This window comes from Pseudomonas sp. RIT-PI-r (genome assembly GCF_001297015.1).
Lineage (GTDB): Bacteria > Pseudomonadota > Gammaproteobacteria > Pseudomonadales > Pseudomonadaceae > Aquipseudomonas.
Genome location: NZ_LIGE01000031.1, coordinates 169,172 through 226,366, shown reverse-complemented (window position 1 = coordinate 226,366; position 57,195 = coordinate 169,172). Strand labels below are relative to the sequence as shown.

The window sequence follows — 57,195 nt, the reverse complement described above, 5'->3', positions numbered from 1 at the left end:
TCGGTGTACGTCATGGTCATCTCCTTGATAGCGTTTTCATACGCCTATGCAGGAGTCACCGGAGGCTGCTCCTGCATGAGCGGTATTTCGAAAACCCTGGAGACAGAAAGTAAAAACCCGCCTCTAGGGCGGGTTGGGTGCTGCAGTCGTGAGCTAGCCCGCCAAATGAGGAATGGCGGTAATAATAATTGGCTGGCAACGCGATACAGTCGAAGTCATGGGCTGGAAATTAGCCTGCGCGGTGCTGGCAAGTCAATGGCCAATTTTTGCCGGCGGCGTTAGTCTGGCGACTCTCTCATCACACCAAGGAAGGATTGCATGATGTCTGTCGCCCTGCCCCTCACCGCTTTGCTCGCGTTTACCGGCTACACCGTTTCGGTGATGCTTCAGGCTGAACAATCGTTGATCGACTTCGGCATCAGCCTGATGTCGCGCCCGGATACCGCGCAAGTGGTGATTGATTTGTACCTGCTGGCGACGTTGGCCGGGGTATGGATGGTCAAGGATGCACGGTCTCGCGGGCAGACGATTTGGTCGGTGCTGCCTTATTTGTTGCTGACGGCGGTTTTTGTCTCGATTGGGCCGTTGTTGTATCTGGTGGTGCGCGCGATACGGGAGCGACGTAAAGGGCTGGATGTGGTGCAAGCGCGCTGATTAGGAGCATTTGGCGCTACGGATATTGCTATCGCGAGCAGGCTCACTCCTACAGGTGATTGCATTCCAAATGTAGGAGTGAGCCTGCTCGCGATAGGGCATTCTGAGTCAGCACATAATCATCTGGCCAGCCGCCGCAGGCCGAACAACATCCCGCCCGCCCCCAGCAGCATCACCGTCAGAAACAGCGGATACGACACCCACCAAGGCGTCCCGGCCGTCATCATGCTGAATTCCGACATGCCGCCGATACTCGCAATCAGGTTCAACGGCAAAAACACCACGTTGATCAACGTCAGCTTGCGCAACAGGTTGTTCATGCTGTTGTTCATCAGATTGCCGCGCGCATCAATCAGCCCGGAAAACACCGTCGAATAGATTTCGGCCTGCTTGTAGCACTGGTTGTTCTCGATGATCAGGTCGTCAATCAGGCCGATCGCTTCGCTGCTGAAGTGCTGTTTCTCGGCATGATTGCGCAACCGCGTCAGTACTGCGCCATTGCTGTGCAGGGCGTTGATGTAATAGATCAGGCTTTCGCTGAGGTTGAACATCTGCACCAGATGCTGGTTTTGCATTGAGGCATTGAATTTTTGCTGCAACTCGCGAGCGACCAGTTTGATCACCTTCAAGTGGCCAAGGTAGTGATGAATGTTGTTGAACAGCACATCCAGCAACACATCCAGTGGCGCGTTTAACCGCTGACGGGTGCCGAGGCCGTGCAGTGGCGTGTCATCGGTGGCAATCACCAGCAACTGGCCCGGCGAGAACAGCAGGCCGCAGGACGAAACCTCAAAGGCGAGGCTGCCTCCCCCGGAATATTTTTCCGGACGTTTCCAGATCAGGAACAGATGATCCGGGTGAAACTCGATGCGCGACACTTCGTCCGGGTCAAGCGCCGAGGCCAGTGCGTGCTCATCGACCTTGAACTGACTGTGAAGCAGATCGCGCTCCGCCGCGTCGGGATTGCTGAACAGCATCACTTCGGCGTTCAGTCGCTCAACCCGCTGCAACGCGCCGTGGTTCAGTGCAAAACTGTTGATCATCGGCAGATCACCAAGCCTGGCCGCGACGTTTCAGCTCCAGCCGGCGCACGAACTCTTCCAGCACCAGGCAATACAAATCGTCCTGCAGGTAAGCATCTTCGATGCCGGCGTCGAGGTTTGGATTGTCGTTGACCTCGATCACCACGACTTTATCGCCAGCCTGTTTCAGGTCGACGCCGTAGAGTCCATCGCCGATCAGATTGGCAGTCTTTACCGCCAGTTCGACCACTGCGCGTGGCGCTTCATGGATCGCCAAGGTGCGACATTCACCGTTGATGTCCTGTCCCTTGGCTTTGTGGTTGTAGATCTGCCAGTGGCCCTTGGACATGAAGTACTGGCAGGCAAAGATCGGCTTGCGGTTGAGTACGCCAATACGCCAGTCGTACTCGGTGTAGAAAAACTCCTGAGCCAGCAACAGCACCGAGTGCTCGAACAGTTCGGCGGTGGCTTCAAGCAGCGCCTGCTGGCTCTCGACCTTGATCACTCCACGCGAAAAACAGCCGTCAGGGATCTTCAGAACCAGCGGAAAGCCCAGACGTTCGCCGACACGCTCAAAGTCCTCGGGTCGCTCCTTGTAGAGAATTTCGGTGGCGGGCATGCCCAACTGATGGCTGTTGAGCAGATCGGTCAGATAGACCTTGTTGGTACAGCGCAGGATCGACGCCGGATCGTCCATCACCACCAGCCCCTCGCTTTCAGCCTTTTTTGCAAAACGGTAGGTATGGTTGTCGACACTGGTGGTTTCACGGATCAGCAAACCGTCGTACTCGGCCAGACGCGCATAATCCTTGCGTTCGATCAGTTCGACATCGATACCCATGCCCTTGCCGACCCGCACGAAGTTTTCCAGTGCTTTGCGGTTGGAAGGAGGTAAGGCCTCTTGTGGATCATGCAGGATCGCCAAGTCATAACGGGCGACATGTCGCGAGCGTGGCACGCGCCAGACTTTACGACTGAAGCTGTCCAGCGCATTGGCGAATTGATCCTCCTGATCATCACGCAACTTGTGCAAGACACCCGACTTTATACCCTCTATGTGCCAACCGTTGTGCCGGTGAAATTCAACTAACAGAATCGGACAGGGAAACACTTCAAACAACTGACGAGCCAAATCCTGCAATGGTTCGATATGGGTACGGCCAAAATAAAGTGTCAGGGTAAAGCCTTCGGTATCGCTATAGAGATGATGACTCAGCGCTTTTTCGAGCGTTTTATCCAGATCATCCAAAGCCAGTCCGTAGAGTGATTTTTTAGTCAGCTCACTGATCGTACGTACCGATGGAATGACCTTGTGGCCACGGGCCTCAGCCAAGAGCGAGCAGTAGTAGCCATGACCCAGATACTTGTAGCTGCGGCACAGATTGATCACCTGAACGCGCTTGCCCGCCTCGCCTTCACGCGTTTGTTCAAGGTACTCCTGCGCCGTAATGATGTCTTCGCTGGGGAAGTACGAAGCCCAGTCTTCCTTGCGTTCGACAATGATCAGCAATTGGCTGGAAGTTCTAACAACTGAATTTAAAAAAGTTGCCGACGGCAAACTTTGCTCTGATACTTCGCGCCAATGACCCTGTACCGCTGACATAGAGATTGATCCGTTGGAGAACAAGACCATTTCTATTAAGCACGAAGTTTTTCGAAAGTCCCGTTTCGTTACGCAACTTTTACGGTGGTCATATGAGTGCGATTTTTCGTTTGGCGGTAGTTGAAGATTTGCCGGCGTTGCTGGCATTGGAAATGCAATGCTTCACTACCGATCGGCTCACCAGTCGCAGCTTCCAGTGGATGATCACCCGGGCTAACGGGCAGTTGCTGGTGGCAGAATCCAGCGGCCAGTTGCTGGGTTACGCACTGGTGTTGTTTCATCGCGGCACATCACTGGCGCGGTTGTACTCGATTGCCATTGCCGCCGAGTCGCGCGGCAGCGGATTGGGCAAACAACTGTTGCAACGGATCGAGGCCGTTGCCCTTGAGCATGATTGCGCCTACCTGAGGCTGGAAGTACGCACTGACAACCCGGCCGCGATTGCCCTGTACGAGCGCAACGGCTACCGGCGCTTCGCGGTGATTCACGATTACTACGAAGACCATGCCGATGCACTGCGCCTGGAAAAACGCATCCTCGAGCATCGCGACTCGCGCAGCATCAAAGTGCCCTACTACCCGCAAACCACCGAATTCACCTGCGGCCCGGCCTGCCTGCTGATGGCCATGGGCGCATTGCAGGCTCAGCGTTTACTGGAACGTCGTGAGGAACTGCAGATCTGGCGGGAAGCGACCACGGTGTTCATGACTTCCGGCCATGGCGGATGCAGTCCGCAAGGGCTGGCGCTGGCGGCTTGGCGACGGGGGTTTCGAGTACGCCTGCAGGTGAGTCTGACCGGGGCGTTGTTTCTTGATGGTGTACGCGATGCGCATAAAAAAGACGTCATGCGCTTGGTGCACGAGGAGTTCATGGCGCAATTGGCGGAGTGCGACGTCGAGCAAGTGATCGGTGTTGCTCTGGACCTCCCGCGGTTACTCGCCGCTGGGGGACAGCCGCTGGTGTTGATCAGCAGCTATCGGTTGACTCGTTCCAAGTCCCCGCACTGGGTGATGGTCACCGACTGTGATGAGGACTTTGTTTATCTGCATGATCCGGATGTCGATCACAGCCAGCATCGCCAGCCGATGGACTGCCAGCACGTGCCTGTCAGTCATGAGGAGTTCGAAAAAATGTGCCGGTTTGGCCGGGGCAAGTTGCGTGCGGCAGTCGTCCTGTTCTCCCGCGAAACATAAGCCCCATCCGTATCTGTAGGAGCTGCCGAGTGCAACGAGGCTGCGATCTTTTGATCTTGTTTTTTAAAATCAAAAGATCGCAGCCTCGTTGCACTCGACAGCTCCTACAGGGGGGGATGGCGGTCAAAGGCTGGGTTTGAGGCCCAGTTTGTACAGGGAGCCGTTCGACTCATCCGTGAGCACGTACAGGTAGCCGTCCGGCCCTTGTCGTACGTCGCGGATGCGTTGTTTGAGTTCGCCGAGCAAGCGCTCCTCGTGCACAACCTTGTCGCCCTCGAATTGCAAACGGATCAGCTCCTGCGTCACCAGCGCGCCGATAAACGCATTGTGTTGCCAAGGCTTGAAGCGGTCGCCGTCATAGAAGGCCATACCGCTGACGCCCGGCGACTTTTCCCAGACATGATGTGGCGCAATTGTGCCTTCGGCGGTCTTGCCTTGTGCCTCGGGGATAGGCTGCATGGAATAGTTGATGCCATGGGTCGCCAGCGGCCAGCCGTAGTTCTTGCCCCGCTCGATGATGTTTACCTCGTCGCCACCGCGCGGGCCGTGTTCATTTTCCCAAAGCGTGCCGGTCCATGGATTGAGCGCTGCGCCTTGCGGGTTGCGTTGGCCGTAAGACCATATCTCCGGACGAACGCCGGACTGGCCGACAAAGGGGTTATCGTCCGGTACCCTGCCGTCGGGGTAGATACGCACGACTTTGCCTTGCAGCTTGTCGAGATCCTGTGCGGTGGGCCGGTCGTTGTTTTCGCCGAGCGTGATGAACAGGTATCCGTCACGATCAAACACCAAGCGCGAACCAAAGTGATTGCCCACCGAAAGTTTCGGTTCCTGGCGGAAGATCACTTTGAAATCCTTGAGCGACTTCAGGTCATCCGACAGCCGCCCGCGCCCCACCGCCGTTCCGGCTTTGTCGCCGGCACCGCCACCTTCGGCGTAAGACAGATACACTAGCCGATCCTGTTTGAAGTCCGGCGACAGCACCACATCGAGCAAACCGCCCTGGCCCTTGGCCCAGACTTGCGGCACACCGCTGACCGGTGCTGACACTTTGCCATCGACTCCCACCACCCGCAGGTTGCCCGGGCGCTCAGTCACCAGCATGCCTTGGCGATCCGGCAGAAACGCCAAGGCCCATGGATGTTCAAGACCTTGGGTAATCGTGGTGACTTCAAGAGTGCCCTGTTCGCTTTGCAATTCTTTGGGCGCTGCAGCAAACGCTGGAGCACTGATCAGTGCGCCGACGCAAAGGCTGGCTAGAAGGGTTTTACGCAACATGCACGATTCCTTTTGTTCGTCTCAAGGCTGACAGGCTTCAGTCCTGTCGTTTAACGGGTAGTACCGGTGCTTCGTGAAGGTGGATTGGGGATGAAGGTTGGCGGTGTACTCGGCACCGAGCGGATTGGCTGACCATTGCCGATACCACGGTTTTCGAGGGTCGGCGGGCGCGGCGCCGGCACGGTATTGGGGCCACGGATCGGCGGTGCACTGGGATGAGTGCCCTGCATGCTGTTGGGGTTGGCCCGGCGGATCGGACTGTTGTAGGGATTGTTGCTGTTGCCGGTCGGACTTTGTGCCAGCAGCAGCGTGGTGGATGGCACGTCCGCATGAGCCCAGCCCGCACCGAGGCTGAGGAAAGCGATGACAAACAGAAATCGGTTCATGGGGCGGCCTCTCGATGCGCCAGGGATAGTGCCTTCGAGTCCACGCTACGCCCAGGGTTCGGATTTGTTAAGTCACAGCCTTTAAACAACATGTAACACGGCTTGACCAAGTCAGCGGCGGCTGCCGCAATCACTGGAAACTTTCGCCCAGCGCAACAGGTCACCTGATCATCACTCGGAGAACTCACCATGGCTCGGGCAATCTGGAAAGGCGCGATCAGTTTCGGACTGGTACACATCCCCGTCGCGCTGGTCTCGGCGACCTCGTCGCAAGGCGTCGATTTCGACTGGCTCGACAGCCGCAGCATGGATCCAGTGGGCTATAAACGCGTAAACAAAGTGACCGGCAAAGAAGTCACCAAAGAGCACATTGTCAAAGGCGTGGCCTACGAAAAGGGTCGCTATGTGGTGCTTAGCGAAGAAGAAATCCGTTCAGCGCACCCGGTCTCAACGCAAACCATTGATATCTTTTCCTTTGTCGATGCCGAGCAAATCCCCCTGCAAAACATCGACACACCTTATTACTTGGCACCCGACAAGCGCGGCGGCAAGGTGTATGCGCTGCTGCGTGAGACGCTGAGCAAAACCAACAAGGTTGCCCTCGCCCGTGTGGTTTTACATACCCGCCAGTATCTGGCGGCGTTGATGCCGCTGGAATCGGCGCTGGTGCTGGTAAAGCTGCGTTGGCCACAGGAGGTGCGCAGCCTCGATGAACTGGCGCTGGGCAGTGAGGTGACCAAGCCACAACTGGCAAAAGGTGAGCTGGACATGGCCAAGCGACTCGTGCAGGACATGAGCGCAGACTGGAAACCCGAGGATTACAAGGACGAGTTTGAAGACAAGATCATGGCCCTCGTCGAGAAAAAGGCCCATGAAGGCAAGATCGAAGATGTCGAGACGGTGGGTGGCGAGGAAGAGCGCAAGTCTGCGGATGTGATTGATTTGACGGAACTGCTTAAACGCAGTCTGGGCGGGAAAGCGGCGGCGAAGCCGAAAGCCAAGGCTGCGCCGGCGAAGAAAACGAAGAAAGCGTCAGGCAACTGACAGGTTGTTTTTGCGAGAGTCGTAGCACTCCGACGCGACGCAGGTCCAATGTAGGAGCTGCGGCACGCTGTGATCTTTTGCCTTTGATCTCACTTCAGCAGGGTAAAAAGATCACAGCCTCGTTGCACTCGACAGCTGCTACAGCGACCTGTGAGTCAAAGGATTCGTCAGATCAGGATGAAGATCGCCAGCAAACCACCGAAGATCGCCCATTTTTCCATGTAATACAGCTTGCGATTACGCTTTTTCAATTCTTTGCCGCGCAAGCGAATCTTGTAGATTCTGGCAAACAAACGGTTGATCCCACCGGTTTTATCACCGGCATCGTTTGGCGCACCCGCCGCCGACATCACGGTGCGACTGAACCAACTGTTGAACGCCGCCGCCCAGCGGTATTTCATCGGACGTTCGATGTCACAGAACAGGATGATCCGGTTCTGGTCGGTGGTGTTTTCTGCGTAATGAATAAAAGTCTCGTCGAACATCACCGCTTCGCCGTCGCGCCAGTGATAGTTCTCACCGTCGACGTTGATGTAGCAACCGGCGTCGTTTGGCGTTTCCAGGCCCAGGTGATAACGGTAGGAGCCTGCATACGGATCACGATGGCGTACCAGTTTCGAGCCGGGTGGCAGCTCGGCAAACATCGCTGCCTTGATCGAACCGATGCTCTGCACCAGTTCAGTGGTGCGCGGGCACAGTTTCATTGCCGATGGATGGCTTTCGCCATACCACTTCAGATAAAAACGCTTCCAGCCGGATTTGAAGAACGAGTTGAAGCCGACGTCATCGTATTGGTTAGAACGCTTGATCTCCCCAGCGCGCAGCAAATTCTGACCTTCTTCGCGAATCTCCTGCCAATGCGCCTGCAAGGGGCTTAGATCAGGAAACTCCGACGGATCGAGAAAAGGCTTGTTGGGCTTTTTCGAGAACAGGTACAGGAAGCAATTGATCGGCGCCAGAAACGTCGAGTGATCGCTGAGCTGGCGACCCAGCTTGTGGCGCACACGGCCACGAAGATGAACGTATGCAATCGAAATGACATAAATAGCAGCAATGATGAGTTTCACGGAAATCGTCACACGTCAGAAGTGAACAAACTGCGCGCCTGACGGCCTGAGGCCCAGCGTCTGATGCAGTGGTCTGAATACAAATGGCACATCCATGAGCCCGCGCCGTGATGGGGCGCTGGGTGAATGGATGGCATTTTAGCCACACTTTGTAACCGATAGTGAACCTTCATCTGTGAAAATCTGTCTCGCGAGCATGCCAATCGGCGATCTTGACGTGATCGCCCTATCGTTTAAAGAGCCAGACCAGTACAATCGCCGCCAAACTTTACGCGCCCCCCTTGGTTGATGACGGGTCTTTCCCGCTTCAGCGCACTTTGACTCGGGCCAAGCGCTCCAGCCGCACCCTCGCTACTCGAATGCTTCGCAGGAAAAACTCTTGATTTCTACAGCTAACATCACGATGCAGTTCGGCGCCAAGCCGCTCTTCGAAAACGTTTCGGTCAAATTCGGCGCGGGCAACCGCTACGGCCTGATCGGCGCCAACGGTTGCGGCAAGTCGACCTTCATGAAAATCCTCGGCGGTGACCTTGATCCGACCGGCGGCCAAGTCATGCTCGAGCCGAACGTGCGTCTGGGTAAACTGCGCCAGGACCAGTTCGCCTACGAAGAATTCACCGTGATCGATACCGTGATCATGGGTCACGAAGAGCTGTGGAAGGTCAAGGCCGAGCGCGACCGCATCTACTCGCTGCCGGAAATGAGCGAAGAAGACGGCATGGCCGTGGCCGAGCTGGAAACCGAATTTGCCGAAATGGACGGTTACACCGCGGAATCCCGTGCCGGTGAGCTGTTGCTGGGTCTGGGTATCGGCATCGAACAACACTTCGGCCCGATGAGCGAAGTGTCACCTGGCTGGAAACTGCGCGTTTTGCTGGCGCAGGCACTGTTTTCCGACCCGGAAGTGCTGTTGCTCGACGAACCGACCAACCACCTGGATATCAATACCATTCGCTGGCTGGAGAACGTCCTGACCCAGCGTAGCAGTCTGATGATCATCATCTCTCACGACCGTCACTTCCTGAACAGCGTGTGCACGCACATGGCTGACCTGGATTACGGCGAGCTGCGCCTGTTCCCGGGCAACTACGACGAGTACATGACCGTGGCGACCCAGTCCCGCGAGCAACTGCTGTCGGACAACGCCAAGAAGAAAGCACAGATTTCCGAGCTGCAATCGTTCGTCAGCCGCTTCTCGGCCAACGCCTCGAAAGCCAAGCAGGCAACTTCCCGCGCCAAGGCGATCGACAAGATCCAACTGGCCGAGGTCAAGCCTTCGAGCCGTGTCAGCCCGTTCATCCGCTTCGATCAGAACAAGAAGCTGCACCGTCAGGCTGTCATGGTCGAGAAGATGGCCAAAGGTTTCGACGGCAAGCCGCTGTTCAAGGACTTCAGCTTCCAGGTTGAAGCTGGCGAGCGCGTAGCGATCATCGGTCCGAACGGTATCGGCAAAACCACCCTGCTGCGCACTCTGGTCAACGAACTGACCCCGGACGCCGGCAGCATCAAGTGGACCGATGCCGCCGAGTTGGGCTACTACGCCCAGGATCACGCTCACGACTTCGAAGACGACGTCACTCTGTTCGACTGGATGGGTCAATGGACGCAGGGCGAGCAGATGATTCGCGGCACTTTGGGCCGCATGCTGTTCTCCAACGACGAGATCCTCAAGTCGGTCAAAGTGATTTCCGGTGGTGAGCAAGGTCGCATGCTGTTCGGCAAGCTGATCCTGCAAAAGCCGAACGTGCTGATCATGGACGAACCGACCAACCACTTGGACATGGAATCGATCGAGGCGCTGAACCTGGCGCTGGAAAACTACCCGGGCACGCTGATCTTCGTCAGCCACGACCGTGAGTTCGTATCGTCCCTGGCCACGCGCATCATCGAGCTGACCCCGGATGGCGTGACTGACTTCAGCGGCACCTACGATGACTACCTGCGTAGTCAGGGTGTTGTGTTCTAAACAGCAGCTTCTAGTGTTGCGCTGTTAGCTCCAAGCTAAAGCCCTGTCCATGTGACGGGGCTTTTTGCATTCAGGGTGCTGATCGTTCCCACGCTCTGCGTGGGAATGCATCCCGTGACGCTCCGCGTCACACGAGCGGGACGCGGAGCGTCCGTGGCGGCGTTACCACGCAGAGCGTGGGAACGATCGGCGGGATGGAAAGTAGTTAGCCTGCTTTCTTTTATCGCAAGCCCACGCCATGATGCTCGAACTCTCCCACCGCCGCCCGCGAACGAGTTCTCATGTCTGCGCAGCAACAGCCACCGCAAAGCTCCATGGCGATCACCCTGCAGATCGTCTCCATCGTTTTCTATACCTTTATTGCGTTTCTCTGCATCGGTTTGCCGATCGCAGTGTTGCCCGGTTATGTGCACGAGCAACTGGGTTTCAGCGCGGTCATTGCCGGGCTGGTGATTGGCTCGCAATACCTGGCCACCCTGCTCAGCCGGCCAATGGCCGGGCGCATGTCGGATACGGTCGGCACTAAGCGGGCGATCATTTATGGCTTGTGGGGGATTGTCCTCAGCGGCTTGCTGACCTTGGTCTCTACGCTGCTGCAAGACTTCCCGCTGACCAGCCTGATCATTTTGATTATCGGGCGCTTGCTGCTCGGCATCGCGCAAGGGCTGATTGGCGTCGGCACGATCAGTTGGTGCATGGGCCAGGTCGGCGTCGAGCACACCGCAAAATCCATTGGCTGGAACGGCATCGCTTCCTATGGCGCGATTGCCATTGGGGCGCCGCTGGGTGTGGTAATGGTCGCCGATTACGGTTTCACCAGCCTCGGCATCGCGCTGGCGGTCCTCGCGGCCGGCGCACTGCTGCTGATCCGCAATAAACCGTCGGTGCCGGTGATCCGTGGCGAACGGCTGCCATTCTGGGCGGTGTTCGGACGGATTGCCCCGTATGGCGCCAGCCTGACCCTCGCCTCAATCGGCTACGGCACGCTGACCACGTTTATCACCCTTTATTACCTTAATCGCGGCTGGACCGGCGCGGCGTATTGCCTGACGGTGTTTGGCGTGTGCTTCATCCTGTCACGGCTGATGTTTATCTCGGCGATCAGTCGCTTCGGTGGCTTCAAGTCAGCCATTGCATGTATGACTATAGAAACCGTGGGGCTGGTGCTGTTGTGGCTGGCGCCGTCCACCGCTTTTGCCTTGATCGGCGCGGGGCTGGCCGGGTTTGGCTTGTCGCTGGTGTATCCAGCTTTGGGTGTAGAAGCGATCAAGCAAGTGCCCAGCTCCAGCCGTGGTTCCGGGCTGGGCGCTTACGCGGTGTTCTTCGATCTGGCGCTGGCGATTGCCGGGCCGTTGATGGGCGCGGTGGCGTTGAATCTTGGGTATGCGTGGATTTTCTTCTGTGCAGCGTTGTTGTCGGTGATTGGGTTGGGGCTGACCCTGCTGCTGATGCGTCGCGCGAAGGATTGAAAAACACGATCAAAAGATCGCAGCCTTCGGCAGCTCCTACATGGGAATGGCGTACATCCTGCAGGAGCTGCCGAAGGCTGCGATCTTTTGATCTATTGATCCGCCGTTTGCATACCCGCACGCGTTGATTGGCCCAGCGCATGGGAGAAAAACCGTCCGGCCTCGGAGATCAGATTACGGTGAATGTCCTCGCGATCCACGCCATCAGCGTCGGTACACAACGCCGGCATGGCGCGAATCTGCTCTTCATTACACGGCGCCATAAAGACGAAGTGCCCCGCCCCGGCCAGTAATTTGAAATCCGGCGCTGTTGGCAGTTTGCGCGCCAGCGCCGCCGCGTTCTTGTCGAAGGCCACCAGTTTGTCGCCATCGCCGCTATAGAGCAGCACCGGCACGTGCACATCGGCCAGGGTATGACGGCCGAATTTCAGGCTAAGCGGCGCCATCAACAGCAAGGCGTGGACACGCGGATCGGCCACCGGTTGCAGGTCATCGCGATCGACGATCAGTTCCCCTTGGGTGTTGCAGGCGTCATGGTCGTCCGGCCGTTCCTGGCAATAACGCCGCAGGCGATCCAGATCCGGTTGCGCACCGGATAGAATCAACGCGGTTTCGCCTCCCGCCGAATAACCGATCACACCGACCTGATTGGCGTTGACGTACGGCGCAAGCATGCGGTCGCCCAGGGTCGCGGTAATCGCTTCGGAAATCTGGATCGGCCGCCCGTAAAGATTACTCAGGGTGCCCAGCCGGCTGTGGTCTTTGGAGTTGTCACCGGGGTGAATCACCGCCACCACGACAAAACCTTTGCGCGCCAGCGACGTCGCCAGATCGTGCAGCGCCAGCGGCGTGCCGGTGTTGCCGTGGGAAAGCATCAGCATCGGAAAGCGGCCAATGGCGACTTTGGTGTCTTCGCCGGCCTCCACTGAATAGCCCTCAAGCAGGCTCATGTGCTCACGGTCGCTGGAGGGATAGAACGCGATGGCCCGCATGGGTTGCAGGTCCAGTGGATCGAGGAAGGTCATCTCGTGATAACCGACGCTCCACACAGGATGACGTCCAGGCGCCGCTTGCACTGAATTCAGGCTGCCGAGCAGGCAAATCAGTAACGTTGCACAAAGACGCATCATGGGATGCCCCACCCTGTTGTTACTCAATCGAAAGATCCGTTGCGTTGCGGGCCTGAAATGCCGGGGATTCGGCGTTTCGGTACGACAATGCATTCAGACGCTGATTCTGTGATTGCATAACCCGGGCCAGATTATGTAACAGCCAGAAACAAAAAACTCCGTATTTGGCCCTTGCGGAACCAGAATACAGAGTTTTTTGGGTGTTACCTGAACCTCAGCTGTTCTTTGCGCAGGCCTTACGCTGCGGCAAACAGTTGCTCGCTGATCTTCGCTTGGGCGGCAGTCATGGCGTTGTTGCGCACTTCATCACCGTAGGCCAGGCCTTCGGCGCGAACGATCTCGATGTCGGTGATGCCGAGGAAACCGAGAACCAGCTTCAGATATTCTTCGTGGGCGATGCCGCTCGCTTGACCAGCGTGAATGCCGCCAGCAGTGGATACGATCACCACTTTCTTGCCACCGCACAGACCTTCAGGGCCGGCTTCGGTGTAACGGAAGGTTTGACCGGCGACGGCAACGCGGTCGATCCACGCTTTAAGTTGAGTCGGCACGGTGAAGTTGTACATCGGCGCAGCGATAACGACGGCGTCGGCAGCAATGAACTCGGCCAGCGTCGAGGCGCTCAATTCGGCTTCGTGCTGTTGTGCGGCGTTGCGCAGTTCAGCGGTGGTACCAGCGGCGACCAGGGTGGTCGACGAGAAGTGGCTGATGGCGTCGGCGGCCAGGTCACGGTAAGTCACCACAGCGCTCGGCTCGGCGACTTGCCAGGCTTTGACGACTTGGCTGCTCAACTGACGGGAAGCCGAGTTGTCGCCCAGAATGCTCGAATCGATATGCAGCAGTTTCATGTGGAATCTCCTGGAAGGAATCGCCGTTGGCGATGGAATGGAGACAATCCTACGCAAGAAACCAATGGATGATTAGCCGCCTGAAATGCGATAGTTTGTCCCATTGATAGAACAGTCTGGATTCACTCATGCAAGACCTCAACGATCTCTACTATTTCGCCAAAGTCGTCGAGGCCGGTGGCTTTGCTGCCGCCGGGCGTCTGCTGGGCATTCCCAAATCGCGTTTGTCACGGCGCATTGCCGAACTCGAAGAGCGCCTCGGGGCACGTTTGCTGCAACGCACCACCCGTCAACTCAACCTCACGGCGGTGGGGGAACGTTATCTGCGTCACTGCCAGGCGATGCTGCTGGAAGCGGAAATGGCTGATGAGGCGGTCGCGAGCATGTCCAGCGAGCCACGTGGTCGACTGCGCGTCTCTTGCCCCACCGGCCTGGCCCGGGAAATGTTGCCGTGGGTCATCAGCGAGTTCCTCGGCAAATTTCCTCAGGTGCAACTGGAAGTCGTATTGCTCAATCGCCGGGTCGATCTGGTCGGCGAAGGCTTTGATGTTGCGCTGCGCGTACGCGAACACGGTGATGAAGACCCATTGCTGGTCACCCGACGCCTGCGTCAGGCGCAAATGGTCGTGGTTGCCAGCCCGGATTTTGTACAGGGCCAATCGATCAACCATCCGCAAGACCTGAAAAATCTGCCGGTGCTCGGCGCGCTTGAGGCAGATCGCCTGGTGCATGTGCGCTTGCTCGATCAACAGGGCGAAAGCTTCGAGCTGAACATGGAAGCAAGACTGGGCATTGATGACTTTATTGTGCGCAAAGCCTGTGTACTGGCCGGTCAGGGTTTTACTTTGCTACCGATGATGTATTGCGAAGAGGAACTGCAAAACGGCACGCTGGTGCAATTGCTGCCCGAGTGGTCACTCCCCGGCGGCTGGTTGCAAGCGGTGTATCCGCATCGGCGCGGAGTGATGCCGGCGGTGCGCGCATGGATCGATCACCTGGTCGAATCGTTCAATGCCTGTGGGGAGCGGTTGTTATGAAGAAGGGAAAGATGAGCGAAGCGGACGTCGCTGAATTCTGCCTGGCATTGCCGGGGGCGCGAGAAGATTACAAGTGGGGCGGCGTGCGGGTGTTTTCGATTGCCGGCAACAAGATGTTTGCCTTGCAGGGACTGCGCGGCGATTCACTGGCATTCAAGGTCGACAAGGATCTGTTTCTCGGTCATTGCGACCGCCCGGGCATTCACCCGGCGCCGTATCTGGCACGGGCGCAGTGGATCATCATGCACCCGCCCTACCCTTTGGGTGCCGAGGAATTGCAGGGGTTGTTGCAGCGATCGCACCAGTTGGTGGTGAGCAAATTGCCGAAGAAAACCCAAATCGGTTTATTGCTGTAAACCCGATCCCTGTGTAGGAGCTGCCGAAGGCTGCGATCTGTTGATTTTGCTTTTTAGAAGATCAAAGTCAAATGATCGCAGCCTTCGGCAGCTCCTACAAAGGGACTCGTGCAGGCGACTAGAACAACGCCAGCAGGTTCGAGCCGAGAAACAGCTGGTCGATCCAGAACACCTGATGCAGCAGCACAATCACCCAGAACAGAATCTGAAACGACACCTTGCGCGTCTTGTGCCGGAACACCTGCTGGGCGATCAACGCGCCGGGCCAGCCGCCGGCCAGTTCCACGGCGTGGAGGATGTTCTCCGGCGTGCGCCAGGCCTCGGCGCGGGCCTTGCGCTTGTCGGCCCAATACATGAAGAACGCCAGCACACTGACGACCCCATAAGCGGCCAACGGCACCCACGAAATCCCGCGCAGCCACATCGACAGCGAGCCGAACAATGGCAGCGCACAGACGATCAGCAGAACGACCAGTTTCAGTTTCAGGTTCTGGATGTTGTCACCGCCCGAAGGTCGCCCTTCAGGCCGGCGTGCGCGGGAATCACTCATGGCTTGGCCGCCGCCCAGTCCACCCAGCCGAACTGCCAGGTCGCGAGAATCAGCAGGCCAAAACCGATCCGATACCAGGCGAACGCCGCATAACTATGGCTGGCAATAAACTTCAGCAAGCCGCGCACGGCGATCATCGCAAAGATGAACGCCGTGATGAAACCGATGGCAAAGACCGGGAAGTCTGCCGGTACAAACAGGTCGCGATACTTGTAACCCGAATAGACCGCTGCGCCGACCATCGTCGGCATCGCCAGGAAGAACGAAAACTCCGTGGCGGTTTTACGTGACAGACCAAACAGCAGGCCGCCAATGATGGTCGAGCCGGAACGCGAGGTGCCGGGAATCATCGCCAGACACTGGGCGAAGCCGACTTTCAATGCATCTTTCCAGGTAATCTCGTCAACGGTTTCGGCATGCACCTCGTGCTGACGCTTTTCCGCCCACAACATGATGACGCCGCCGACAACCAATGCCGCTGCCACCGTAATCGGATTGAACAGGTATTCGTGAATCAGATCGGCAAAGATCACGCCCAACACCACGGCGGGCAGAAAGGCGATCAGCAGGTTGGCAGTGAAACGCCGTGCGCTGGGCTGAGTCGGCAAGCCGATGACCACGTCGAAGATCTTGCGTCGAAATTCCCAGACCACCGCGAGGATCGCGCCGAGCTGGATGATGATGTTGAACGCCATGGCCCGCTCACCACCGAAGTCGAGCAAGTCGGCAACAATGATCTGGTGTCCGGTACTGGAAATGGGCAAAAACTCCGTCAGCCCCTCTACAACTCCTAGTATCAGTGCCTGCAAGGCCGTCCAAAGATCCATCAATCCCCCAAAGAGCGATGCGCGCCGGCATGCCCCGATAGTATTTTTTTACGTTCACTGCGATCAGCGTAGCTGGTAAATGCTGTACCGATTCCGCGCGCACAGGATCCAGACCAAACAGTCAAAATTCCGTGAAATATCAACTTGGATTCAGGTTTTTACGCGCGGGGCCGAAATCCTATCAGACAAGCCTTAATAGCGCTGCTGCGTTATACGACTTGGGTCGCGTATGCCCGCCCACGTAAACGTGGTTGGATGCTGGCGATCGTTTATTACAAAAACAAGAATCCGGAGTGACAGCGTTATGAACAGCTTGCGCAGTGTGTCGATCAGCCGACGCTTGTGGCTCATTTTGATTGTGGCGGTGGTCATGTTGCTGACCTTGGGCGTACTGATGCTCAAGCAGATCCACGATGACCTGTATCACGCCAAAGCGCAGAAAACCCAGCATGTGGTGCAAACCGCCAGCGGCCTGCTGACCTATTACCACGACCTCGAAACCGCCGGCACTTTAACCAAAGACGCGGCGCAGAAGCAGGCGCTGACAGCGATTCGCGGACTGCGTTATGACCAGAGTGACTATTTCTGGATCAACGACCTCACGCCCGTGATGGTCATGCACCCGACCAACCCCAAACTCGAAGGCCAGAACCTCTCGGCGATCCGTGATCCGGATGGTTTTGCGGTGTTCAACGAAATGGTCGCCATCGCCCGCGCCAAGGGCGCCGGCATGGTCGACTACCGTTGGCCAAAACCCGGGGCCAGTGAGCCGGTGGCGAAGACCTCGTACGTCAAGTTGTTCGAACCGTGGGGCTGGGTGATCGGCTCAGGCGTTTACGTCGACGATGTGCAGGCGGAATTCAAGGGCCAGGTGATCAAAGCCACGATCATCGGCTTGGCGATTGCCATGATCATGGCCTTGCTGGTCATCCTGATCGCCCGCAGCATCGTGCGTCCGTTGCAGGAAACCGTGAACGCGATGGCCAACATCGCCAGCGGCGAAAGCGACCTGACGCGTAGCCTCGATACCCACGGCAAGGATGAAGTCACCGAACTGGCGCATCACTTCAATGCTTTCACCGCCAAACTGCGCCGGGTGATCGGGGACTTGCAGGTCTCGGCCAGCGCACTGGGCCAATCGTCCACCGAGCTGGGCAGCGACGCCTCGCAGGCGCAGCAACGCAGCCAACAGCAATCGCAGCAGATGGAACTGGTGGCCACCGCGATCAACGAGGTGACCTACGGCGTACAGGACGTGGCGAAGAACGCCGAGCATGCCGCCGCTGAAATGCGCGATGCCGAAGCGCAGGCGCAGCAAGGCCAGATCAACATCGACGGCAGCCTGCAACAGATCGACAAGCTTTCCGGGACCATCGATCAAGCGGTTGAGGTGATTCGCACCCTCGCGGCCGAAAGCACTCAGATTGGCAGCGTACTGGAAGTGATCCGTTCGATTGCCGAGCAGACCAACCTGCTCGCGCTCAACGCCGCGATCGAAGCGGCGCGGGCCGGTGAGCAAGGTCGCGGATTTGCCGTGGTGGCGGATGAAGTGCGCTTGTTGGCGCAGCGGACGCAGAAGTCGACAGCGGAAATCCAGTCGATGATCGAACGTCTGCAGAACCATTCCGAAGCCGCCGTGAAGGTCATCGGCGACAGCAGCAAGGCGTCGCAACTGACCATCGAGCAAGCCGGGCTGGCCGGTGCCAGTTTGAATGCGATTGGCCAGGCGCTGCGTAACCTCAATGGTCTGAACGCGTCGATTGCCAGCGCCACGCTGCAACAGGCGCATGTGGTCGAGGACATCAATCAGAACGTTACCCAGGCGGCGGGCCTCTCGCACAGCACGGCGATTGCGGCCGAACAGTCGAGTGCCGCCAGCGTGAAGCTCGGCCAACTGAGCGAACAACTCAACGGCCTGCTACGCCAGTTCCGCGTCTGACCTCCCCCTTGTAGGAGTGAGCCTGCTCGCGATAGCGGTTTTGTCAGCAACACTAATGTTGGCTGATAGAGCGCTATCGCGAGCAGGCTCACTCCTACAGTTTTTTGGGTACAATCCGTTCCCTTCTTTATGTCCCCCCAAGGAACCTCCATGTCCGGGCTTGAACTGTTTGCCGCCACCCTCGGCGTGATCGCCGTCTGGCTGACGGTCAAACAGAATCCATGGTGCTGGCCGATCGGGCTGGTCATGGTCCTGCTCTACAGCTGGATCTTCTTTGAAGTGAAGCTGTATTCCGACATGTTGCTGCAAGTCATCTACGCCGCGCTGCAGGTCTACGGCTGGTGGCAGTGGACGCGGGCCGGGACGATGCACGACGGGCGGCAGGTCACACGTCTCGATCAGCGTTCAATTCTGATCGGGCTCAGCGTCGGCGCTGTCGCCAGCCTGCTGCTGGGCGCGGCCATGGCGCACTGGACGGATGCCGCGCAGCCTTGGCTCGACGCAGCGTTGACGGCGTTCAGCCTGGTTGCACAGTTGTGGATGGCGCAGAAACGTCTGCAGTGCTGGGCGCTGTGGTTTGTCCTCGATGTGATCTTTGTCGGGCTGTTCATCTATAAGGATCTGTACCTGACGGCAGCCTTGTACGGCCTGTTCACCTTGATCGCGGTGCAAGGCTATCGTGAATGGCGCGCCGACCCGGCGTTGCGCACATGAAAGTCGTGGTGCTTACCGGGCCGGAATCCACCGGCAAGAGCTGGCTGGCGGCGGGCCTTCAGCAACAATTCGGCGGCGTGCGGGTGGACGAATACGTGCGCTGGTTCATTGAGCAGAACCCGCGCGACACTTGCCTGGCAGACATCCCCGAAATCGCCCGGGGTCAGTTGCAATGGGAAGATCAGGCTCGTGCGCAAAGACCGGCGCTGCTGATTCTCGACACGCACCTGCTGAGCAACATTTTGTGGAGCCAGACGCTGTTCGGTGCCTGCCCGGCCTGGCTCGAACCCCAGCTGTTGGCACGCCAATACGACTTGCACCTGCTGCTATCTCCGGAGCACATCGACTGGACCGATGACGGTCAACGCTGCCAGCCGGATCCGGAGCAGCGTCTGGCCTTCTTCAACGCCACGCGCGCCTGGCTTGAGCAACATCACCAATCCGTGCAAATCATTCAGGGCGATTGGGCCGGGCGCCAGGCGCAAGCTTTTGCAGCTGTTGCGCAACTGCTGGCCGAATAACCCCGATCAAGAGGCTCCTGCCCCACCGTTTTCCCCTGTTCTGGGGGAAATGTGTCCATTCCTGAAACACACACCTGACGGCAAAGTGGCCGTTTCAACAGTCTTGACCGTTTTGTCGGTCGGCCTGTTACGTAGTTGAAACACATCGCCGCAAACCCTCGTTCCAGAGCTTTGTTCAGCCAATAGACAGGTCGGTGTCACTGTGCGTGTTTCAACAATGAAACAGTTCGTGTATCAAATCTTTGTTCAATTCATGTAAGCATTTGAAATCACGAAACATTTAAAAAGCGGCACAGCTTTCGCTCTCTCCTTCACAACGCTGACTAGGGCCAGCCCACTGAAGAAGGAATTGCTGCCGTGGGGAATTTCAAAAAGAGCATGACCTGCCTCCTGCTGATCGGATCAGCAGCCAGCACATTGATCAGCCTCAATGTGCAGGCGGAAGGTAATGGCGTCATCGTCCTCAATCGCGACGTTCAACCTATTCCTATCGGTCGCAACGGTGGCAAAGACCCCTACCCGACCACCGTCAATGCCAACCCGTCGGCACGCATCAATCAGACCTTGAGCAGCACCGAACTCAGTGACGGTGACTTCGCCAGTGTCGCGAGTGGCTCATCAATTCGCGGCAACATGACCACGCCCAGCTCGAACCTTCCCGGCATGAACACTCTGACCAATACCAACGGCTTGCCTGGCATGAGAACCGGCAGTGGCGGCGGCGCGGGAGGCTCGATCTCCAATACGGTCAACCGCGCCATGAGCACCGGCCTTGCCCCTCTGACCCGAATGGCCGGAGGCCAATAAGATGAATCGCACTTTTCTTCTGCTCGCCCTGCTCGGTTGCACCAGCGCCATGGCTGCCGACCCAAGCTCGATCAATAGCGCAAACATTCAGGATTCCGGGGCGCAATACCGCGGCAACTTCAACGTCAACCAGGCCGCTGGTGACCAGATGCAACAGGCCAATACCAAGGCGATTGCCATCGGCACCGAATCCCACGCCAACACCAGCGTAATGCAGAAAATCGATACGCCGGCCAGTCGCTCGATCAACGCCAGCGCCAACATCGGCGGCAACTCTTTCAGTAACGGCAACGGGATCCTGGGTGTGAACCAGGGCGCCGGGGCCAACAACCAGATGGCCAACGTGACGCGCGTCAGCATCAGTGCTGCCCCGCAGAGCGTTGACGACAGCGCCCTTTCGCAACAGAACGTGGCGTTTTTACCGAGCTCAGGAGCAACTGGTACCTCACCCGGCAGTCGCCAGGTCACGACAAGTGATCAGGCCTTCACCGGCAGCCGCGGGGTAATCCAGGTGAACCAGAGTGCCGGGGTGGGGAACCGAATGGCTAACACCCTGAGCATCCGGGTCGCTGACTGACCCAAACAACAAAAGCAGTGCAATTAGAAAGTACCAACACTTAACCAACTAATAAGCACGATGGAGAAACACCATGAAACCTACAATGGCTCTCAAACCACTGGTTTTCGCACTTGCAGCAGTGATGGCAATCGCAGCACAGGCAGGCGGTCGTGATGACGATCATGGTAATGGGCACGGCAACGGCCACGGCAATAACCAGCCTAAAGGTCCAACCCTGGAACAACTGCTGCAAATCACTGCGGGTGCCGGCGCCGCTGTGCTTGATGTGCAAGACAGTGACGGCAACGTGGTAAAAAACCAGGGCACGCTGAACAACGCTAACGCCAGTGACTCGCTCAACGGTTCCAACGGCAACATGGGCGCCAACGTTGCAGCCGGCGACGGCAACCAGCAGGACAACGCTGCTGCATTGGCCACTGCTGACGAGAGCTTCATCTTCGGTAACGCTGTTGCAGCCTCGAGCGCGACTCAGGTCAACAACAACAACTACGTGAAAAACTCGTCGACCTTCAACAATGCCAACCTCAACAACGCAGGCAACAATGGTTCCGGCAACATCGGCATCAACGTCAGTGCGGGCAACTTCAACCAGCAGAAAAACAACCTGGCGATCGCCGTTTCGGGTGGCCGCGTAGCTCAGGCCGCCGCTTCCGCCAACCAGTCCTCGACTGGCCTGGTGGTAGAAAACAAAGGCGTGCAAACCTACAAAACCGACACCCTCACCGGTACATATGCTGCTGCTGGCGTGTTTAAGGCCAAAGGCACCGCAACCATCGAAGACGATGATCACGGTGGTTACGGCAATCGTGGCGGCGGCCATGGTGGCAACGATGACCAGAAAGCCAAGTTCGAAGCCGTGGGTACCTTTGGCCTCGCTGGCGTAACCACTCAGCAAGTGATGACCAAAGACGGCTGGAAAGCGCCGGTGGTCAACAATGCCAACATGACCAACTCGATGAACAACTTCTCCGGCAACGGTGGAGCCAACGTCTCGTCTGGTGTGGGCAACCAACAAAGCAACTCGCTGTCCATCGCCGCAGGTTGCAGAGCCTGCCTGTAATCGCGATCGAAACGAAAGCCCCGGCAACGGGGCTTTTCCTCGGTTCCACAAGGCGTATCGATCATGCGAACTCCCGCCCTCCTCGCTTTGCTTTGTCTGTGTGGCCTGACTCAGGCGGCGCAGATGCCAGTGGCTGCCCTACCCGGCGGCGTGCTGGTTTACAAGGACGTGCAAAGCTTGCGTGAGCGCAAGTTTGCCGACATCGTCGAACAAAAGACCGATTTCAGTTGCGGCGCTGCTGCACTGGCAACGGTCCTGCGCCAAGCCTACTGGCTCGACGTCGATGAGGAGCACATCATCAAAGGCATGCTGGTCAACGCTGACCAGGACCTGGTTCGTACCCAGGGCTTCTCCATGCTCGACATGAAGCGCTACGTAGAAAGCATCGGCATGCGTGCCCGAGGCTACCGGATCCCGCCAGAGAAACTCGAAGCGGTGACCATTCCGGTGGTGGTCCTGATGGACATTCGCGGCTACAAGCATTTCGTCGTACTGCAGCGTTCAGACAAGGATTGGGTGTACATCGGAGACCCGGTTCTCGGCCACAAACGCTACAAGCACGATGACTTTGTCAAAGGTTGGAACGGCATTGTCTTTGCCATCGTAGGCCCTGGTTACGACAAGGCTAACGCTTTGCGCAGTCCTCCGGTGCCACTGACAGCAAAGAACAAGCTGGATGGTTTCAACCCTGTCAAAGATGCGGAATTGATGGATTTCGGGTTCATTCAGAGCGACTTCTTTTAATCGCCGAGTTAGAGAGTGGGACTGGATGTCCCGGGAGCAGCAGATGAAAAGCTCATACTGGCTGGCCGCCGCCTGCCTGGCAGCGAGTGCGTCGGGTTTTGCACATGCCGGATTCAAACCCATCGAAATCAAAGACCAAGAGCTTGCAGAGCTGCGTGGTCGCTATGTCATGCCGGGGCGGATTATCAGCTTCGGCATCGTCATGAGTAGCACTTGGCGCAATGCCAGCGGCGACTTGATCGGGGCTGCCACCTCGATGCAGGTCCAAGCGTCTACCGTCAAACCGGAATTCTACGTCTCGACCATCAAGGAGTCGGGCAATGGCAGTGTTCCCACACTGGGCAACGGCACCGTGATCGGTGGCGCCGGCCTCAATAGCACGCAGGGTGTGACGCAAAGCGTGCGCGCGGCGGGCGATGGCAACACCGCGAGCAACAACGTCGCGATCAACGTCAGTGAAGCCAGTCAGGCGCCGGCGCTGCTGCCGTCGCAAGGCCAGGCGCTGGTTGCCGGGCAAACCATCAGCGGCAGCAACGGCGCAGGCAGCGTCCAGGTTTCGGCCAACAGTGGCGGCGTACAGATGGCCATTCAGGCCAGCGGCAATCAAGGCACAGCGCTGCAACAAGTCGCTCAGGGCGGCCTGCTGCAAAATACTCGCTTGCTGGGCAGTGCCAACGTGGTCAACAACCTCACGCAACTCAACGTCGTATTAAACAATAACGGCAGAAGCGCCGGTGCACTGGACTGCAACCTGACCCAACTCGGGGCCCTACGCAATATCGGATATTGAACTACGCTGAGTCTCGATCATTGGGCTTAAAGGGACGGCTTATTCATGTATCGATCAGTATCACTGCGTGCTGCAGTGTGTTTGAGTACCCTTCTCCCGGCGGCGATGCTGCAAGCAGCTCCCGATGCCGACGTAGAAGCCCTTAAACGGGAACTTCTGGAACTGAAACAACGGTACGAAGTACAGCAACAAGCACTGGCGGTACTTGAACAAAGGGTCCGCCAAGTGGAAGAACAGCCGGCCGCCCCACCGCCAAAAAGGCTGGCCAAATCGCCGTCAGACATGAAAGGAAATCGCGTTGCCAGCGGGGCCGCCACAGGCACGGGCGCGGCCGCCGCATCGGGAGGCGCAGCTGGGGGCAGTGGCGCTTCTTACGGTCAATCGTTGGCCGACGATTCACAACCGGCACAGAGCGTGTCGAACCTTTACGACGAAGCCAGCGGTTTCTTTGGCGGGGGCAAGTTCAGCGTCGAAACGGGCATCACCTATTCGCGCTACGACACCCGTCAGCTGATTCTCACCGGATTCCTGGCCCTGGATTCGATTTTCCTCGGCAACATCAACCTGGACCGAATCAAGGCCGATACCTGGACCCTCGACCTCACGGGCCGCTACAACTTCGACAATCGCTGGCAGTTTGACCTGAACGTGCCCGTGGTATATCGCGAGTCGACGTATCAATCGGGTGGCGGCAACGAAGGCGCGGCAGGCGTTACCACCGAGGAAACCGTCACCAAGGATCCAACCATTGGCGACGTCAACTTCGGTATTGCGTACAAGTTCCTCGACGAGTCCGTCAACACGCCGGATGCGGTCGTCACCTTGCGGGTCAAGGCGCCAACCGGCAAGGACCCGTTCGGGATCAAACTGCGTCAGACCGATGCCAACTCCAACCTCTTCGTGCCTGACACGCTACCGACGGGCAATGGCGTCTGGTCGATCACTCCCGGCATCTCGCTGGTCAAGACGTTTGACCCGGCCGTGTTGTTCGGCAGCCTGTCCTACACGCATAACCTTGAGGAATCATTTGACGACATCAGCTCCACCGTCAACCAGAAGAACCCGGGCAAGGTGAAGATCGGCGACAGCTTCCAGATCGGCGCCGGTATCGCCTTTGCACTGAACGAAAAGATGAGTATGTCGTTCTCGGTGTCTGACCTGGTGCAACGCAAGAGCAAGCTGAAACAGGATGGCGGGGACTGGGAATCGGTGGTGTCCAGCGACGCCAACGCCGGTTACTTCAACGTCGGCATGACCATTGCGGCCACCGACAACCTGACCATCGTACCCAACCTGTCGATCGGCATGACCGACGATGCTCCGGATTTTTCCTTCAGCCTGAAATTCCCGTACTACTTCTAAGCAGCGCAACAGCAAAAGATCGCAGCCTGCGGCAGCTCCTACATCGGATGTTGGTAATCCCGGTAGGAGCTGCCGAAGGCTGCGATCTTTTGATCTTCAGCCAACTAGCGAATCTGATGTTTATGTAACAGGCGATAGAACGTGGGGCGGGAAACGCCAAGCACCTTCGCGGCAATGCTCAGATTGTCGCTATGCCGGTTCAACACATCGCACAGTGCCTGGCGTTCAGCACGGGTTTTGTAATCTTCCAGCGTGCCCATCGGTGTCGCGATCGAATGCTGGCTGATCAACCCTAAATCGCGGGCCTCGATCTGCCGCCCTTCAGCCAGCACAAGGCCGCGCCGCACGCGGTTAGCCAGTTCGCGCACGTTGCCCGGCCAATCGTGTTTACCCATCGCAATCAGCGCATCTTCACTGAAGCTGCGCGGACGTCGACCGGTTTCGTGGCTGTAGAAATGCGAAAAGTGGTTGGCCAGCATCGACAAGTCACCGTGCCGTTCACGTAAAGGTGCAGTGACCACTTGCAGAACATTGAGCCGGTAGTACAAATCCTCGCGGAAGCGCTTCTTCTCGATCGCCGACTCAAGATCGACGTGGGTCGCTGCCAACACGCGTACATCTACCGGAATCGGCTGACTGCCACCGACGCGCTCAATGTGTTTTTCCTGAAGAAAACGCAGCAGATTGGCCTGCAGTTCCAGCGGCAGGTCGCCAATTTCATCAAGGAACAACGTGCCGCCGTTGGCCGCTTCGATACGGCCGACCTTGCGCTGATGCGCGCCGGTAAACGCACCTTTTTCGTGACCGAACAGCTCGGACTGGATCAAGTGTTCGGGAATTGCCCCGCAATTGATCGCCACAAACGGTTTGCTGTGACGCTGCGATTGCCGATGCAGGGTGCGCGCGACCAGCTCTTTACCCGTGCCGCTTTCGCCACGGATCAATACCGGCGATTCAGTCGGTGCCAGCTTGCTGAGCAATTTGCGCAGTTCGCGGATCGGTTTGCTGTCGCCGAGCAATTCATGTTCGGGCTGGTCGACGTGAATCGTGCCCTGCCCGCGCAGGCGGGCCATGCCGAATGCCCGGCCGAGGGTAACTTGCACCCGCGACACGTCGAACGGCAGGGTATGGAAATCGAAAAACCATTCGCAGACGAAGTCGCCAACGTTCTGCAAGCGCAGCACTTCCTGATTCAGTACAGCGATCCATTCCGTGCCGCTGCGACTGATCAGTTCCTTGACCGCTTCGGGCCGTTCCAGGTGAAAAGGTTGCAAACGCAGCAAGCCGACATCGCAGCTGCGGTCGGTGGCATTTTCCAGCGTACAACTGTCGACATCCCAGCCTATCGCGCGCAAACCGGGCAATAAGCGGTGACAGTCGTCGCACGGGTCGACCACCAATAAACGTCTTAACGCAGGCGCTTCGCTCATGACTGTTCCTTGGCGCCAAATATTAGAAATGATTGTAAAAACAGTCATTTGGCAGACCCGACTGTAACATTAGCAAGATTTTGACAGCGCCTTGTATCAATTGCTTATAGGTGTACAAACAAACGCGTTATAAGAAGCCCGGTTGTTAGTTAGCTATCGACTATTTCATTACGGAAAAGCTTTCAACAAGCTTTCAAAGCCCGTCTGTGAGCCAGGCGTTTGTAAGAAAGTTGAAATTTCTTTGTTTCGAGTGTGACCCGCCCCGGGGTTGCGTGCATCAGTACAAGTAACCAGCCGAACGGTAAGCCCAACCGACGGCAGATCATTTGATTGGGCACTATAGAGAGACGATCCCATGACCGCCCCGCTCCGTATCAACGAAGCTCTTTTGATTGCCAACCACGCCTTCAAACCCTTTCAATGTGTGGCTTGGGCGCCACAAGACGGCAACGGCGAATTGAGCCTGACCGTCGTCGACCGCACCAACTCGCACATTGGTCGCAAGCAGATTCCAAGCAGTGCCTATTCCGATCCGGCACAACTGGAGCAACTGCTGCAACAAGCTCGCGCCGAGTTGAGCAAAGAAGGCCATCTGTTGCAATCGTGGTCGATGCCGCACTAATACCGGAACAATGCGGATGACCTCGAGTCATCCGCCCGTGTTTTCTTAGTTGCACTATCTATTTACCCACTGCTTACTTTTGTACAACTTTCAGCGTGCGCTTTCGGCGCGACTGCTTGGCACACTTGCTATTGGTACAAAAAGACACTGTTCTGGCACAGTCTGACCCTCCGCCTGTTAGTTCTAACAGTTGTACTTCTTCCGCTTCAGGGATTGAATGTTCCGCTCATGCAGTAAACCTCCCAATCCAGGGTATTGGTCTACTCGCAAGGAGACGCGTGCATGTCGACCCAGAGCTCTTGCACCCGATTGGAGCGAATAAACCAGGCCGGCCAACTGGACCCTGCTTTTGCCGGCAATGGTATCGCTCAAGTGTATTTTGCCGACAGTCTTTCCAGCATGACCCACGGTGTCGCGGTTGATCGGCAAGGTCGTGTGCTGGTCGCAGCGAAAGTCAAAACCCGGAACGGTAGCTGTTTCGGGCTGGCGCGCTTGCTTGCAGACGGCTCGGCAGATTTGAGCTTCGGTCGGCAGGGTAGCGTCATCGGCATGTTTTCATCCGGGTTCGGCAGCATGGCCGGCAAAGTCCAGCTGCTGCCCGACGGCAGAATTCTGCTGGCTGGCCTGCACTACGAGACCGACCATTGCACCCTGCCCGGCCTTGCCCTTTTCGATGATCGGGGTTGCCCGGACCCGGATTTCGGCGATAACGGTTATCTGGTGGTACGCCTGCCCGGCGACCTGTCGATGGGCACACTCGACGAGTGGCTGCCACCGGGCATTCCGGGCGCCGAAGCGTGTGACATGGCGGTGCAGGACGACGGCCATATCCTGTTGGTTGCCAATCATCACTTCGAATGCGCCGACCACGCGGGCATGCTGATTCGCCTCACAGGCAATGGCCAACTCGACAAGACTTTCAACGGTCGCGGTTTTGTCATGGTTCGTCATCTGCTCCTCAACACCTGGCTGAGCAGTCTGTCGTTGCAACAGGACGGACGGATTTTGGTCGGTGGTTCAATGAGCTTCCCTCAGGAAGGTCTGCTTGCGCGCTACCTGGCGGATGGCCGGCTCGACGAAACCTTCGCTATCGATGGCTTCATGGCCTTCACAGCCCACGGACACGGCGCGCTGGTCAATCAGGTGGTTGAGTCGGCGGAGCATCTTCACTGCTTCGGCAGCAGCCGTGATCCGATTCGCTGCATGACCCTGAACCTGCATCGTAACGGTCGTGCGCAGCTACATTGCAACTCAGGCCTGCCGCAACTGCTGGACATCGGCCATAGCGGTTGCCAGTGGAATGCCGCCCAGCGCATGCAAGACGGCCGGATTATCGCCGTCGGTGCGACGATTGGCGGGTTCGAGGCAGACTTCGTAGTCGCGCGTTTTTTACCTGACGGCCACCTCGATCAAACGTTCGGTGATGGCAACGGCTGGCTGCGTACGCGTTTGGGTCGCAGCCTGGACATGGCCAATTCACTGGCCGTGCAAGCGGATGATGCGATCCTCGTGGGCGGCTACTCGCTGGATGGCAACTATCGGGCAATGGTGGCGCGATACCTTAACGATTGAAAAACACGGACTGTACTTGATCTTCGGCAACGCATCCGGCAACTTGCGCGCTTCTAAAAGACAAGGAGCAACCGATGTCCGGTTCAATGGCCCAGGCGTTTGCGCACAACTTTCTCGGTCAATCGCCGCGCTGGTACAAGGCGACCATCGTCGGTTTTCTGATCCTCAATGCACTGGTCCTGTTCACGGTTGGCCCCGTCGCGGCTGGCTGGTTGCTGGTCATCGAATTCATCTTCACCCTGGCGATGGCGCTCAAGTGCTATCCATTGATGCCCGGCGGCTTGTTGTTGATCGAAGCACTGCTGCTGAAGATGACCACGCCGCAGGCTCTTTACGATGAGTTGCTGCACAATTTTCCGGTGATCCTGCTGCTGATGTTCATGGTGGCGGGCATCTACTTCATGAAGGATCTGCTGCTATATCTGTTTTCGCGCCTGTTGTTGGGCGTGCGCTCCAAAGCGATGTTATCGCTGATGTTCTGTTTTCTTTCGGCATTCCTCTCGGCATTCCTCGATGCACTAACGGTGACGGCGGTCATTATCAGCGCCGCTGTCGGTTTTTACTCGGTCTACCATCGGGTGGCGTCGGGCAATGACCCGCGTCAGGACAGTGAGTTTGGCGACGACCAGAACCTGCCCAAACTGCATCACAACGATCTGGAACAGTTCCGCGCGTTCCTGCGCAGCCTGCTGATGCACGGTGCCGTCGGCACGGCATTGGGCGGTGTCTGCACACTCGTCGGCGAGCCGCAGAACCTGCTGATCGGCCATGAAATGGGTTGGCATTTCGCCGAGTTCTTCCAGAAAGTCGCACCGGTGTCGATGCCGGTGCTGGCAGCTGGCCTGGTGACCTGTGTGTTGCTGGAGAAATTGCGCTGGTTCGGTTACGGCACGCTGCTGCCGGATAACGTGCGTGCCGTGCTGGCCAACTACGCCGCTGAAGACGACGCCGAGCGTACACCGCGCCAACGCGCTGCGCTGCTGGTGCAAGGTGCAGCGGCATTGATCCTGATCGGCTGCCTGGCCTTTCACATTGCTGAAGTCGGTCTGATCGGTCTGATGGTGATTGTTTTGATCACCGCATTTACCGGCATCACCGATGAGCATCGTCTGGGCAGTGCCTTCAAGGACGCTATGCCGTTTACAGCGTTGCTGGTGGTGTTTTTTGCGGTGGTGGCGGTGATTCACGATCAACAGTTGTTTGCGCCGCTGATTCAATGGGTGCTGGCGCTGCCGGTGGAGCAACAACCAGGCATGCTGTTCATTGCCAACGGCTTGTTGTCGGCAATCAGCGACAACGTGTTCGTCGCAACCATTTACATCACCGAAGTGAAGCAGGCATTCCTCGCCGGGCACATGAGCCGTGAGCATTTCGAGACCTTGGCGATCGCAATCAACACCGGCACCAACCTGCCGAGCGTAGCCACGCCGAATGGTCAGGCGGCGTTTCTGTTCCTGCTGACGTCGGCGATTGCACCGCTGGTGCGCTTGTCGTACGGGCGGATGGTGTGGATGGCGTTGCCGTACACCGTCGTGATGGGATTGCTGGGCTGGTATGCAGTAAGTTACTGGCTCTGACCAATACCGCGTAAAAACTGTAGGAGTGAGCCTGCTCGCGATAGCGGTGTGTCAGCCCAAGAAATGGTGACTGATAAATTGCTATCGCGAGCAGGCTCACTCCTGCATTTGGTTTTGGGTGGAGTCAGTGAGGGAGGATGTATTTTTCGATCGCTTGGGCGACGCCGTCTTCGGTATTGGGGGCGGTGACCACGTCGGCCTGACGCTTTACCGCCTCTTCGGCCTGGCCCATGGCGATCGACAGTCCGGCGCAATGGAACATCGCCGGGTCGTTGCCGCCGTCGCCGATTGCGGCGGTCTGTTCCAGCGGCACCCCCAAGTGCTCGGCCAAGGTCGCCAGCGCCGTGCCCTTGTTAGCCTCCAGTGCCGTCACGTCGAGATACACCGGTTGCGAGCGCGAGACTTGCGCCATGCCGTTGACCTTCGGCAGCAAGCGCGCCTCCAATTCAATCAACAGCTCGGTGTTGTTACTGGTCGCAACGATCTTGTCAATGTGCTCCAGATACGGCTCGAAACTCTCGACCACCACCGGCGGATAACCGAGGCCATGCTGTTCGCGCGGCACCATCGGCCCGTGCGGATCCTTGAGCAACCAGTCGCCGCCGCTGAATACCCAGATTTCGACATCAGGCTGATCGGCAAACGTCGCCAGCGCAATCAACGCCGTGGTGGCCGGCAAGTAATGCGCGACCAGCAAACTGCCATCCGGGTTAACGATGGAGCCACCGTTGAACGCCGCCGTCGGCAGATCAACACCCAAGGCTTCGATCTGCTGCAACATGGCTTTCGGTGGCCGCCCGGTGGCGAGGCTGAATAACACGCCGGCTTCGCGCAACGAACGCACCGCATCAATAGTGCGCTGACTCAGCGAGTGATCCGGCAGCAACAGCGTGCCGTCCATGTCACTGAGCAGAAAACGGACAGGTTGTTTCGACAAATCACTCATCCGAGGCCGTGCCAGACGCGGCCATCGCGAGTCAGCAGATCTTCGGCGGCTTGCGGGCCGTCGTTACCGGCGGCGTAAGCTTGCACGCTCGCATCCTGCTGCCAGGCGTCGAGGAACGGCTGAACGGCGCGCCAGCCGTTCTCGATATTGTCGGCGCGCTGGAACAGCGTCTGGTCGCCGGTCAGGCAGTCATAGATCAGCGTTTCGTAGCCGGTCGATGGCTGCATCTCGAAAAAGTCTTTGTAGGCAAAACCCAACTCGATGTTGGCCATGTTCAGCGCCGGCCCCGGCCGCTTTGCCAGCAAGTCGAACCACATGCCTTCGTTCGGCTGGATCTGGATGCGCAGGTAGGTCGGCTGCAACTCATCGACTTCGGTATCACGGAACTGCGCGTACGGTGCCGGTTTGAAGCAGATGACGATCTCGGTGTCGCGCACGCTCATGCGCTTGCCGGTGCGCAGGTAGAACGGCACGCCAACCCAGCGCCAGTTGTCGATCATCACCTTCAGCGCCACGTAGGTTTCCGTGGTGCTGTCAGGGGATACGTTGGGCTCCTGGCGGTAGCCGTTCAACGCCTTGCCATCGACTTCGCCGGCGCTGTACTGGCCACGTACCGAGTTGGCCCGCGCCTCTTCAGTCGTCCACGGGCGGATCGCACCGACGACCTTGGCCTTCTCACCGCGCACCGCATCGGCGCCGAATGCGGCCGGCGGTTCCATGGCAACCATGGCGAGCAACTGGAACAGGTGATTGGGCACCATGTCTCGCAGGGCGCCGGTGTGTTCGTAAAAACTGCCACGGGTTTCGACACCGACGGTTTCGGCGGCGGTGATCTGCACGTGGTCGATGTAATGGTTGTTCCAGAACGCTTCGAACAGGCTGTTGGAGAACCGGCTGACCAGAATGTTCTGCACGGTTTCCTTGCCCAGGTAATGGTCGATCCGATAGATCTGCTTCTCGGACATCACCTTGAGCAAACAGGCGTTCAACGCTTCGGCAGTGTGCAGATCGGAGCCGAACGGCTTCTCGATCACTACCCTTCTGAACGCTTCTGGATTCTCTTCAAGCAAACCGGCGCTGCCGAGTCGGCGCACCACTTCACTGAAGAAACGCGGCGCGGTGGCCAGGTAGAACACCGCATTACCGGTGCCGCTGTCGGCGATTTTCGCCGCCAGGGCTGAATAGGTGCTGTCGTCCAGAAAGTCGCCCTGGACGTAGCTGATACCTCTGGCGAGCTTGGCCCACAAGGCCGGATCCAGCATCTGATCGCCCTTGCCGACTTTCGCCGCCACTTCGGTACGGATGAAGTCTTCGAGCTTCTGCGCGAAGGCCTCATCGGTAATGGCGTTGTGGTCAACGCCCACGATCCGCAGGTTTTCGTCAAGCAAGCCGTCGCGACTGAGGTTGTACAGCGCCGGCATCAGCAAGCGCTTGACCAGGTCGCCGTGGGCACCGAACAGGAACAGCGTGGTCGGTGGTGCGGGTTCTGCCTTGGATTTCCTGCGGATCGTATGGGTCATTTCTTCGGTGTCTCCACGTGGCCGCCGAAGCCGAAGCGCTGGGCCGAAAGGATCTTGTCGCCAAAGGTGCCCTGACCGCGCGAGCGGTAGCGCGAGAACAGCGAGTTCGACAGCACCGGTACCGGCACCGCTTGCTCCATGGCCGCTTCGATGGTCCATTGACCCTCGCCGCTGTCGGCAACCGAACCGGAGAAGCCGTCGAGCTTCGGATCGCTGGCCAGTGCGTCGGCAGTCAGGTCGAGCAACCACGAGGAAACGACGCTGCCGCGACGCCAGACTTCAGCGATATCGGCGACGTTCAGATCGAAACGCTGATCTTCCGGCAGGCGCTCGCTGGATTTGGTCTTGAGGATATCGAAGCCCTCGGCGAACGCAGCCATCATGCCGTACTCGATGCCGTTGTGAATCATCTTCACGAAGTGCCCGGCACCGGCAGGACCGGCATGGATGTAACCGTGCTCGGCACGGTGGTCATCGGACTTGCGATCCTTGGTACGCGGGATGTCACCCATGCCCGGCGCCAGTGCGGCGAACAGCGGGTCGAGGCGCTGCACGGTTTCAGCGTCGCCGCCGATCATCATGCAATAGCCGCGCTCCAGGCCCCAGACGCCGCCGGAGGTGCCGACGTCGATGTAGTGCAGGCCCTTCTCGTTCAGGGTCTTGGCCCGGCGAATATCATCCTTATAGTTGGTGTTGCCGCCGTCGATGATGGTGTCGCCGGCTTCAAGCAGTGTGCTCAGGGTGTTGATGGTGTCTTCGGTCGGCGCGCCGGCCGGCAGCATGACCCAGACCGCACGCGGTTTGGCCAGACCGGCAACCAGTGCTGGCAGGTCTGCGACGCCCGTGGAGCCCTCGGCGACCAGGTTATCGATGAAAGCGGTATTGCGGTCGTAAACAACGGTGGTGTGACCGTTGAGCATCAGACGTCGCGCAATATTGCCGCCCATGCGGCCCAGTCCAATAATCCCGAGTTGCATGTGCTGATGCTCCTTACTACAAATAAATGTGTGTCATGGGTTATAGCCCAACGCGACTGATGGAGGTTAGTCCAGAGCGTTGCGATGAAGTTTCCGTGCATTGTGCCCGAATCAGACTGATAACGCCCCGAAACGTGGCGAAGACACACCGACCATGAAAAATAAAAAAGTTCCATTCACAGGCAAAAGAAATCAAAATTGGCGCCGATAGTAAGTCAGCAGCCAAAAACGGCAGCGACTTACAGTTGATGCACGCCATTTGCGAGGTGAGCAATGGGCACAGTACACACAGCAATGCCGCCACAAACCCTGTACGTGACAATCCGTCGCGATGAATTGCGCCAGTTGAAAGACGAGCGTGACCAACTCAAGCAGGAGCTGGCGCAACTGCGCGCGTTGACTCAGGGCGCTCAGCCCAAACCTCTGCCGGTTGTCCAGCGCCACCCGCACGCCTGATCTCCCCGCCTGCTTCGGGAGCGACCTGTGTCGTTCCCGACATGATCCAGCCCTTTGTGTAATCTGCAACTAACAAAGTTTTCACATTAGCTTGGCGATACTCCGGCGCATTCTGGCCGGGCGTACGCGTTCGGCCTCCGTTCGTCGGTTTCATGGAAGCTTTCCGGCGGTGGTTGTGACGATCGAGCTGGAGTGCTGAATGGCATTGTTCAAACGCAGCAAAACGACTGCGACAGGTTTCGACTGGGCCGGTTTTCTCTGGCTGTTCGTTTTCTTCTGGTACTTCTCGGGTATTACCCAACTGCTGATCCAGCTCACCGGTACCTCCGGCTTCACCGGGTTCCGGCAGGCATTCGTGATGAGCGCCATCTGGCTGGCACCGATGCTGCTGTTTCCCAAGCGCACCAAACTGCTCGCCGCGGTGATCGGCGTCGTGCTTTGGGCCTGCTCCATGGCCAGCCTGGGTTACTTCTTCATCTATCAGCAGGAGTTCTCTCAGAGCGTGATCTTCATCATGTTCGAGTCGAACGTGTCCGAAGCCGGCGAGTACATGACCCAGTACTTTGCCTGGTGGATGGTTCCGGCGTTCCTCGCCCATACCCTGTTCGCCTATTTCCTGTGGACCCGTCTGCGCCCGGTGTACCTGCCCCGTGGCCGTGCGTTGGTGGCGGCGACGGCCATCGTGGTCGCCGTTGTCGGTTACCCGCTGATCAAGCAAACCCTGCGCACCGGCAGCTTCGCCGAAGGTTTCGAGAAATTCGAAACCCGTATCGAACCGGCGGTACCGTGGCAGATGGCAGTGGCCTATCATCGCTATCAGGAAACCCTCGCCGACATGCAGGGCATGCTGCACAACGCGAGCAAGATCGCGCCGCTGAAAAACCTCAAGGACGCAACGGCCAATCAGCCGGCAACGCTGGTGCTGGTCGTCGGTGAGTCGACCAATCGTCAGCGCATGAGCCTCTATGGCTACCCGCGTAAAACCACGCCAGAACTGGACAAGCTCAAAGACCAGTTGGCGGTGTTTGACAACGTCATCACGCCACGCCCTTACACGATCGAGGCGTTGCAGCAGGTGCTGACGTTCGCCGACGAAGAAAATCCCGACCTGTACCTGTCGACCCCGTCGTTGGTCAGCGTGATGAAACAAGCCGGCTACAAGACGTTCTGGATCACCAACCAGCAGACCATGACCAAGCGCAACACCATGCTCACGACCTTCTCGGAGCAGGCGGACGAGCAGGTGTACCTGAACAACAACCGCAACCAGAATGCCGCCCAGTACGACGGCGACGTGATCGAGCCGTTCAACAAGGCGCTGGCCGATGCGGCGCCGCGCAAGCTGATCGTGGTGCACTTGCTGGGTACACACATGAGCTATCAATATCGTTATCCGCCGAGCTTCGACAAGTTCCAGGATCGCAACGGTGTGCCAGCCGGTGTGCGCGACGACCAGGTGCCGACTTACAACAGCTACGACAATGCCGTGCTGTACAACGACTTCGTGGTGTCGAGCCTGATCAAGGATTACGCCAAAGCCGATCCGAACGGCTTCCTGCTGTACCTCTCCGACCACGGTGAAGACGTCTTCGACTCGGTCGGCCACAACACCCTGGGGCGCAACGAAAACAAACCGACCGCGCCGATGTACACCATTCCGTTCATGGCCTGGGCGTCGCCGAAATGGCGCGAGAATCATGACTGGAACTTCGCCGGGGATTTGAGCCGGCCGTACAGCAGCTCCCAGTTCATCCATACCTGGGCGGATCTGGCCGGATTGAGCGCTGACGAGCTGGATCGCAGCCGCAGCCTGGTCAGTGACAGCTTCAAGCCGCGTCCGCTGATGATCGGCAATCCTTACGAACGCCAACAGCGGCCGCTGATCGACTTCAGTCTGATGAAGCCGAAACAGCCCGATACGTCCATAGCAGAGGCTACCGAGCAGTAAACACAAAAGGGGCCAGACATCGGCCCCTTTTTATTGCACACCCCCTGATCTGCGGCAGCGCCCAGCAAGTACGAAAACGCTTTCAAATAATAATATTTCTCGTTTGACACTAAATCGCAGGTCCTCGCTTCGTCTTTGAACAAACGGATTTTTTCCCTCGAAGACAAGGAGTCGGCTGCGATGTTCGCGCCCATCACCCGTTCCATGACCCTCACGCTTGGCATGTGCAGCGCTGCTTTGAGCGCCGAACTGCTGGCTGAAAACGCGACTGAAAAATCGCCAGAGCCCGCCAGTTCAGCACTGGAACTGGCCTCAACCAATGTCACTGCTCAAGGCCTGGGCACCACGACCGAAAACACCGATGCGTACACCACTGGTGCGATGAGCACTGCGACAAGGATGAACCTGTCGATCAAGGAAACACCGCAATCGGTGTCGGTGGTGACTCGCCAACAGATGGATGATTTCAAACTCGGTACATTGTCCGAGGCCATGAGACAGACCACCGGTATTGTCGTACAACACCTTGACTCGGACCGAGTCGACTATTCCTCGCGCGGCTATTCAATCAACAATTTCCAGATTGACGGCATGCTCAACACCTTCGACCGGATGAAATCCGATTCCGATACCATCATCTACGACCGCATCGAAGTGGTTCGCGGGGCGACGGGGTTGACCACCGGTGCAGGCGACCCTTCGGCGACCATCAACATGGTGCGCAAACGACCGACCACCCGGTTACAGGCGCTGGCCGGCGTCAGCGGCGGCAGCTACGACGATTACTACAGCTACGTCGACGTCGGTGGCCCGCTGGCCTTCGACGGCCGCTTGCGTGGACGGACGGTACTGGCTTATCGCGACAGCCAGTCAATCCGCGACAAATACGCGCTGCAACGCGAAGTCGGCTACGGCATTCTCGAAGCCGACCTGAGCGAGTCCACTGTGCTGGCCGTCGGTTACGACTATCAGGACAAACACGTGCAAGGCACCGCCTGGGGCACCGTACCGTACTGGAATGCCGATGGCAGCAAAGCCGGACTCGGTCGCTCGACCAACATGGCGACTTCGTGGAGTTCCTGGCCGCTGCGCGACAAGACCGCTTTCGCCACGCTCGACCAGCAACTGGCAGCGGGCTGGCATCTGAAAGCCGCGTATACCCATCGCAACAGTGACAGCGACGGCAAGACTTACTACGGCGGTGGCGGCTTCCCCGAAGCCGACCGCAGCGGCATGAGCGCCTACATGGGACACATGATCGGCGAGCAGAGCATGAAGGCTTATGACTTCAACGTCTCGGGCCCCTATTCACTGCTCGGACGCGAACACGAAATGATGTTCGGCTATGGCGAAGCCGAGCGCCGCGCCGATTCGCCCTATGCCTACGACGGCCCGCGTGCAGCGGATTACGAAAGCATCCGTGACTGGAAGTACATGGGCGATATCGCCAAATTCCCTGATACCGTTACCGGCCTGAGCGGCTCAAAAGGCAAAACCCGGCAAAAGGCCGGTTATCTGGCAACACGCCTGAGTTTCACTGACCGATTACATGCCGTGCTCGGCAGCCGCTACGGCAGTTGGGAGGAATCCAGTCGGGACAGCTACTACAACAGTCAGTTGCAGTTGACCAGGATCGATGCCACCAGTCAGAGCCAGAACGACGTCTGGACACCTTATGCCGGCCTGCTCTATGACCTGACACCGGAATACACCGCGTACGTCAGCTACACCGACATCTTCAAACCGCAGAGCAATCGCGACAGCAGTCGCAACTACCTCGATCCGGTCGTTGGCAGCAATTACGAACTGGGTCTCAAGGGCAGCCTGTTGGAGGAGCGCCTGAACCTGTCGACAGCGTTGTTCTGGAGCAAACAGGACAACTTTGCCGAAATCGACGATTCGGTCGCACCGGATCCCGTCACCGGCGAAGAGTTCTACAAGAGCGGCGGCAAGGGTAACAAGGTCAATGGTTTCGAAGCCGAGGTCTCGGGTGAGATTCTCAACGGCTGGAACATGACCGCCGGCTACACCTACACCCACTCCGCCGATGGCGAAAAGCAACGCAGCAACACCAACCAGCCATTGAACATGTTCCGTTTGTCCACGGCGTATCATTTGCCGGGCAACTGGAACGCCCTGACTGTCGGCGGCACCGTGAACTGGCAGAGCGACGTCTACCGCACCGCCAACCGCCCGGTCGGGCGCGGCGCCAACGGGCGGATCACCACCGAACGTACGCGGATCAATCAGGACGCCTACACCGTGGTCAACCTGATGTCGCGCTATGAGTTCGACAAGCACCTTTCGGCATCGCTGAACGTCGACAACCTGTTCGACAAGAAATATTACGACAACGTCGGCTTCTACAACGGCGTGTACTGGGGTGATCCACGCACAGTGACATTGAGCCTCGACTGGAAGCTCTGATCCCTTCAACACGCCACTAACCCTGTGGCGAGGGGGCTTGCCCCCGTTGGACTGCGCAGCAGGCCCCTGCTTTTTGCCATCAAAAGCGCGAGTCGCTTCGCGACCCGACGGGGCAAGCCCTCTCGCCACAGGTGCACTTAACCCCGAGTTAATTGCGCGGGGAGAAAATCTCCCCCGAGTTCTGCTTCATGGACGAACGGCTCCGACTTGTTCAGTAGGAGGCACCATGAAAATCACTACCGCAATCCTTACCGGGCTATTCGCCCTGGGTTCTGCCAGCGTCTTTGCCGAAGGCGGCGCTGAGCGCATGCGTTATTACTACGACAACTTCCCGGTTCACCACGCCCCGAGCGAGCAGCAGAGCGACGCCAACGCGAAAGAAATTCGCGTTCCCGCCGATCAGACTGCGCAGGTGACCGAGTCCTATCGCAACTGAGATTCACCGAGCAACCGATGGACCTCCCAAGTCTCCGCTCTGGCCTGGGAGAAGACAGTTGGGCGCCCTCTTCGGGCGCCTTTTTTTATGCCTGCAGTTCCTTGATCCAGAACAGCATGCGCCCGTGCTCCGGATTGAACATGCCTGGCGCGAAGCCGAATTTGCCGTAGGCGTTCTGCGCCACGGCGTTACCTTCGAGCACTTCGAGGGTGATCTTGCAGCAGCCGCGCTGGCGGGCGATGTCCTCGACTTTGCGTAGCATTTTCTGACTCAGACCAAGTCCACGAAATTTGCCTACCACCGCTACGTCGTGCACGTTGACCAAGGGTTTGCAGGCAAACGTCGAAAACCCCTCGAAACAGTTCACCAACCCTGCCGGCTCGCCACCGACAAAGGCCAGCACACTGAATGCGTGCGGTCGACGGGCCAATTCTTCCGGCAAGCGCCGTAGCAGATCGGGATCCAGCGAATGACCGCCACCCATAGGGTCTTCGGCGTAATGATTGAGCACGATGCCGATGGCCTCGGCGTGCAGTGGATTGGTGTAGCTGGCTTGAAGCACAAGAATCTCTGCGGAATCCATTTCCATCCCCGAACACACAAATGCCCCGGCGCGCAAAGTGCACGCTGATAGGCCGCTCGACCTTAGCGCGGGCGTGATCCGCCGGGCAACCCGCAACAGCAAAAGATCAAAAGATCAAAAGATCGCAGCCTTCGGCAGCTCCTACATTGAAATACCGTACTCTCTGTAGGAGCTGCCGAAGGCTGCGATCTTTTGCTGTTATCAATGCCCCCAAATCAACGCTTCAGTCCAGCCGAGCTCGACGAAGTCCTGCGCACGCAGGGCACTTTCACCGGCACAAAAAAACTCGTCCAGTTGCGGCGGTTTCACCGACGTACCGCTAAGCATCGCGTGCACTTGGCCACGGTGATGGATCTGGTGCTCGAACAGGTGCGACAGCATGCGCAGTCGGCTGTCGTGCTGCGGTGTGTCGCGGGCGATGGTGACGATGCGGGCAAGGTCCGCATCGCGTAATTGCTCGCAATAGGCGATCAGACGCCGATCAACGTGCGCCTGTTGTTCACGCAACGGGGCAGCTTCGGAGAACGGCTCGTCCTGATTGAAAAACACATAACAGTCAGGATGCGGCTCGGCGCCGCGCCGTTCGCGTTCCAATGCGTCAACGTAGAACCAGTCGCAGGTCAGGATGTGATTGAGGGTCAGGCGAATACTCGGGAAAAAACTCATCCGGGGCGCGGCCAGCTCGGCGTCGTCAAGTTGCGACCAGGCCTTGGCCAAGCGGTGATTGGCCCAGGCGTTTTGATAGGCCATGGTCAGCAAGTGATGGGATAGCGGTTGACTCATGGTGGCGCCCTCTTCACTCAAGCGTTGGCAAAACGCTGCAATTGCATCTCCTGCAAGCGGCTGAGGGTCCGGCGGAAGGGAAATTCCAGATAACCCTCGGTGTACAACGCGTCCATTGGCACCTGCGCCTCGATGTACAGCGGCACTTTGCGGTCGTAGCACTCGTCGACCAGCGCAATGAAGCGGCGCACGCCGTCGTCATGCACTGACAATTGCGGCAGTTCGCGATCCCCGGCGATCACCCGCTGAGCGCCGTCCTCGGTGCCTCGGGCAATGCGGCCTTCGCGTTTCCGGGCGCTGAGATTGGGCACGTCGCTCATCAGAATAGCCCGATAGCTATCGCACAGCGCGATGAAATCCATGGCGGCAAACGGTTGTTCGCAAAGATCAGCGTAGCGGCACCACAGCACCGACTCACTGGCCTGAACCACGTTCAGAATCCGATGGCCGACCGGCACGGGTTCGCTGCTGGAGCTCTGTCCCTGTGTCAGCGCCTGAAACACCTCGCTCAGTGCGCTGGCCGAATCCGGCGTGGTGACAAAGTAACGTTGCTCGATGGCGCCAGGGTGCAAGCGATGGTCCTCGGCGCCATTGACCGGGACAACTTGCATATGCGCCTTGAGCGCGGTAATCGCCGGGGTAAAGCGGTCACGATTGAACCCATCGGCATACAGTTCATCTGGCGGCAGATTGGAGGTGCAAACCACGACGACGCCCTCGTCGAACATCACCTGAAACAAACGGCCGAGAATGATCGCGTCGCCGATGTCATTGACGAACAGTTCGTCGAAACACAGGACCCGCACTTCATTCGCCAGTTCTTTGGCCAGCGCGCGCAACGGGTCGGCGATGCCGGTCAACTGGAAAGAACGCTGATGCACCCAGCCCATGAAATGATGAAAGTGTTGACGCCGGGCCGGCACCCGAAGGCTCTGATAGAACTGATCCATCAGCCAGGTCTTGCCGCGCCCGACCGGCCCCCACAGATAAACGCCGGTGACCGAATGGTCACCGGCATGCAAGGCTTCGTGGCATTTCTGTAACACCCAGACCGCGTGTTCCTGGGCTTCATCCTGGATGAAGCCGTTGTGTTGAACAGCGTTTTGCCAGGCACTTAAAGGGGAGTCGAAAGTCATGCGCGGCAGTATGCCACGATGCTCACAGGGAGATATCCAGCCGTGCGGTTTTCCCCTGCTGGTTACGCTGGCGTGCCGGCAACGGCGACAGCGCAAGCTTGCACTGCGATGACTGACCGTTGAGCGACATGCGTCTTGACAGCAAATATTACCAGCATCATATTGACCTCATATTTCGCTCGTAATTTTATTTCCACTGAGCGATCTTCATCGAGGGCGTTGCCATGCACTACAAGGTTTTTGGCCGTAAAACCGGCCTGCGCGTTTCAGAATTGGCGCTGGGCGCCGGCAACTTCGGCACCGGCTGGGGCCATGGCGCGGAACGTGATGAAGCCAAACGCATCTTTGATGGCTATCTCGATGCCGGGGGCAACTTCATTGATACCGCCAATGGCTATCAAGGTGGGCAATCGGAATCGATGCTCAGTGAATTCATTGCCCCGGAGCGTGATCATCTGGTGATCGCCACCAAATACAGTATGGGTACTACACCGGCAGACGGCATTTCCCACACCGGCAACAGCCGTAAAAATATGGTGCGCGCGGTCGAAGAGAGTCTGAAACGTCTGAACACCGATCACATTGATCTGTTCTGGGCGCATATCAGCGATGGCGTGACGCCCATGGAAGAAATCCTGCGTGGGTTTGATGACCTTGTACGCGCGGGGAAAATTCATTACGCCGGACTGTCAAACTTTCCGGCATGGCGCATTGCTCGCGCCGACCTGCTCGCGGAGATCCGCGGCTTCGCGCCAATTGCGGCGATTCAGGTCGAATACAGCCTGGCCGAACGTAGCGCCGAGCGCGAATTGCTGCCCATGGCGGAAGCCCTCGGTTTGGCAGCCACGCTGTGGTCACCACTGGGCGGCGGCTTCCTCACCGGCAAATATCGCAACAGCGATGACAACAACCGTGCCGCCAAACTCGGCATGTTGGTGCATGCGGAAAAAAGCGCGCGGGAAACCGCCCTCCTCGACACCTTGCTTGCCGTCGCCGCAGAACTCGACGCCAGCCCGACCCACGTCGCCATTGCCTGGCTGCGGGAAAAAGCCAAACGCTCGACCACTGCGCTGATTCCGATCCTTGGGTCGCGCACCCGTGAACAACTCGATGCCACCCTGGGTGCACTCGACGTGCAATTGAGCGATGATCAACTGGCCCGACTCGATGTCATCAGCAGCACGGCGGCGGGTGTTCCCCACGAGACGATTGTCAGCTCGACACCGCGTTTTACCGGTTCGCAGATACTGGATTTGCCTAAGGTTCCGGTGGCGTAAGACGGTTGGAGTCTGCTCACGAAGGCGCTAGGTCAGTTAGAAACAGACTGGCTGAACTGGCGTCTTCGCGAGCAGGCTCAATCAGTGATCGACTTTGTGTCGGGCGGCGTAGAGGCAGAGCATTTCCATCGCCAACGTGGCGGCGGCCAGTGAGGTGACGTCGGCGTGATCGTACGCCGGGGCGACTTCGACAACGTCCATGCCGACCAGATTGATTCCGCGCAAACCACCGAGAATCTCCAGTGCCTGCACCGTACTCAGACCACCGCACACCGGCGTCCCGGTGCCGGGCGCGAAAGCCGGATCGAGGCAGTCGATATCGAACGTCAGGTACACCGGGTTATCGCCGACCCGTGCGCGAATCGCTTCGACGATCGCCTCGCAGCCACGCCGGTGCACTTGTCGTGCATCGAGCACCTGAAACCCCATGTGATCATCATTGGTGGTGCGCAAGCCGATCTGCACCGAACGCGCCGGATCAACCAGCCCCTCACGCGCGGCATGCCAGAACATGGTGCCGTGATCGACACGCTTGCCCTCCTCGTCCGGCCAGGTGTCGCTGTGCGCATCGAAATGGATCAGCGACAGCCTGCCATATTTGCGCGCATGGGCCTTGAGCAGCGGGTAACTGATGAAATGGTCGCCGCCGAAGGTGAGCATGGCGCTGCCGGCATTGAGAATGTGCTCGGCATGAGCTTCGATGCTTTCCGGGATGCTGTGCGGTGAGCCGTAATCGAAATTGCAGTCGCCATAATCGACGACGGCCAAATGATCGAACGGGTCGAACGCCCACGGCCAGTGGCGCTCCCAGGCAATCCCGGTGGACGCCGCGCGAATCCCGCGTGGCCCGAAACGTGCGCCGGGACGGTTGCTGGTGGCGGTGTCGAACGGGACGCCGCTGACAGCGACATCGACGCCGCGCAAATCCCGGCTGTAGCGCCGGCGCATGAAACTGGTGATGCCGGCGTAGGTGCTTTCGGCGGCGGTGCCGTAGAGGCTATCGCGAGTCATCGCCTGATCGTTCTGCATTGGCACGTCCATCTCGGCGCTCCTTTTGTTATTGATGGCTACGGAAAGTGGTCCACAGACGCGTACGCTGACGCATGTCCTTGAGGCTCATGCTGCGGTCGGCGTACAGCCGATTACGCACGTCGGCCGGTGGGTAGATGTCGGGGTCATTGCGCACCGCCTCATCCACCAGCGGTGTCGCTGCCTGGTTGGCAGTGGCCAAAAAACAGCGTGTTGGTCAGCTCGGCCACCGAGTCGGGGCGCAACATGAACTCGATGAACGCGCGCGCGGCCTGGGGATGCGGCGCATCCTTGGGAATCGCCAGATTGTCCTGCCAGACCAGCGTGCCTTCCTTCGGAATGCGATAAGCCACTTCGAACGGTTTGTTGGCCTTGCGCGCCTGGTCGGCGGCCATGCTTGCGTCACCGTTGTAGGTCAGTGCCAGGCAAACATTGCCGCTGGCCAGATCATTGATCTGCCGACCGGTGGCGACATAGAGCACTGACGGTTGCAGTTTCTGCAACAACGCCTCGGCGGCGGCAAGATCATGCTTGTCGGTGCTGTAGGGATCTTTGCCCAGATAGTGCAGCGCCAGGCCGATGACCTCTTGAGGCGAATCGAGGATCGCAATCCCGCAGTCCTTGAGCTTGCTCGCGTATTCGGGCCTGAACAGCAGATCAAGGCTGTTCAGCGGCACATCGGGCAGCCGCTGCTGCACCGCTTCGACGTTGATGCCCAAGCCCAGAGTGCCCCAGGTATAAGGCACGCCATAACGGTTGCCGGGGTCGACAGCGGCAAGTTTTTCCAGCAGATCCGGATCAAGATTGGCGTAGCCCTTGAGTCCCTCACGGGCGATCTCCTTCATGGCCCCCGCCGCCAAACCGCGCGCCAGCACACTGGACGACGGCACCACCACGTCGTAACCGCTGCCGCCAGTGAGCAGTTTGGTTTCCAGTACCTCAGAGGTATCGAAGGTGTCGTAACGCACGTGAATGCCGGTTTCCTGCTCGAAACGCTGCAGGGTTTGCGGCGGCACGTAATCGGCCCAGCTATAGAGATTGAGGGTTTTCTCCTCGGCCTGAGCATTGATGACCACGGACAACAACAGCGCGGGGAAACACAGCTTGAACACGGGAGCCATGACGAACACCTGACCGGAGAAAGTGGTGGCAGAATGCGCCGTCGCATACATTAGAAAAATAGCCGAATAATTATCCTAACTTTACCCCGGAGTAATGTGATGCTCGGTCAACTCCACGATGTCGATCTGCAGTTGCTGCGCCTGTTCGTCCGCGTGGTTGAATGCGGCGGTTTCAGCGCCGCACAGGGTGATCTGGGTCTGAGTCAATCAAGCATCAGCCAGCAAATGGCCAAACTCGAAACCCGCCTCGGCTATCGCCTGTGCAGCCGGGGCAAAGGAGGTTTCAGCGTGACGCCCAAAGGCGAGCAATTGTTGCTGGCGGCACGCAGTCTGTTTGAATCGATCGAAACGTTTCGCCATCAATCCAACGGTGTCGCTGGACGCTTGATCGGCGAAGTGCGTCTGGGCATTTCCGAGGCGGTCGGACAATCGGTACTGCAGCGCGTCGCCGAGGCGATCCGGCGGTTTCGCGAGCGTGACGAGTCGGTACGCATCGAGCTGATCAGCGCGATGCCCGCTGAGATGGAGCGCCTGCTGCTGCAACAGCGGCTGGACCTGGCGATCGGATATTTTTCGCAGGTGCAAAGTGCATTCGACTATTGCCAGTTATTCAGTGAAACCCAGCATTTGTATTGTGCGCCGGGGCATCCGTTATTCAGCGATCCGGCACCGAACGATGCGGCGCTTGAGGCGTGTGACCGGGTCGATCATCCCTACCGTTTTCTGCGCAGCGACGAGCCGTTTCAGGGCAAGGTCTGTTCGGCGCGTTCGGAACAAGTCGAAGGCACTCTTGCCTTTATCCTGTCGGGCAAACACGTCGGCTATCTGCCCGATCACTATGCGCGGGGCTGGCAGGACAAAGGGTTGCTGCGCACCGTGCGTGAAGGCGCGTTGAGCTTTGAGGTGGCGTTTCATCTGGCCCGGCATCGGGCGCAGGTGCCGGGGGATGCGCAAAAAGCGTTTGAACAGGACTTATTGGCGGCCTTCAAACCTGTGCAGGAGCTGCCGGAGGCTGCGATCTTTTGATCTTGATCCAAAAAAACAAAATCAAAAGATCGCAGCCTCCGGCAGCTCCTACAGAATGGGTTCGGCTCCTCACTCCAATAAAACCTGACCTTTCAGGCAATTATTGCTCGTTGCCCTCGCTGCCCTCTTCCGGCATTCTGCGCCTCCATTTTCTGACCCGGCCTCGCCTCACGGCGCGCAAAACACCATGACCGCCTCTGAAAAAGTCCCACGCAACAACGATCTGCTCTACGGCCTCAACGACCGTCCGCACCTGACCGCCACCGTGTTTGCCGCGCTGCAACACGTATTGGCCAGCTTTGTCGGCATCATCACCCCGACCCTGATCATGGGCGGCGCCCTCGGCCTGCACAGCGAAATCCCCTACCTGATCAGCATGGCGCTGTTCGTCTCTGGCCTCGGTACTTTCGTCCAGGCCAAGCGGTTCGGCCCGGTCGGTTCGGGGTTGTTGTGTCTGCAAGGCACCAGTTTTTCCTTTATCAGCGTGATTCTCAGCGCCGGATTCATGGTCAAGGCTCGCGGCGGCGGCACTGACGAGATTCTCTCGACAATCTTCGGTGTGTGCTTCTTCGCCGCGTTCATCGAAGTGGTGCTCAGCCAGTTCATCGGCAAACTGCGCATGCTGATCACGCCGGTAGTGACTGGCACAATCATCACCTTGATGGGCCTGTCGTTGATCAAAGTGGCGATGACCGACATTGCCGGCGGTTTTGGCGCAGCGGATCTGGGCGCATCCAGCCATCTGTTTCTCGCGGCACTGGTGATCGGCACGATCGTTGTGCTGAACCGCGTCGACGTGCCGTTCCTGCGCCTGGGCGCAATCGTCATCGGGCTGACGCTTGGCTACGTGGTGGCCTGGTTGATGGGCACGGTGGATTTCGCCTCGATGCCTGAGGTACCGCTGGTCAGCGTACCGGTGCCGTTCAAATACGGTTTCAATTTCGACTGGGTGGCTTTCGTCCCGGTCGCGGTGATTTTCCTCGTGTCGCCGCTGGAAGCTGCGGGCGATCTGCCCGCCAACTCGATGATCTCGCGGCAACCGGTCAAAGGCCCGCTGTACATCCGCCGCATCAAGTCCGGCCTGCTCGCCGACGGCCTCAACTCGGCTATGGCTGCGGTGTTCAACAGCATGCCGATGGTGACCTTTGCGCAGAACAACGGGGTGATTCAGTTGACCGGTGTGGCCAGCCGTTACGTCGCCTTCTTCATTGCCGGTCTGCTGGTGATACTGGGCCTGTTCCCGATGATCGGCGCGGTGTTGCAGTTGATGCCAAAACCGGTGCTGGGTGGCGCCGAACTGGTGATGTTCGGCACCGTCGCCGTCGCCGGTATCAAGATCCTCGCTGAAGCCGGTCTGCATCGGCGCAACATGCTCATCGTTGCCATTTCGCTGGGCATGGGCCTGGGCATCGCGGCGGTACCGGAAGTCCTGCGTGAGCTGCCGCAAGCGCTGCGCAACATTTTCGAATCGCCGATCACCGTCGGGGCGTTGTGCGCTATCGTGCTGAATATCTTCCTGCCGGAAGAATTCATTGAGCTTGAAGAGGACGATTTCGATCCGGAAGCTTCTATTCTTCAGGTCATGGAAAACCCGGAGATGCCGGCCAAGGGTGAACCTGCCCGGCCAGCGGCTGTCGCACAGTTGAACCGATAACGTCTGGCCTTTTGATAGAAAGGGCTGCACCGGCAACGGTTCAGCCCTTTTTAGTTGAGAGACCGTTCATGCGCCGCCTACACGCCGTCATGCTGTCAATGCTTCTGCTGTCGCTCAGCGCCTGTGCGCTGTTCCCCAACCGTGATCCGGTGAACATCAACGTGGTCGGCCTCGAACCCTTGCCGAGCCAGGATCTGGAAGTTCGCTTCGCGATCAAGATTCGCGTACAGAACCCCGATGAAACGGCTATCGACTACAACGGCATCGCGCTGGATCTGGAGGTCAACGGCCATTCGCTGGCGTCCGGTGTCAGCGATCAGAGTGGCTCGATCGGGCGTTTTTCGGAAACCATCGTCAGCGTCCCGGTCAGCGTTTCGGCGTTCTCGGTACTGCGCCAGACACTCGGCCTGAGCCAGACGCAAACCCTCGACAACCTGCCTTACGTGCTGCGCGGCAAGCTCGCCGGTGGCGTGTTCGGCACCATGCGCTTTGTCGACAGCGGCACCCTGAGCCTGCCCAAGGCGACTGCCGCGACCTGGTAAAAATGCCGTAGTCTCCAAGCTTTATTACTCACAATCATGGAGGCTGCAGGTTTATGGAAGGCACCCCACGCTGGACACCGAGCGGCTGATCCTGCGTCCGCTGAAATTGGTCGACGCCCAGGCGATACGAGTAGTAGCTGCCGCAGCCTGCGGCAGCTACAGGGTGTTGCAAGTCAACGATCAGGTGTTGAAGCGTACGCCGGGTTTCGCGCGCTCATCCACAGTCAACTCGAACACGTCCGGCCGCGCATAGTGCCCCACCACATCGTAGTCATACCGTGCGCGCACCAGTTCATCGGTGTCGATCTCGGCGGTCAACAGCCCGGCCTCACCGCGCAACGGCCCAGCCAGCACATCGCCCATCGGCCCGACAATCACGCTGCCGCCGGCAATCAATGGCCGATCCGCCGGCCAATTGGCAACGTCTATCCCCAAATCATTCGGCGACGCCTGCACCTGGCACGCACTGACCACGAAGCAGCGCCCTTCATGCGCAATGTGACGCATGCTGACCTGCCACATCTCGCGCTCATCCACGGTCGGCGCGCACCAGACCTCGATGCCCTTGGCGTACATCGCCGTGCGCAGCAATGGCATCATGTTTTCCCAGCAGACCACCGCGCCAAGCTTGCCGACCTGGCTGTCGAGCACCGGTAAGGTCGAGCCATCGCCCTTGCCCCAGATCAGCCGCTCGGTGCCGGTCGGCATCAGTTTGCGGTGTCTGGCCAGCAATCCGGCTTGCGGGTCGAAATACAGCACCGTGCAATACAAGGTGCTGCCCGCCCGCTCGATCACACCGATCACCAGATTGGCGCCGGTGCGTGCGGACAAACCGGCCAGTGCTTCGGTTTCCGCGCCCGGCACATCGATGGCGTTGGCGAAGTAACGCGCATAGGCCTCACGCCCCTCAGGCAATCGATAGCCCAATTGCGTGCCGAAACTTTCGCCTTTCGGATAACCACCGAGCACGGCTTCCGGCATCACCACCAGTGCCGCGCCGGCTTCGATGATTGCGTTTTCCCAACCAAGAATCTGTTCCAGGGTTTGGCCTTTACCGCCGGGCAAGGCGCCGATTTGCAGGGCTGCAACAATTGACCTGGGCATCGCGATCACTCCATCAGCTTGAGAGGTTGCTGATTCTCCGGCGCCAAGGGATCATGAATAAAGCCCTGATCACTGCTGAATGATATGAGCCAAATGAATATCGCCAACGTCGACCTCAACCTGCTGAAAGTCTTCGAAGCCCTGCACGAGGAATCGAGCGCGAGCCGCGCGGCCCTGCGTCTGAACGTGACTCAATCGGCGGTCAGCGCGGCGCTGCGTCGATTGCGCGAGGTCTATGGTGATCAGTTGTTTGTGCGTACCGGCCGTGGTCTGGCGCCGACACTCCGGGCCAATCAACTGAAACCGGTGGTCAGTGAGGCGCTGAACAAATGTCGGCAAAGCCTGGCCATGGTCGACCCGGCCGCCAATCAGTACGAAGGTCGCTCGGTGACGGTTGGCCTGTCGGATGATTTTGAAATTGCCTATGGTCGTCGCTTGATCGAGGAAATCGCCCGCAGTGCACCGAAACTGCGGCTGATCTTCCGCCAGACCCACAGTCAGATCGTCGCGCGGGCGTTGATGGAACGCAGTATCGACCTGGCAATCACCGCCGGCGGCTTTGCTGAACGCCTGCTCAGCCGGCAGGTATTGGGTGAAGGGGGTTACGCCTGCCTGGTCGACCCGGCGAGCCTTGCGCCGGGGCAGCAGCAAATCACTCTGGAGGAGTTTGTCGCTCGCGAGCACCTTCTGGTGTCGTCCGGCGGGTTTATCGGTATCACCGACGAAGGCCTGGCCGCGCTGGGCCTGAGCCGCCGGGTATGCGCGTCGACGACGCACTTCGCGGCGCTGCCCTATCTGCTCAAGGACAGTCAGGCAGTGGCGACGATTCCGACGCACGCCGCCGAGGGTATCGCTGCGCTCAGCGGTCTGGCATTACTGCCCTGCCCGCTGAACTTGCCGCGCTATCCGATCGAGCTGGGTTGGCGGACCAGTACGCAGATCGATCCAGTGGTCGTCAAAGTGCGCGAGGCGATTGCCGCCAGCTTCAGGTAAAAAGCCTTACTTGTTCGCCGCCATCAGGCGATTGACTTCACTGCGCACCATATTGGCGAATTCCGGCGGCGACATGCCGTCCAGCTCCGCACGCACCCACTCGGCCCACTTGCCTTTACGCTTGCCGCGCTCGCCGAACAGCCGCGCGGCCTCGCCTTTGGCTTTGCCCAGATTGTTCTGCCAGAGTTCGAACAGACGGGATTTCTCATCTTCCAGCGCTGCGCGCTCTGCGAGGGATTTGTCGGCCAGATTGAAACTCATGGGGAATTATCCTGCTGCGTAAAATGGCGACATCTTACACGCTCGACGGAAATCTCCTGCGCAGGTTTTTATTCATGACCTAAATTCAGTGCAACTTTTTACGCTGCGTCACACTCCATTGATCACTGTCCATTCACCTGTAAGGAGTCACCCAATGGCCCGCAAATCCGCCGTTCAAGCGGCCGAAGACCAAATCAAGGATCAGGCCTTCAGCGAACTTCAGGCTCTGATCGAAGAATCGGACAAACTGCTCAAGAGCAGCGCATCGCTGGTCGGTGAAGAAGCGGAAACCCTGCGCGGGCAAATTGCCCTGAAACTGCAGCAGGCGCTGGACTCGGTTTCCAGCGTGCGCGACCGCACCAAGCCGGCCGTCGATGCCACTGAGAGCTACATTGGCGGTCATCCGTGGCAAACAGTGGCAATCTCGGCGGGCTTCGGCCTGGTGGTCGGGTTATTGCTCGGTCGTCGTTGAATCATCGCGAGCATGTAACAGACAAGAAAAAGGCGAGCCCCGTGGCTCGCCTTTTTCGTGTCCGGAACGCACTCAATCCGCGGCCAATTCGCGCAACTGCGCCAAGGTTTGCTCATCCAGCACAATGCCTTCGGCCATTGAGCGGGTGCGCTGCAAATGGCGGCGATCGCCCGGCAAACGCTTCAATCCCACCCCATGCATCTGTCGCACCAGCTCCTGACTGCGCGCGGCAAAGTCCTGCCCCGCGGCTTTGCTCGGATCGATGACGATCAACAACTGACCTGTCCATGGCGTCCGCGCGCCCGGATGATTCGACCAGTCGAACTCGAAGGAAAAATGGCCGCCGGTCAATGCCGCCGCGAGTAACTCCACCATCATCGACAGCGCCGAACCCTTGTGCCCGCCGAATGGCAGCAACGCCCCGCCCTCAAGAATGGCTTTCGGATCGCAGGTCGGCTGACCGAGGCCGTCCACGCCCATACCCGGCGGCAAGCGCTCGCCCTTGCGCGCGGCGATCTGCACATCACCATGGGCGATGGCGCTGGTTGCCAGGTCGAAGACGATCGGTGCGCCGCCGGCACGCGGGGCCGCGAATGCGATCGGATTGGTGCCGAACAGCGGCCGGTCGGCGCCGTGCGGCACCACGCAGGTCATGCTGTTGACCACGCTGAGCGCCACCAGACCTTCTTCGGCAAAAGGCTCGACGTCCGGCCAGAGCGCGGCAAAGTGATGGGAATTGCGAATTGCCAACACCGCGATCCCGGCGTTGCGTGCCTTTTCCACTAATAGCGGGCGGGCCGCCGCAAGCGCCGGTTGCGCAAAGCCGTTGCCGGCATCGACCCGCACGAACCCGGACGCCACGTCCTCAACCAGCGGCACGGCCTGACCGTTGACCCATCCGCTTTTAAGTGTCGAAACATAACCGGGGATACGAAACACGCCGTGACTGTGGGCGCCGTCACGTTCGGCACCGGCACAGTTGGCCGCCAGCGTGCGGGCGACGAGCGCGGACGTTCCGTGGCGCAGGAAAACCTTTTCGAGCAACTGCGTCAGCGCTTCGAGCGACAACGCGGGCGAGACAGCAGAAGACACAGCATCGTGTGGCGCAGACATCTGAAGCTCCAGACTAATTATTGGAGGGAACAACAGCGTACGAACAGCTTGCCCTGCGATTAACCACGTCAGGCCCGGGTGCTGTCAACCGTTCCGAAGCGCTCGCCGAAGCGCCCATGCACATTCGAGCCTCTAACGTGCGGTAACTATGTACCACCCTCTCTCATCGCAAGGCTTTTAGTCTGGCCGTTCAATTCACCGGCGCACTCAACGGCGCCTGATCGAGACCCGACAATGCCCGCTTCCGTTCCTCCGCTGCTGTTCCCCTTTTTTCTAGACTCTCCTGGCCTATGGGCCGGACTCCGCACTGCACACGACCTGTCCATCCAGGACTTCAACTGGCTGCAGCATGTAAAACTGGCCACCCAGGCCCTGCGCAGTCAGCAAACGCCGCCCATGCTTGTCCATCGCTTGCTGCTCAACACCGCAGAATCACCGGCGCTACCGCTGGCAGGCAGTTTCATCCTCAGCACCACTCCCGAAGACCGCGCCTTCCTGCTTTACACGCCGTTTGAAGGATTGCGGAAGTTCGCCAGCCTCAAGGTCCTGACCGAGCACCTCGAACAGCGCCTCAACGATGCTGACGAAGAGGATCGGTTACTGGCGTTTCTCGCCCTGTCGCAACGTAAATATCTGTTGGAAAAGCGCGGTATAACCGTAACCCCCCAGCTCATCGACGGCGATATATTCGATGATCAACGCGCAGCCCTCGAACACTGCCAAAGCCTCAATGCCCAGGCCTTGCTCGACGAACTGTTGCACCTGCCCGCGCTCGGCACGCTGCTTGAGAACATCCTCGCCGACCTGCTGGCATCAACGATGCCGGGTGTGAATCAGACGCAGACCCGCCTCGATTTTCACGCAGGCGCAGACAGCCCGGAAGCAATCCGCCCGAGACGCTGGCCCGATTCAATGACACTGGCTGATGCCGTGCTCCTGTATTACCGCCATGGCGGATGGCCCGCCGATCAGACCCATGTATTTTCCCATCCGCATCGGCTGGCCGAGGCTGACGATCAAATGCATTGGGAGAGCGCAGTCAAAAACGTCTCCGTCAACCTGCTGGCGCAGCTGTACAAACAGATGGAGGTTTACTGGAGCGGCGCAAGCGCCGATGGCCATACGCGCCATGCCTTCTTCACTCAGGCCCTCCGCCAGCAGGCGCTCACCGACATTATGCTCAAGCGCGAGGCGGGCATCATCGACGCGCAAAAATGCGCCGGCCTGTTGGCATGGATCGAACCCGATAGCGATTCCCCCCGGTTAGCCACGCTGGAAACCGTGCGTTTGTGGGAATACCAGCCCAACTTCGTCGAGCTGGCAGGTTCGCTGATGTTCAGCCACACCGACGCCTGCCTGTACACCCCATCTCAGGGTTTGCAGGTGCTCGCGGATTATCAGGATCTGAAAAATACCCTGCTGAGCAAGTTCAGCGCTGCCGGCCATGAGGAGGAACTTTATGGTTTGCTGAGCCTGGAGGAACGCCAAAAGTTTCTTGGCTTCGACGAACCTCATGTCTCAGGTGAAGTGATCGCTGGCGACATCTTTGCCGTGCTGCTGTCCGGCATCATCACCAAGCAACGCCAGAACATCGAATATGCCTTGCAGGTATTTCGTCACAGTGACGGTGCAGTAGACATCCGCGCGCTGTTCGATAAAGCGCTGGATGTCCGCTCGATGCTCCATGATCGCCTGCTCTCACTCGATACTGACGAGCGCTGGACTACCCGCCCGGCGCTCAGTGGCAGCCTGCTGCCATCGATGGTGACAGCGGATAGGGCGGCGGCCGAATTCAAGACGTTCACCAGTGTGCTGAGCGCCATCAGCGACGAATTTTTTGCACAGCCGCTAACAACGTCAGCGTTGCAAACCCAGTACCTGGGCAACATTAAAGACAAGCTGGCGCATGCGTTGTTTGTCGGCATGACCGGTGAGGCCAGAGTCCGCGTACTCAACGGTACGCTGCAGCATCATGAGCAAGCAATTGTCGACACGGTGTTCAACCCCGGCCAACCTGACCGCGCTCGACGCAAGGGCCTTAACGGCTTCCGTCCCGATGCCTTTTCACTCAGCTTGCAGGCCACCGGCCAGAGCGAGCTTTCGCCACTGGCGAACTGTCTCCTGCTGACCGAGCGCGGTGGCCTCGATAATCAGCATTCTGGGCACGCTATATTGTGGACCCCGGCGCTGGGCCTCGAAGTCTTCGGCTCGATTGATACAGCGCGGCAAGCCTTGAACCAGCGCCTGCTCAGCCCGGAAAAACGTCTGCTATTGCTGGAGAATCTCTCACCACTCAGCCAAGGTTTTCACCAGAATTTCCGTTTCGCTGACTTCCATTTGATCAGCGAAAACGTGCTGCATGACCGCATGCAATCGACGATCGAACACTTTCTCCAGCGAGGTAAATGGCTACGTGACCTGAAACTGCAGAAATCGGTAGAAGATCAAGCACTCAAGACCCTGAGCCTGCAAGTGATCGACAGCAATCTGCATCACGCCAGCGCATTGGCCAAAGCCCTCGGCAGGCAACAGTCGCTGCCGGTATGGCTGGGCATGGCCGCACTTGGCGATCAGCAACTGCACCTCGAAATACTTGAGCAGTGGTGCAACAGCGTCACTGATGACAAAGACTATCTGCACGGGCTGCCGACCCTGCATGACTATGTTCAGCAAACCCTGCAGTCATTGTTGTCCAGCCGTTTCCAGGCACCGGACCTTGATCCCCGGCAAATCGCGATCACCCCGGTGCTGGCCTTGGCCGGCCCTGCCATGAGCCTCACCGATTTCGCCCTGAATCATAGCCACACCGCTCAGCAAACCAGCTTCAAGGTGACGTCGGGTACGAACGCCGTGCTGCCGAAGAATATCGACCAGCAAGCAATCCGCAGTCTGCTGCTATCGCTGGATATCGGCTCGACGTTCGCCAACAAGCTTACCAGCGCACTCTCAGCCAAAAATAGCGATGCACAAGCGCGCCAACAGCGCTATGTCCGTCAGTTGCCCTGGCAACTGCTGCAACACGCTCATCAATTGAAACTGCAACAGCGGTTGAGCGCTATGGCCTTCGACCTGATCACTCAGGTACTCGACATGCCGGATGCCACCGCGCGCGCAAGGGTGCCGGGGGCCGATGCGCTGTTGCGTCCACTGGCGCTGATCAAAACCGCCGGAGCAAAAGCCGTCACCGCTCTTGGCATGTACCTGATCGGCCCCGCATCCGGCAAACCCGGGCCACAAGTGTTGTATACGCCGTACCACGGTGAACAAGCGTTCAGCGAATTTGCCGATGAAGCTGCTGTCATCTCCGCCCTCAACATTCCGGGGGCACTACAGAACTTGCTGCTGCGACGGTTGCCCGCCAGCGAACAATCGATATTCGGCGCGCTGTTCAAGGACAGTATCGGGCAAACCAGCGAAATCACCCTGGCGTCAAAAGCTGTCGACGGCAATGCGCTGATGCAACTGTTCAGTGACAACCTTGCGTTGTTGCCACGCTTGCTGAGCAGTCATTCGTTGCCGTCGGCACAAGAGGACTGGGAAGTGGCGAAAAACCTCTTCAGCTCCGGCATCAAACTCGTTCGCGGACTGCTGCCGGGCAAACTCGCCTATGTGCAGTTTCTCTGGCAAGCCTTCAAGGACGCCATGAACTCCGCCGAGGCGCTACAGGATCATCACTGGAAGCGCGCACTGGAAACGTTCATTGCCGGCGCTGCGGAAATGATCTCTCTCGGTCGGCTGTCACTGGAATCGACATTGATTACAAAAGAAGCATCGATTCAGCAGGAGCCCGTCGCAACAACCCCCAGCGCGCCTAAATGGCAGGAGATTCGCCCCACTGCGGCGTCTCGCACTAATCTGCAAACGTTCGAAACACCCACGGTTGCGTTGAAAGACCTGACGCATAAAGTGGCGGATGGCACCTATGAGGATCTGCCGACGAAAACCCTCTATGCGCCGATCGCCGGCAAGGTCTATCCAGTGGAGAAGCCTGGAGCGGTCTGGCAGATCAAGGGAGCCGAACAGGCAGGCCCGGTATTGCAACACACGGCATCCCGACAGCTGATTATCGATACCGACCGGCACACCGTGCATTTCGGCAAAGCCTTGTCCAAAATGTACAACCGCCACGCCAACGAGCGAGAAGCCCGGGTCTGGTTGAACATCCAGGCTCAGGGCATGGCCGAGATTCGCGCAAGGCACCCGGAAAAGGCACGGATGTTGACCCAGGCCGTCGACATGGCCCGGTACTATGCGCTCAACAGCCTGCACAACATGGCACAACTGAAAAACCACGCCCCCGGGACGCGACTGGACACGTTCCTCAAATCGTTCTTCGGCGTGCAACGCATCGATGCCGACATTCTCGCCAAGATCAAAAAGACCATCGTGCCGATCTGCAATGCCCTGGTCGACCCTACCGAAGACCTGATGAACACCGACCGCTTCGTCGTCGGCTCGAACAAATACAGCAACAGCGGGCTGATCGCCTTCGTGCTTGATGACGACTCGCGGAAAATGGTGCATTTCACCGAAAAGTTCTTCAACCAGGAACTCGACTGGTACAAGGTCGGCCTCACCCAGCCGTTCAACGTCGAGGGGCATGCCCAGGCATCCACGCTGATCCATGAATTCGCCCATCAGGCCAACAAGGCAGTGGACATCGCGTCCCTCGAAGCCCGGCGGCCGTTCAGTGACCTGATTGCCACCATTACCGGTTACGGCGCGGCGATGAAAGAAAACCAGACGCGATTCCAGCGCGAAGCCCTGTCACTCGAAACACCGCGCGAGGAGCTGTTTGCACGCTGGAGCAATGAACTGCAGGAGTGGATCAGCTTCGATGAGATTCCAGGTATCGAGCATGTCGCCAAGGAAATTCTCAAAGTCACGCAGAGCCCAACCGTCGAGGATGCGCGAACGGCATTTCTGAGCAGATCCAATCCACACCCGCGCATCGACACAATTTTGCGCAACGCCGATTCGATCGCTTTTCTGATCTGCGAAATGGGTCGGCAACTTGACCCGGTTACCAGCCCGAATGAAGCGCTGAGCTGACAGACAAAAAATGCGCAGGCAAGGGTGCCTGCGCATCGCTTTATTACGCGGTGATATCAGTCTTTCTGATCGCGCAACACATTGCCCGAGGCACCGTCGATGCGGAACTCGTAGACCACGCCATCGGCTTTGCGCCCCTCGCCTTTCCAGTAACCGTTGTTGTCGGCTTCTATCTCATACACTTCGACGTA

Annotated in this window: 51 protein-coding genes and 2 pseudogenes (2 of these 53 only partly in view); 30 read left to right on the top strand and 23 right to left on the bottom strand. The window is 58.5% G+C overall.

Features of this window, described 5'->3' with window-relative positions; all coding sequences use genetic code 11:
• Nucleotides 1–20 (bottom strand): annotated as a pseudogene (ilvA, locus tag AK821_RS19405) (threonine ammonia-lyase, biosynthetic); its annotated part reaches 976 nt to the left of the window's first position; the annotation flags it as partial.
• A gap of 298 nt (nt 21–318) precedes the next feature.
• Here ilvA and AK821_RS19400 point away from each other — a divergent pair.
• Nucleotides 319–654, top strand: a complete 336-nt coding sequence (locus AK821_RS19400; RefSeq protein ID WP_064391151.1) for a DUF2834 domain-containing protein — start codon at nt 319–321, stop codon at nt 652–654.
• Nucleotides 655–773: 119 nt separating this feature from the next.
• Here AK821_RS19400 and AK821_RS19395 read toward each other — a convergent pair whose 3' ends face one another.
• Together AK821_RS19395 and AK821_RS19390 are read right to left on the bottom strand one after the other, a co-directional pair.
• Nucleotides 774–1,697, bottom strand: coding sequence for a magnesium transporter CorA family protein (locus tag AK821_RS19395; protein WP_064391150.1), 924 nt, complete (start codon nt 1,695–1,697; stop codon nt 774–776).
• Nucleotides 1,698–1,704: 7 nt separating this feature from the next.
• Nucleotides 1,705–3,279 carry a RimK family protein gene (locus AK821_RS19390; protein WP_064391149.1) on the bottom strand — a complete coding sequence of 525 codons (1,575 nt, stop codon included), beginning with the start codon at nt 3,277–3,279 and terminating at the stop codon, nt 1,705–1,707.
• Between the two features lie 92 nt (nt 3,280–3,371).
• On the opposite strand from AK821_RS19390, the gene rimI reads away from it, so the two are divergent.
• On the top strand, nt 3,372–4,472 hold the full coding sequence (gene rimI, locus AK821_RS19385) for a ribosomal protein S18-alanine N-acetyltransferase (RefSeq protein ID WP_064391148.1): 1,101 nt from the start codon (nt 3,372–3,374) through the stop codon (nt 4,470–4,472).
• Between the two features lie 123 nt (nt 4,473–4,595).
• Here rimI and AK821_RS19380 read toward each other — a convergent pair whose 3' ends face one another.
• Both AK821_RS19380 and AK821_RS19375 read right to left on the bottom strand, forming a co-directional pair.
• Nucleotides 4,596–5,750 carry a PQQ-dependent sugar dehydrogenase gene (locus AK821_RS19380; RefSeq protein ID WP_064391147.1) on the bottom strand — a complete coding sequence of 385 codons (1,155 nt, stop codon included), beginning with the start codon at nt 5,748–5,750 and terminating at the stop codon, nt 4,596–4,598.
• 50 nt (nt 5,751–5,800) lie between these two features.
• Nucleotides 5,801–6,136: a hypothetical protein gene (locus AK821_RS19375; protein ID WP_064391146.1), complete on the bottom strand. Its 336-nt coding sequence runs from the start codon at nt 6,134–6,136 to the stop codon at nt 5,801–5,803.
• Nucleotides 6,137–6,325: 189 nt separating this feature from the next.
• On the opposite strand from AK821_RS19375, the gene ku reads away from it, so the two are divergent.
• Nucleotides 6,326–7,180, top strand: a complete 855-nt coding sequence (gene ku, locus AK821_RS19370) for a non-homologous end joining protein Ku (RefSeq protein ID WP_064391145.1) — start codon at nt 6,326–6,328, stop codon at nt 7,178–7,180.
• Between the two features lie 167 nt (nt 7,181–7,347).
• On the opposite strand, the gene lpxO is transcribed toward ku, so the two are convergent.
• The gene (lpxO, locus tag AK821_RS19365) at nt 7,348–8,247 is read right to left on the bottom strand and encodes a lipid A hydroxylase LpxO (RefSeq protein ID WP_064391173.1); all 900 of its coding nucleotides are present in this window, start codon (nt 8,245–8,247) and stop codon (nt 7,348–7,350) included.
• Nucleotides 8,248–8,626: 379 nt separating this feature from the next.
• Between lpxO and AK821_RS19360 the strand changes: the two genes are divergently transcribed.
• Nucleotides 8,627–10,213 (top strand): ABC-F family ATPase, encoded by a 1,587-nt coding sequence (locus AK821_RS19360; protein ID WP_082355465.1) that lies wholly within the window; start codon nt 8,627–8,629, stop codon nt 10,211–10,213.
• 281 nt (nt 10,214–10,494) lie between these two features.
• On the top strand, nt 10,495–11,682 hold the full coding sequence (locus AK821_RS19355) for an MFS transporter (RefSeq protein WP_064391143.1): 1,188 nt from the start codon (nt 10,495–10,497) through the stop codon (nt 11,680–11,682).
• Nucleotides 11,683–11,774: 92 nt separating this feature from the next.
• Here AK821_RS19355 and AK821_RS19350 read toward each other — a convergent pair whose 3' ends face one another.
• Together AK821_RS19350 and AK821_RS19345 are read right to left on the bottom strand one after the other, a co-directional pair.
• Nucleotides 11,775–12,812, bottom strand: coding sequence for an alpha/beta hydrolase family protein (locus tag AK821_RS19350; protein WP_064391142.1), 1,038 nt, complete (start codon nt 12,810–12,812; stop codon nt 11,775–11,777).
• Nucleotides 12,813–13,048: 236 nt separating this feature from the next.
• Nucleotides 13,049–13,660, bottom strand: coding sequence for an FMN-dependent NADH-azoreductase (locus AK821_RS19345; protein WP_064391141.1), 612 nt, complete (start codon nt 13,658–13,660; stop codon nt 13,049–13,051).
• A gap of 128 nt (nt 13,661–13,788) precedes the next feature.
• Here AK821_RS19345 and AK821_RS19340 point away from each other — a divergent pair, with 128 nt between their 5' ends.
• Together AK821_RS19340 and AK821_RS19335 are read left to right on the top strand one after the other, a co-directional pair.
• On the top strand, nt 13,789–14,697 hold the full coding sequence (locus tag AK821_RS19340) for a LysR substrate-binding domain-containing protein (protein ID WP_064391140.1): 909 nt from the start codon (nt 13,789–13,791) through the stop codon (nt 14,695–14,697).
• Entirely contained in the window at nt 14,694–15,053 is a 360-nt protein-coding gene (locus tag AK821_RS19335; protein ID WP_064391139.1) for an MmcQ/YjbR family DNA-binding protein, read from the top strand. Before AK821_RS19340 ends, AK821_RS19335 begins: the two co-directional genes overlap by 4 nt.
• Before the next feature lie 118 nt (nt 15,054–15,171).
• On the opposite strand, the gene AK821_RS19330 is transcribed toward AK821_RS19335, so the two are convergent.
• Both AK821_RS19330 and AK821_RS19325 read right to left on the bottom strand, forming a co-directional pair.
• Nucleotides 15,172–15,603 (bottom strand): DUF1294 domain-containing protein, encoded by a 432-nt coding sequence (locus AK821_RS19330; protein WP_064391138.1) that lies wholly within the window; start codon nt 15,601–15,603, stop codon nt 15,172–15,174.
• Entirely contained in the window at nt 15,600–16,430 is an 831-nt protein-coding gene (locus tag AK821_RS19325; protein ID WP_064391137.1) for an undecaprenyl-diphosphate phosphatase, read from the bottom strand. The genes AK821_RS19330 and AK821_RS19325 overlap by 4 nt, the downstream gene beginning before the upstream one ends.
• A gap of 304 nt (nt 16,431–16,734) precedes the next feature.
• On the opposite strand from AK821_RS19325, the gene AK821_RS19320 reads away from it, so the two are divergent.
• The 9 genes from AK821_RS19320 to AK821_RS19280 all read left to right on the top strand — a co-directional run bounded on the left by AK821_RS19320 (nt 16,735) and on the right by AK821_RS19280 (nt 24,947).
• Nucleotides 16,735–18,369: a methyl-accepting chemotaxis protein gene (locus tag AK821_RS19320; RefSeq protein WP_064391136.1), complete on the top strand. Its 1,635-nt coding sequence runs from the start codon at nt 16,735–16,737 to the stop codon at nt 18,367–18,369.
• A 150-nt stretch (nt 18,370–18,519) separates the two neighbouring features.
• Entirely contained in the window at nt 18,520–19,083 is a 564-nt protein-coding gene (gene pnuC / locus AK821_RS19315) for a nicotinamide riboside transporter PnuC (protein WP_064391135.1), read from the top strand.
• Nucleotides 19,080–19,604, top strand: a complete 525-nt coding sequence (locus AK821_RS19310) for an AAA family ATPase (protein ID WP_064391172.1) — start codon at nt 19,080–19,082, stop codon at nt 19,602–19,604. The genes pnuC and AK821_RS19310 overlap by 4 nt, the downstream gene beginning before the upstream one ends.
• Nucleotides 19,605–19,961: 357 nt before the next feature.
• Entirely contained in the window at nt 19,962–20,411 is a 450-nt protein-coding gene (locus AK821_RS19305) for a hypothetical protein (protein ID WP_064391134.1), read from the top strand.
• Between the two features lies 1 nt (nt 20,412).
• Nucleotides 20,413–20,988, top strand: a complete 576-nt coding sequence (locus AK821_RS19300) for a hypothetical protein (protein ID WP_064391133.1) — start codon at nt 20,413–20,415, stop codon at nt 20,986–20,988.
• A 73-nt stretch (nt 20,989–21,061) separates the two neighbouring features.
• Nucleotides 21,062–22,051 (top strand): hypothetical protein, encoded by a 990-nt coding sequence (locus AK821_RS19295; protein ID WP_064391132.1) that lies wholly within the window; start codon nt 21,062–21,064, stop codon nt 22,049–22,051.
• A 63-nt stretch (nt 22,052–22,114) separates the two neighbouring features.
• Nucleotides 22,115–22,795 carry a C39 family peptidase gene (locus AK821_RS19290; RefSeq protein ID WP_064391131.1) on the top strand — a complete coding sequence of 227 codons (681 nt, stop codon included), beginning with the start codon at nt 22,115–22,117 and terminating at the stop codon, nt 22,793–22,795.
• Between the two features lie 43 nt (nt 22,796–22,838).
• Nucleotides 22,839–23,585 carry a hypothetical protein gene (locus AK821_RS19285; RefSeq protein ID WP_064391130.1) on the top strand — a complete coding sequence of 249 codons (747 nt, stop codon included), beginning with the start codon at nt 22,839–22,841 and terminating at the stop codon, nt 23,583–23,585.
• Nucleotides 23,586–23,630: 45 nt separating this feature from the next.
• A complete protein-coding gene (locus AK821_RS19280; protein ID WP_064391129.1) occupies nt 23,631–24,947 on the top strand; it encodes a hypothetical protein in 1,317 nt (438 codons plus the stop codon).
• A 104-nt stretch (nt 24,948–25,051) separates the two neighbouring features.
• On the opposite strand, the gene AK821_RS19275 is transcribed toward AK821_RS19280, so the two are convergent.
• The gene (locus tag AK821_RS19275; RefSeq protein WP_064391128.1) at nt 25,052–26,377 is read right to left on the bottom strand and encodes a sigma-54 dependent transcriptional regulator; all 1,326 of its coding nucleotides are present in this window, start codon (nt 26,375–26,377) and stop codon (nt 25,052–25,054) included.
• Nucleotides 26,378–26,732: 355 nt separating this feature from the next.
• Between AK821_RS19275 and AK821_RS19270 the strand changes: the two genes are divergently transcribed.
• From AK821_RS19270 to nhaB, 3 genes are all read left to right on the top strand, one after another.
• Nucleotides 26,733–26,999 (top strand): hypothetical protein, encoded by a 267-nt coding sequence (locus tag AK821_RS19270; RefSeq protein ID WP_064391127.1) that lies wholly within the window; start codon nt 26,733–26,735, stop codon nt 26,997–26,999.
• A gap of 282 nt (nt 27,000–27,281) precedes the next feature.
• Nucleotides 27,282–28,571 (top strand): hypothetical protein, encoded by a 1,290-nt coding sequence (locus AK821_RS19265; protein ID WP_064391126.1) that lies wholly within the window; start codon nt 27,282–27,284, stop codon nt 28,569–28,571.
• A 74-nt stretch (nt 28,572–28,645) separates the two neighbouring features.
• Nucleotides 28,646–30,148 (top strand): sodium/proton antiporter NhaB, encoded by a 1,503-nt coding sequence (gene nhaB, locus AK821_RS19260; protein ID WP_064391125.1) that lies wholly within the window; start codon nt 28,646–28,648, stop codon nt 30,146–30,148.
• A 124-nt stretch (nt 30,149–30,272) separates the two neighbouring features.
• Here the strand turns inward: nhaB and AK821_RS19255 are convergent, their stop codons facing one another.
• From AK821_RS19255 to gnd, 3 genes are read right to left on the bottom strand one after another with little or no spacing between them, the layout of a single operon-like run.
• Nucleotides 30,273–31,094, bottom strand: a complete 822-nt coding sequence (locus AK821_RS19255) for a Cof-type HAD-IIB family hydrolase (protein ID WP_064391124.1) — start codon at nt 31,092–31,094, stop codon at nt 30,273–30,275.
• Entirely contained in the window at nt 31,091–32,614 is a 1,524-nt protein-coding gene (gene zwf / locus AK821_RS19250) for a glucose-6-phosphate dehydrogenase (RefSeq protein ID WP_064391123.1), read from the bottom strand. The genes AK821_RS19255 and zwf overlap by 4 nt, the downstream gene beginning before the upstream one ends.
• The gene (gene gnd, locus AK821_RS19245) at nt 32,611–33,591 is read right to left on the bottom strand and encodes a phosphogluconate dehydrogenase (NAD(+)-dependent, decarboxylating) (RefSeq protein WP_008082539.1); all 981 of its coding nucleotides are present in this window, start codon (nt 33,589–33,591) and stop codon (nt 32,611–32,613) included. Before gnd ends, zwf begins: the two co-directional genes overlap by 4 nt.
• A 273-nt stretch (nt 33,592–33,864) precedes the next feature.
• Here gnd and AK821_RS19240 point away from each other — a divergent pair, with 273 nt between their 5' ends.
• The 4 genes from AK821_RS19240 (at nt 33,865) to AK821_RS19225 (ending at nt 38,858) form a co-directional block, all read left to right on the top strand.
• On the top strand, nt 33,865–34,047 hold the full coding sequence (locus AK821_RS19240; protein WP_064391122.1) for a DUF6026 family protein: 183 nt from the start codon (nt 33,865–33,867) through the stop codon (nt 34,045–34,047).
• A gap of 199 nt (nt 34,048–34,246) precedes the next feature.
• On the top strand, nt 34,247–35,995 hold the full coding sequence (locus AK821_RS19235) for a phosphoethanolamine transferase CptA (protein ID WP_064391121.1): 1,749 nt from the start codon (nt 34,247–34,249) through the stop codon (nt 35,993–35,995).
• A gap of 180 nt (nt 35,996–36,175) precedes the next feature.
• Nucleotides 36,176–38,422 (top strand): TonB-dependent siderophore receptor, encoded by a 2,247-nt coding sequence (locus tag AK821_RS19230; protein ID WP_064391120.1) that lies wholly within the window; start codon nt 36,176–36,178, stop codon nt 38,420–38,422.
• A gap of 226 nt (nt 38,423–38,648) precedes the next feature.
• Nucleotides 38,649–38,858 carry a hypothetical protein gene (locus tag AK821_RS19225; RefSeq protein WP_064391119.1) on the top strand — a complete coding sequence of 70 codons (210 nt, stop codon included), beginning with the start codon at nt 38,649–38,651 and terminating at the stop codon, nt 38,856–38,858.
• An 85-nt stretch (nt 38,859–38,943) separates the two neighbouring features.
• Here AK821_RS19225 and AK821_RS19220 read toward each other — a convergent pair whose 3' ends face one another.
• The 3 genes from AK821_RS19220 to zapE all read right to left on the bottom strand — a co-directional run bounded on the left by AK821_RS19220 (nt 38,944) and on the right by zapE (nt 41,360).
• Nucleotides 38,944–39,441, bottom strand: a complete 498-nt coding sequence (locus AK821_RS19220; protein WP_064391118.1) for a GNAT family N-acetyltransferase — start codon at nt 39,439–39,441, stop codon at nt 38,944–38,946.
• 201 nt (nt 39,442–39,642) lie between these two features.
• Entirely contained in the window at nt 39,643–40,224 is a 582-nt protein-coding gene (locus tag AK821_RS19215) for a DinB family protein (protein WP_064391171.1), read from the bottom strand.
• Nucleotides 40,225–40,241: 17 nt separating this feature from the next.
• The gene (gene zapE / locus AK821_RS19210) at nt 40,242–41,360 is read right to left on the bottom strand and encodes a cell division protein ZapE (RefSeq protein ID WP_064391117.1); all 1,119 of its coding nucleotides are present in this window, start codon (nt 41,358–41,360) and stop codon (nt 40,242–40,244) included.
• Between the two features lie 224 nt (nt 41,361–41,584).
• On the opposite strand from zapE, the gene AK821_RS19205 reads away from it, so the two are divergent.
• On the top strand, nt 41,585–42,637 hold the full coding sequence (locus tag AK821_RS19205) for an aldo/keto reductase (RefSeq protein ID WP_064391116.1): 1,053 nt from the start codon (nt 41,585–41,587) through the stop codon (nt 42,635–42,637).
• A gap of 81 nt (nt 42,638–42,718) precedes the next feature.
• Here the strand turns inward: AK821_RS19205 and speB are convergent, their stop codons facing one another.
• Together speB and AK821_RS19195 are read right to left on the bottom strand one after the other, a co-directional pair.
• Nucleotides 42,719–43,678 (bottom strand): agmatinase, encoded by a 960-nt coding sequence (speB, locus tag AK821_RS19200; protein WP_064391115.1) that lies wholly within the window; start codon nt 43,676–43,678, stop codon nt 42,719–42,721.
• A gap of 16 nt (nt 43,679–43,694) precedes the next feature.
• A pseudogene (locus AK821_RS19195) lies at nt 43,695–44,787 on the bottom strand (polyamine ABC transporter substrate-binding protein).
• 99 nt (nt 44,788–44,886) lie between these two features.
• Between AK821_RS19195 and AK821_RS19190 the strand changes: the two are divergent.
• The 3 genes from AK821_RS19190 to AK821_RS19180 all read left to right on the top strand — a co-directional run bounded on the left by AK821_RS19190 (nt 44,887) and on the right by AK821_RS19180 (nt 48,009).
• Nucleotides 44,887–45,813, top strand: coding sequence for a LysR family transcriptional regulator (locus AK821_RS19190; protein WP_064391114.1), 927 nt, complete (start codon nt 44,887–44,889; stop codon nt 45,811–45,813).
• Between the two features lie 187 nt (nt 45,814–46,000).
• Entirely contained in the window at nt 46,001–47,467 is a 1,467-nt protein-coding gene (locus AK821_RS19185) for a nucleobase:cation symporter-2 family protein (protein ID WP_064391113.1), read from the top strand.
• Between the two features lie 68 nt (nt 47,468–47,535).
• The gene (locus AK821_RS19180) at nt 47,536–48,009 is read left to right on the top strand and encodes an LEA type 2 family protein (RefSeq protein ID WP_064391112.1); all 474 of its coding nucleotides are present in this window, start codon (nt 47,536–47,538) and stop codon (nt 48,007–48,009) included.
• 180 nt (nt 48,010–48,189) lie between these two features.
• On the opposite strand, the gene AK821_RS19175 is transcribed toward AK821_RS19180, so the two are convergent.
• Entirely contained in the window at nt 48,190–49,113 is a 924-nt protein-coding gene (locus AK821_RS19175) for a carbon-nitrogen hydrolase family protein (protein WP_064391111.1), read from the bottom strand.
• 84 nt (nt 49,114–49,197) lie between these two features.
• On the opposite strand from AK821_RS19175, the gene AK821_RS19170 reads away from it, so the two are divergent.
• A complete protein-coding gene (locus AK821_RS19170; RefSeq protein ID WP_064391110.1) occupies nt 49,198–50,106 on the top strand; it encodes a LysR family transcriptional regulator in 909 nt (302 codons plus the stop codon).
• 6 nt (nt 50,107–50,112) lie between these two features.
• Here AK821_RS19170 and AK821_RS19165 read toward each other — a convergent pair whose 3' ends face one another.
• Complete coding sequence (locus tag AK821_RS19165) at nt 50,113–50,367, bottom strand: hypothetical protein (protein WP_007917411.1); 255 nt, start codon at nt 50,365–50,367, stop codon at nt 50,113–50,115.
• 154 nt (nt 50,368–50,521) lie between these two features.
• Between AK821_RS19165 and AK821_RS19160 the strand changes: the two genes are divergently transcribed.
• Nucleotides 50,522–50,839, top strand: a complete 318-nt coding sequence (locus AK821_RS19160) for a DUF883 family protein (protein WP_016982860.1) — start codon at nt 50,522–50,524, stop codon at nt 50,837–50,839.
• A gap of 72 nt (nt 50,840–50,911) precedes the next feature.
• On the opposite strand, the gene AK821_RS19155 is transcribed toward AK821_RS19160, so the two are convergent.
• On the bottom strand, nt 50,912–51,952 hold the full coding sequence (locus tag AK821_RS19155; RefSeq protein ID WP_064391109.1) for an Ldh family oxidoreductase: 1,041 nt from the start codon (nt 51,950–51,952) through the stop codon (nt 50,912–50,914).
• A 234-nt stretch (nt 51,953–52,186) separates the two neighbouring features.
• On the opposite strand from AK821_RS19155, the gene AK821_RS19150 reads away from it, so the two are divergent.
• Nucleotides 52,187–57,004, top strand: coding sequence for a dermonecrotic toxin domain-containing protein (locus AK821_RS19150; protein WP_064391108.1), 4,818 nt, complete (start codon nt 52,187–52,189; stop codon nt 57,002–57,004).
• Between the two features lie 56 nt (nt 57,005–57,060).
• On the opposite strand, the gene AK821_RS19145 is transcribed toward AK821_RS19150, so the two are convergent.
• On the bottom strand, nt 57,061–57,195 hold the end of the coding sequence (locus tag AK821_RS19145; RefSeq protein ID WP_064391107.1) for a PepSY domain-containing protein. 135 nt of this gene lie beyond the right edge of the window; only the last 135 of its 270 coding nucleotides appear in the window; its start codon lies beyond the right edge, outside the window — the gene reads right to left on this strand; its stop codon occupies nt 57,061–57,063.

Bases quoted from the DNA above. Each gene is read 5' to 3' on its own strand.
- AK821_RS19230 (WP_064391120.1), top strand. From the start codon at position 36,176: ATGTTCGCGCCCATCACCCGTTCCATGACCCTCACGCTTGGCATGTGC.
- speB (WP_064391115.1), bottom strand. From the start codon at position 43,678: ATGGACGTGCCAATGCAGAACGATCAGGCGATGACTCGCGATAGCCTC.
- AK821_RS19375 (WP_064391146.1), bottom strand. From the start codon at position 6,136: ATGAACCGATTTCTGTTTGTCATCGCTTTCCTCAGCCTCGGTGCGGGC.
- zapE (WP_064391117.1), bottom strand. From the start codon at position 41,360: ATGACTTTCGACTCCCCTTTAAGTGCCTGGCAAAACGCTGTTCAACAC.
- AK821_RS19225 (WP_064391119.1), top strand. From the start codon at position 38,649: ATGAAAATCACTACCGCAATCCTTACCGGGCTATTCGCCCTGGGTTCT.
- AK821_RS19400 (WP_064391151.1), top strand. From the start codon at position 319: ATGATGTCTGTCGCCCTGCCCCTCACCGCTTTGCTCGCGTTTACCGGC.
- AK821_RS19165 (WP_007917411.1), bottom strand. From the start codon at position 50,367: ATGAGTTTCAATCTGGCCGACAAATCCCTCGCAGAGCGCGCAGCGCTG.
- AK821_RS19350 (WP_064391142.1), bottom strand. From the start codon at position 12,812: ATGATGCGTCTTTGTGCAACGTTACTGATTTGCCTGCTCGGCAGCCTG.
- AK821_RS19180 (WP_064391112.1), top strand. From the start codon at position 47,536: ATGCGCCGCCTACACGCCGTCATGCTGTCAATGCTTCTGCTGTCGCTC.
- AK821_RS19175 (WP_064391111.1), bottom strand. From the start codon at position 49,113: ATGCCCAGGTCAATTGTTGCAGCCCTGCAAATCGGCGCCTTGCCCGGC.
- AK821_RS19215 (WP_064391171.1), bottom strand. From the start codon at position 40,224: ATGAGTCAACCGCTATCCCATCACTTGCTGACCATGGCCTATCAAAAC.
- AK821_RS19295 (WP_064391132.1), top strand. From the start codon at position 21,062: ATGAAACCTACAATGGCTCTCAAACCACTGGTTTTCGCACTTGCAGCA.
- AK821_RS19170 (WP_064391110.1), top strand. From the start codon at position 49,198: ATGAGCCAAATGAATATCGCCAACGTCGACCTCAACCTGCTGAAAGTC.
- AK821_RS19325 (WP_064391137.1), bottom strand. From the start codon at position 16,430: ATGGATCTTTGGACGGCCTTGCAGGCACTGATACTAGGAGTTGTAGAG.
- ku (WP_064391145.1), top strand. From the start codon at position 6,326: ATGGCTCGGGCAATCTGGAAAGGCGCGATCAGTTTCGGACTGGTACAC.
- AK821_RS19320 (WP_064391136.1), top strand. From the start codon at position 16,735: ATGAACAGCTTGCGCAGTGTGTCGATCAGCCGACGCTTGTGGCTCATT.
- AK821_RS19330 (WP_064391138.1), bottom strand. From the start codon at position 15,603: ATGAGTGATTCCCGCGCACGCCGGCCTGAAGGGCGACCTTCGGGCGGT.
- AK821_RS19280 (WP_064391129.1), top strand. From the start codon at position 23,631: ATGTATCGATCAGTATCACTGCGTGCTGCAGTGTGTTTGAGTACCCTT.
- rimI (WP_064391148.1), top strand. From the start codon at position 3,372: ATGAGTGCGATTTTTCGTTTGGCGGTAGTTGAAGATTTGCCGGCGTTG.
- gnd (WP_008082539.1), bottom strand. From the start codon at position 33,591: ATGCAACTCGGGATTATTGGACTGGGCCGCATGGGCGGCAATATTGCG.
- AK821_RS19185 (WP_064391113.1), top strand. From the start codon at position 46,001: ATGACCGCCTCTGAAAAAGTCCCACGCAACAACGATCTGCTCTACGGC.
- nhaB (WP_064391125.1), top strand. From the start codon at position 28,646: ATGTCCGGTTCAATGGCCCAGGCGTTTGCGCACAACTTTCTCGGTCAA.
- AK821_RS19240 (WP_064391122.1), top strand. From the start codon at position 33,865: ATGGGCACAGTACACACAGCAATGCCGCCACAAACCCTGTACGTGACA.
- AK821_RS19335 (WP_064391139.1), top strand. From the start codon at position 14,694: ATGAAGAAGGGAAAGATGAGCGAAGCGGACGTCGCTGAATTCTGCCTG.
- AK821_RS19275 (WP_064391128.1), bottom strand. From the start codon at position 26,377: ATGAGCGAAGCGCCTGCGTTAAGACGTTTATTGGTGGTCGACCCGTGC.
- AK821_RS19255 (WP_064391124.1), bottom strand. From the start codon at position 31,094: ATGAGTGATTTGTCGAAACAACCTGTCCGTTTTCTGCTCAGTGACATG.
- AK821_RS19235 (WP_064391121.1), top strand. From the start codon at position 34,247: ATGGCATTGTTCAAACGCAGCAAAACGACTGCGACAGGTTTCGACTGG.
- pnuC (WP_064391135.1), top strand. From the start codon at position 18,520: ATGTCCGGGCTTGAACTGTTTGCCGCCACCCTCGGCGTGATCGCCGTC.
- AK821_RS19345 (WP_064391141.1), bottom strand. From the start codon at position 13,660: ATGAAACTGCTGCATATCGATTCGAGCATTCTGGGCGACAACTCGGCT.
- AK821_RS19265 (WP_064391126.1), top strand. From the start codon at position 27,282: ATGTCGACCCAGAGCTCTTGCACCCGATTGGAGCGAATAAACCAGGCC.
- zwf (WP_064391123.1), bottom strand. From the start codon at position 32,614: ATGACCCATACGATCCGCAGGAAATCCAAGGCAGAACCCGCACCACCG.
- AK821_RS19380 (WP_064391147.1), bottom strand. From the start codon at position 5,750: ATGTTGCGTAAAACCCTTCTAGCCAGCCTTTGCGTCGGCGCACTGATC.
- AK821_RS19205 (WP_064391116.1), top strand. From the start codon at position 41,585: ATGCACTACAAGGTTTTTGGCCGTAAAACCGGCCTGCGCGTTTCAGAA.
- AK821_RS19300 (WP_064391133.1), top strand. From the start codon at position 20,413: ATGAATCGCACTTTTCTTCTGCTCGCCCTGCTCGGTTGCACCAGCGCC.
- AK821_RS19340 (WP_064391140.1), top strand. From the start codon at position 13,789: ATGCAAGACCTCAACGATCTCTACTATTTCGCCAAAGTCGTCGAGGCC.
- AK821_RS19190 (WP_064391114.1), top strand. From the start codon at position 44,887: ATGCTCGGTCAACTCCACGATGTCGATCTGCAGTTGCTGCGCCTGTTC.
- AK821_RS19150 (WP_064391108.1), top strand. From the start codon at position 52,187: ATGCCCGCTTCCGTTCCTCCGCTGCTGTTCCCCTTTTTTCTAGACTCT.
- AK821_RS19390 (WP_064391149.1), bottom strand. From the start codon at position 3,279: ATGTCAGCGGTACAGGGTCATTGGCGCGAAGTATCAGAGCAAAGTTTG.
- AK821_RS19220 (WP_064391118.1), bottom strand. From the start codon at position 39,441: ATGGATTCCGCAGAGATTCTTGTGCTTCAAGCCAGCTACACCAATCCA.
- AK821_RS19160 (WP_016982860.1), top strand. From the start codon at position 50,522: ATGGCCCGCAAATCCGCCGTTCAAGCGGCCGAAGACCAAATCAAGGAT.
- AK821_RS19355 (WP_064391143.1), top strand. From the start codon at position 10,495: ATGTCTGCGCAGCAACAGCCACCGCAAAGCTCCATGGCGATCACCCTG.
- AK821_RS19310 (WP_064391172.1), top strand. From the start codon at position 19,080: ATGAAAGTCGTGGTGCTTACCGGGCCGGAATCCACCGGCAAGAGCTGG.
- AK821_RS19395 (WP_064391150.1), bottom strand. From the start codon at position 1,697: ATGATCAACAGTTTTGCACTGAACCACGGCGCGTTGCAGCGGGTTGAG.
- AK821_RS19155 (WP_064391109.1), bottom strand. From the start codon at position 51,952: ATGTCTGCGCCACACGATGCTGTGTCTTCTGCTGTCTCGCCCGCGTTG.
- AK821_RS19290 (WP_064391131.1), top strand. From the start codon at position 22,115: ATGCGAACTCCCGCCCTCCTCGCTTTGCTTTGTCTGTGTGGCCTGACT.
- AK821_RS19285 (WP_064391130.1), top strand. From the start codon at position 22,839: ATGAAAAGCTCATACTGGCTGGCCGCCGCCTGCCTGGCAGCGAGTGCG.
- AK821_RS19270 (WP_064391127.1), top strand. From the start codon at position 26,733: ATGACCGCCCCGCTCCGTATCAACGAAGCTCTTTTGATTGCCAACCAC.